This is a genomic window from Cupriavidus necator (genome assembly GCF_040578825.1).
GTDB classification, from domain to species: Bacteria; Pseudomonadota; Gammaproteobacteria; order Burkholderiales; family Burkholderiaceae; genus Cupriavidus; species Cupriavidus necator_E.
Map to the genome: position 1 here is coordinate 57,672 of NZ_JBEFLI010000016.1, position 41,743 is coordinate 99,414.

At 68.1% G+C, this 41,743-nt stretch carries 38 protein-coding genes (1 of these 38 running past the window's edge); 20 read left to right on the plus strand and 18 right to left on the minus strand.

The window, feature by feature from the left end:
- On the plus strand, window positions 1–1,435 hold the 3' portion of the coding sequence (locus AB1I47_RS10740) for a TonB-dependent siderophore receptor (RefSeq protein WP_354683732.1). The gene continues 767 nt to the left of window position 1, outside the view; only the last 1,435 of its 2,202 coding nucleotides appear in the window; its start codon lies off the left edge, out of view; its stop codon occupies window positions 1,433–1,435.
- 4 nt (window positions 1,436–1,439) lie between these two features.
- Here the strand turns inward: AB1I47_RS10740 and AB1I47_RS10745 are convergent, their stop codons facing one another.
- The 3 genes from AB1I47_RS10745 to AB1I47_RS10755 all read right to left on the minus strand — a co-directional run bounded on the left by AB1I47_RS10745 (window position 1,440) and on the right by AB1I47_RS10755 (window position 3,288).
- Window positions 1,440–1,970 carry a DsbA family protein gene (locus AB1I47_RS10745; RefSeq protein WP_354683733.1) on the minus strand — a complete coding sequence of 177 codons (531 nt, stop codon included), beginning with the start codon at window positions 1,968–1,970 and terminating at the stop codon, window positions 1,440–1,442.
- A 324-nt stretch (window positions 1,971–2,294) separates the two neighbouring features.
- On the minus strand, window positions 2,295–2,453 hold the full coding sequence (locus tag AB1I47_RS10750) for a hypothetical protein (RefSeq protein ID WP_354683734.1): 159 nt from the start codon (window positions 2,451–2,453) through the stop codon (window positions 2,295–2,297).
- 151 nt (window positions 2,454–2,604) lie between these two features.
- Complete coding sequence (locus AB1I47_RS10755; protein ID WP_354683735.1) at window positions 2,605–3,288, minus strand: SOS response-associated peptidase; 684 nt, start codon at window positions 3,286–3,288, stop codon at window positions 2,605–2,607.
- 245 nt (window positions 3,289–3,533) lie between these two features.
- Here AB1I47_RS10755 and AB1I47_RS10760 point away from each other — a divergent pair, with 245 nt between their 5' ends.
- Entirely contained in the window at window positions 3,534–5,186 is a 1,653-nt protein-coding gene (locus tag AB1I47_RS10760; RefSeq protein ID WP_354683736.1) for an acyl-CoA synthetase, read from the plus strand.
- 151 nt (window positions 5,187–5,337) lie between these two features.
- Entirely contained in the window at window positions 5,338–6,069 is a 732-nt protein-coding gene (locus AB1I47_RS10765) for a BON domain-containing protein (protein WP_354683737.1), read from the plus strand.
- 51 nt (window positions 6,070–6,120) lie between these two features.
- On the opposite strand, the gene AB1I47_RS10770 is transcribed toward AB1I47_RS10765, so the two are convergent.
- A complete protein-coding gene (locus tag AB1I47_RS10770) occupies window positions 6,121–7,194 on the minus strand; it encodes a GlxA family transcriptional regulator (RefSeq protein ID WP_354683738.1) in 1,074 nt (357 codons plus the stop codon).
- A gap of 147 nt (window positions 7,195–7,341) precedes the next feature.
- On the opposite strand from AB1I47_RS10770, the gene AB1I47_RS10775 reads away from it, so the two are divergent.
- Both AB1I47_RS10775 and AB1I47_RS10780 read left to right on the plus strand, forming a co-directional pair.
- Window positions 7,342–8,601: a M20/M25/M40 family metallo-hydrolase gene (locus tag AB1I47_RS10775; RefSeq protein ID WP_354683739.1), complete on the plus strand. Its 1,260-nt coding sequence runs from the start codon at window positions 7,342–7,344 to the stop codon at window positions 8,599–8,601.
- A gap of 169 nt (window positions 8,602–8,770) precedes the next feature.
- A complete protein-coding gene (locus tag AB1I47_RS10780) occupies window positions 8,771–9,034 on the plus strand; it encodes a hypothetical protein (protein ID WP_354683740.1) in 264 nt (87 codons plus the stop codon).
- 39 nt (window positions 9,035–9,073) lie between these two features.
- Here the strand turns inward: AB1I47_RS10780 and AB1I47_RS10785 are convergent, their stop codons facing one another.
- Together AB1I47_RS10785 and AB1I47_RS10790 are read right to left on the minus strand one after the other, a co-directional pair.
- On the minus strand, window positions 9,074–9,664 hold the full coding sequence (locus AB1I47_RS10785) for a superoxide dismutase family protein (RefSeq protein ID WP_354683741.1): 591 nt from the start codon (window positions 9,662–9,664) through the stop codon (window positions 9,074–9,076).
- A gap of 144 nt (window positions 9,665–9,808) precedes the next feature.
- Window positions 9,809–10,744 (minus strand): LysR family transcriptional regulator, encoded by a 936-nt coding sequence (locus tag AB1I47_RS10790; RefSeq protein ID WP_354683742.1) that lies wholly within the window; start codon window positions 10,742–10,744, stop codon window positions 9,809–9,811.
- A gap of 549 nt (window positions 10,745–11,293) precedes the next feature.
- Between AB1I47_RS10790 and AB1I47_RS10795 the strand changes: the two genes are divergently transcribed.
- From AB1I47_RS10795 to AB1I47_RS10830, 8 genes are all read left to right on the plus strand, one after another.
- Window positions 11,294–12,121 carry an alpha/beta hydrolase gene (locus AB1I47_RS10795; RefSeq protein ID WP_407935823.1) on the plus strand — a complete coding sequence of 276 codons (828 nt, stop codon included), beginning with the start codon at window positions 11,294–11,296 and terminating at the stop codon, window positions 12,119–12,121.
- A gap of 238 nt (window positions 12,122–12,359) precedes the next feature.
- Window positions 12,360–13,604 (plus strand): efflux RND transporter periplasmic adaptor subunit, encoded by a 1,245-nt coding sequence (locus tag AB1I47_RS10800; RefSeq protein ID WP_354683744.1) that lies wholly within the window; start codon window positions 12,360–12,362, stop codon window positions 13,602–13,604.
- 297 nt (window positions 13,605–13,901) lie between these two features.
- Window positions 13,902–17,087 carry an efflux RND transporter permease subunit gene (locus AB1I47_RS10805; protein ID WP_354683745.1) on the plus strand — a complete coding sequence of 1,062 codons (3,186 nt, stop codon included), beginning with the start codon at window positions 13,902–13,904 and terminating at the stop codon, window positions 17,085–17,087.
- On the plus strand, window positions 17,087–18,634 hold the full coding sequence (locus AB1I47_RS10810; protein WP_354683746.1) for an efflux transporter outer membrane subunit: 1,548 nt from the start codon (window positions 17,087–17,089) through the stop codon (window positions 18,632–18,634). Before AB1I47_RS10805 ends, AB1I47_RS10810 begins: the two co-directional genes overlap by 1 nt.
- A 117-nt stretch (window positions 18,635–18,751) precedes the next feature.
- A complete protein-coding gene (locus AB1I47_RS10815; RefSeq protein WP_354683747.1) occupies window positions 18,752–19,318 on the plus strand; it encodes an SRPBCC family protein in 567 nt (188 codons plus the stop codon).
- 113 nt (window positions 19,319–19,431) lie between these two features.
- Window positions 19,432–19,911, plus strand: coding sequence for a YbhB/YbcL family Raf kinase inhibitor-like protein (locus AB1I47_RS10820; protein WP_354683748.1), 480 nt, complete (start codon window positions 19,432–19,434; stop codon window positions 19,909–19,911).
- A gap of 37 nt (window positions 19,912–19,948) precedes the next feature.
- Window positions 19,949–20,395, plus strand: coding sequence for a hypothetical protein (locus tag AB1I47_RS10825; RefSeq protein ID WP_354683749.1), 447 nt, complete (start codon window positions 19,949–19,951; stop codon window positions 20,393–20,395).
- Window positions 20,396–20,490: 95 nt separating this feature from the next.
- Complete coding sequence (locus AB1I47_RS10830) at window positions 20,491–20,961, plus strand: DUF2127 domain-containing protein (RefSeq protein WP_354683750.1); 471 nt, start codon at window positions 20,491–20,493, stop codon at window positions 20,959–20,961.
- Between the two features lie 38 nt (window positions 20,962–20,999).
- Here AB1I47_RS10830 and AB1I47_RS10835 read toward each other — a convergent pair whose 3' ends face one another.
- Window positions 21,000–22,763 (minus strand): ExeM/NucH family extracellular endonuclease, encoded by a 1,764-nt coding sequence (locus tag AB1I47_RS10835; protein ID WP_354683751.1) that lies wholly within the window; start codon window positions 22,761–22,763, stop codon window positions 21,000–21,002.
- Window positions 22,764–22,952: 189 nt separating this feature from the next.
- On the opposite strand from AB1I47_RS10835, the gene AB1I47_RS10840 reads away from it, so the two are divergent.
- A complete protein-coding gene (locus AB1I47_RS10840) occupies window positions 22,953–23,243 on the plus strand; it encodes an antibiotic biosynthesis monooxygenase family protein (RefSeq protein ID WP_354683752.1) in 291 nt (96 codons plus the stop codon).
- An 18-nt stretch (window positions 23,244–23,261) separates the two neighbouring features.
- Window positions 23,262–23,900, plus strand: a complete 639-nt coding sequence (locus tag AB1I47_RS10845; protein WP_354683753.1) for a CDP-alcohol phosphatidyltransferase family protein — start codon at window positions 23,262–23,264, stop codon at window positions 23,898–23,900.
- A 25-nt stretch (window positions 23,901–23,925) separates the two neighbouring features.
- On the opposite strand, the gene AB1I47_RS10850 is transcribed toward AB1I47_RS10845, so the two are convergent.
- Genes AB1I47_RS10850 through AB1I47_RS10885 form a run of 8 tightly spaced genes read right to left on the minus strand, consistent with a single transcriptional unit; the run spans window position 23,926 to window position 33,731 of the window.
- Window positions 23,926–25,437, minus strand: coding sequence for an N-acyl-D-amino-acid deacylase family protein (locus tag AB1I47_RS10850; protein ID WP_354683754.1), 1,512 nt, complete (start codon window positions 25,435–25,437; stop codon window positions 23,926–23,928).
- A 31-nt stretch (window positions 25,438–25,468) separates the two neighbouring features.
- On the minus strand, window positions 25,469–26,461 hold the full coding sequence (locus AB1I47_RS10855) for an ABC transporter ATP-binding protein (RefSeq protein WP_354683755.1): 993 nt from the start codon (window positions 26,459–26,461) through the stop codon (window positions 25,469–25,471).
- Window positions 26,458–27,513 (minus strand): ABC transporter ATP-binding protein, encoded by a 1,056-nt coding sequence (locus AB1I47_RS10860; protein WP_354683756.1) that lies wholly within the window; start codon window positions 27,511–27,513, stop codon window positions 26,458–26,460. The genes AB1I47_RS10855 and AB1I47_RS10860 overlap by 4 nt, the downstream gene beginning before the upstream one ends.
- 16 nt (window positions 27,514–27,529) lie before the next feature.
- On the minus strand, window positions 27,530–28,423 hold the full coding sequence (locus AB1I47_RS10865) for an ABC transporter permease (RefSeq protein WP_354683757.1): 894 nt from the start codon (window positions 28,421–28,423) through the stop codon (window positions 27,530–27,532).
- 24 nt (window positions 28,424–28,447) lie between these two features.
- Entirely contained in the window at window positions 28,448–29,383 is a 936-nt protein-coding gene (locus AB1I47_RS10870) for an ABC transporter permease (protein ID WP_354683758.1), read from the minus strand.
- 34 nt (window positions 29,384–29,417) lie between these two features.
- On the minus strand, window positions 29,418–31,001 hold the full coding sequence (locus tag AB1I47_RS10875; protein WP_354683759.1) for an ABC transporter substrate-binding protein: 1,584 nt from the start codon (window positions 30,999–31,001) through the stop codon (window positions 29,418–29,420).
- Window positions 31,002–31,061: 60 nt separating this feature from the next.
- Window positions 31,062–32,516 carry a M81 family metallopeptidase gene (locus AB1I47_RS10880; RefSeq protein WP_354683760.1) on the minus strand — a complete coding sequence of 485 codons (1,455 nt, stop codon included), beginning with the start codon at window positions 32,514–32,516 and terminating at the stop codon, window positions 31,062–31,064.
- Between the two features lie 48 nt (window positions 32,517–32,564).
- On the minus strand, window positions 32,565–33,731 hold the full coding sequence (locus AB1I47_RS10885; RefSeq protein WP_354683761.1) for an NAD(P)/FAD-dependent oxidoreductase: 1,167 nt from the start codon (window positions 33,729–33,731) through the stop codon (window positions 32,565–32,567).
- Between the two features lie 186 nt (window positions 33,732–33,917).
- Here AB1I47_RS10885 and AB1I47_RS10890 point away from each other — a divergent pair, with 186 nt between their 5' ends.
- Together AB1I47_RS10890 and AB1I47_RS10895 are read left to right on the plus strand one after the other, a co-directional pair.
- Complete coding sequence (locus AB1I47_RS10890) at window positions 33,918–34,673, plus strand: helix-turn-helix domain-containing protein (RefSeq protein ID WP_407935824.1); 756 nt, start codon at window positions 33,918–33,920, stop codon at window positions 34,671–34,673.
- A gap of 92 nt (window positions 34,674–34,765) precedes the next feature.
- The gene (locus AB1I47_RS10895) at window positions 34,766–35,434 is read left to right on the plus strand and encodes a discoidin domain-containing protein (RefSeq protein WP_354683763.1); all 669 of its coding nucleotides are present in this window, start codon (window positions 34,766–34,768) and stop codon (window positions 35,432–35,434) included.
- A gap of 18 nt (window positions 35,435–35,452) precedes the next feature.
- Here AB1I47_RS10895 and AB1I47_RS10900 read toward each other — a convergent pair whose 3' ends face one another.
- Window positions 35,453–36,757 carry an MFS transporter gene (locus tag AB1I47_RS10900; RefSeq protein ID WP_354683764.1) on the minus strand — a complete coding sequence of 435 codons (1,305 nt, stop codon included), beginning with the start codon at window positions 36,755–36,757 and terminating at the stop codon, window positions 35,453–35,455.
- 148 nt (window positions 36,758–36,905) lie between these two features.
- Entirely contained in the window at window positions 36,906–37,499 is a 594-nt protein-coding gene (locus AB1I47_RS10905; protein ID WP_354683765.1) for a TetR/AcrR family transcriptional regulator, read from the minus strand.
- A 147-nt stretch (window positions 37,500–37,646) separates the two neighbouring features.
- On the opposite strand from AB1I47_RS10905, the gene AB1I47_RS10910 reads away from it, so the two are divergent.
- Window positions 37,647–38,414: an SDR family NAD(P)-dependent oxidoreductase gene (locus AB1I47_RS10910; protein ID WP_354683766.1), complete on the plus strand. Its 768-nt coding sequence runs from the start codon at window positions 37,647–37,649 to the stop codon at window positions 38,412–38,414.
- A 12-nt stretch (window positions 38,415–38,426) separates the two neighbouring features.
- Here the strand turns inward: AB1I47_RS10910 and AB1I47_RS10915 are convergent, their stop codons facing one another.
- The gene (locus AB1I47_RS10915; protein ID WP_354683767.1) at window positions 38,427–39,374 is read right to left on the minus strand and encodes a GlxA family transcriptional regulator; all 948 of its coding nucleotides are present in this window, start codon (window positions 39,372–39,374) and stop codon (window positions 38,427–38,429) included.
- Between the two features lie 121 nt (window positions 39,375–39,495).
- Here AB1I47_RS10915 and AB1I47_RS10920 point away from each other — a divergent pair, with 121 nt between their 5' ends.
- On the plus strand, window positions 39,496–40,314 hold the full coding sequence (locus AB1I47_RS10920; RefSeq protein ID WP_354683768.1) for an SDR family NAD(P)-dependent oxidoreductase: 819 nt from the start codon (window positions 39,496–39,498) through the stop codon (window positions 40,312–40,314).
- 174 nt (window positions 40,315–40,488) lie between these two features.
- Window positions 40,489–41,743 (plus strand): MFS transporter (locus tag AB1I47_RS10925; protein ID WP_354683769.1); only part of this gene is annotated, 1,255 nt, incomplete at its 3' end.

The window sequence follows — 41,743 nt, forward strand, 5'->3', positions numbered from 1 at the left end:
CCTGATCGCGCCGTCGCTGACGTGGCGCCCGAACGATGCCACCTCGCTGACGCTGCTGGCCAACTTCCAGCGCGATGAAAGCGGGACTTCCGCGGGCTTCCTGCCGTGGCGCGGCATGCTGTACGCCAACCCGGCCGGCCAGATTCCGGATCACCTGTTCATCAGCGAGCCGGGCTTTGACCGCTACAACGCCGAGCAGGCATCGGTCGGCTACGAGTTCAGGCACAAATTCAACGACACCGTGACGGTGCGGCAGAACCTGCGCTATTCGCACAGCACGGTCGACTACCGCAGCATCTATGCGGCGGGCTTTACCGGCGCCACGCATGGCTGGGTGCCTGGCAGCGATACGCTGATGCGCCGCACGGTCTACCTGAACCAGCCCACGCTCAATTCCTTCGCGGTCGATACGCAGGCGCAGACCAACTTCCGCACCGGCCCGATCGGCCATACGCTGCTGACCGGCGTCGACTACCAGCATGCCGAGATCACCGGCCGCGCCGGCGTGGGCGGCACCGCGGCGCCGCTGAACGTGTTCAACCCGGTCTACGGCAATTTCACCATGCCGGGCACGCGCGACCTGAACCCCAGCACGCAGGCGCAGACCGGCCTCTACGTGCAGGACCAGCTCTCGTGGAACAAGTGGCTGCTGATGGTGGGGCTGCGCTATGACTGGTCGCGCGCGGCGCAGGACAACACCCCGTCCGCCAGCCGCGACGACAACGAGCTGACCAAGCGCGCAGGCTTGATGTACCGCTCCGATATCGGCCTGAACCCGTACGTCAGCTATACAGAATCGTTCCAGGGCGTCGCGGGCGTCAACCAATCCAGCCAGCCCTTCAAGCCGCTGCGCGGCTCGCAGTGGGAGGCGGGTATCAAGTACCAGCCGCCGGGCAAGAACGCCACGCTGACGATTGCAGCGTTCGACATGCGCGAGAAGAACCGCAAGGTCAGCGGCGTGGTCAACGGCAGGCCGGATTTTGTACAGGTGGGCGAAGCGCGCACGCGCGGGATCGAGGTGGAGGCGCTGGCGTCGCTGTCCAGCCGCCTGGACCTGATCGCGACCTACACCTACCTGGATGCGCGCGTGATCGAAGGCACCAGCGCAGAGGTCGGCAAGCGGCTGGCCAGCACGCCTTCGAACATGGCGTCGCTGTGGGCCAACTACCGCTTCAAGCTGTTCGAGATGCCGGGCTTCATGGCCGGCGGCGGCCTGCGTTACGTGGGACCGAGCTATGACGGCAACGACCAGAACCGCGTCGGCGGCATCACGCTGGTCGACGCCATGGTGGCCTACGACCACGGCCCGGTGCGCGTGGCGCTGAACGTGAGCAACCTGTTCGACAAGAAGTACCTGACCACCTGCCTCGCACGCGGCGACTGCTATTTCGGTGCGCGCCGCACGGTGGTGGGCAGCGTGACTTACCGCTTCTGACTGTTTAGGCTGCTTGGGCTGCCAGTGCGGTGTCGATGGCGCGCTGCAGCCGCTCCATGCCGAAGGTCACGTCCTGCACCGTGCCGTTGACGAAGAACGAGGGCGTGCCGCGCACCTGGCAGCGCATGCCGCCTTGCTGGTCGGCGCGGATGCGGGGCAGGTGGCTGTGCTCGGCCATGTCGCGGTCATAGCGATCAAGGTCCAGCCCGGCCATGTCGGCATATTGCCGCAGCGCATCGGGCTTCAGGCCCTGCGGGTGCTCGTACAGCATGCGGTACATCTGCCAGAAGCGGTCCTGGGCCGCCGCCGCCTCGGCGCATTCGGCGGCGGTTTCGGCGGACGGATGCCAGCTGCTCATCGGGTAGTGCCGGTAGACAAAGCGCACCTGCGTCCCATAATGTTCCAGCAGGATCTTCATTGCGCCATAGGCGATGCGGCAATAGGAGCACTCGAAGTCGCCATATTCGACGACGGTGACCCTGGCGGTGTCGGGGCCGATGACGTGGTCGGCGGGGGTGACGGCGACTTCCAGCATGGGCGTTCTCCGGTGCTTGCGCGGCAAGGCATGCGCGGATCTCTGTGCGGGAGGTTCCAGTTTAGTCGCCGCTGGCGGCAAATGCGGGAGGTGTCGGGAATGTTACGGCACCATCGACAGGTAGGCCGCCAGGATCACCAGGTGCGGCCCGGCGCGGAGTGCGAACGCACGCGTGAGAGGGAGTGCCGCCGGAAGTCAATATGTGGGCGCGGAAACAGGATATGGAGGCAAAAAGGGAGTCGGCTCCCTTCAATTATTTGAAATTGAGGGAAGTTTGGCGAGGATTGCCGGAAATTTTGGCGCCCTGAAGCGAGGCGCGCGATGTCAACCCGGCCCGATCTCTTCTTCCGGCTCGGATACCGCGGGGCGGGCCGGCGGGCGTTCGCGCAGCGCCGGGTGGTTGAGCAAGATCCAGCGCGCGGCAAATATCAAGGCAATCAGGCACGCGAAAAAATACGCGCACAAGGCGACGACGTTATGCATGATTAGTTGACCCGGTGTATCGGCTCTTGTGGCCGGTGTGGGGCGCAGTATGCGGAGCATTCGCTACGTCCGACACCCCTCGTCGGGTGGGGCAGGCGCCGCTTTTGGTATGCCGCGCAGTCAGGATGCCGGTCGGCGCCCGGCGTGGCGCTTAGTCGGCGTCCGGAATCGGCGCGCCGGGCACCTTGGGCGCTGGCTCGGCATGCATTGCACTTGCCGGCACCAGGGTCAGGAATGTCCGCGCCACCTCGGGATCGCGGCAGGCCAGCCAGTCGTCCCACTGCGCGCGCGGCACGATCACCACCGAGCGTTTCTCGTCGCCAGGCTTGTGGAAGCGCTGCATCACCGCATGCTGGGCGGAGTTGATGGTCAGCATCGTGAACGACAGCGCCTCGTCAGGCCAGCTACGCCACAGGCCGGCAATGCCGAAGGCCGGCTCGCCCGGCAGCGTGATGCGCCAGCGCACCGGCTTGCCCGGCGGCCCGCCGGGCACCGCATCCTCCGGATAAGCGAATTCGTAGAACGCAGTGGCCGGCACCAGGCAGAGCTGGCCCTGGCGCCAGTAGCGCGCAAAGGCGGGGCGTTCGCCGATGGTCTCGGCGCGGGCATTGGTGGTGTCGTAGCGGCGCGCGCCCGGCGGGATGCGCTTGCGCGGCACCATGCCGAACGAGGCCAGATCGCAGGTGCGTGCGCCCCCGTTTCCATCCACGACGCCGCGCACGATCGGCGCGAGGTAATCCGGGTAGGTCTCGGCCTTGAACAGCCCAGGCGGCGGCTCAACGCCGAAGATATCGCGCAGGATCTGGCGCTGGACCGGGGCATAGTTGGTGCACATGGGCTGCCTCATTGCCGTGATGCGGCTATCGTCCGCGCCGCGCGCCGCGGCGTCAACCCGCCGCAACGCCGGTCTGGCATGGCAAAAACCGTCAGTCGCGCTGGCGGATTCGGTTATTGCCCCGGCCCGCCGCGCTGCCGCACACTGCCGCGGCAGCCGCCATGCGCGCGGCACCGACTACAACCGGCACCATGCCGCCAGGGCAGCACCAGGCCCGGCATCCAGCCAGATCTACAGGAGACACCATGCGCGACTACGCCCAGGCTTTCGAAGGCTTTTCCTATGACGATGCCGCGTCGCGGCAACTGCACGGCAACCTCGACGCGATCAACGCCTGCGTCGAATGCTGCGACCGGCATGCGCTGCCCGGCCGCATCGCGCTGTTCTGGGAAGGCCGCGACGGCAGTTCGCGCCACTGGACCTTTGCCGAGCTGCAGGCGCTGTCGGCGCAGTTCGCGGGCTTCCTGCAGGCGCAGGGCGTGCAGCCGGGCGACCGCGTCGCCGGGCTGCTGCCGCGCAATGCCGAGTTGCTGGTGACGATCCTCGGCACCTGGCGCGCCGGCGCGGTGTACCAGCCGCTGTTCACGGCCTTCGGGCCCAAGGCGATCGAGCACCGGCTCAATACCTCCGGTGCCAAAGTGGTGGTCACCGACGCGGTCAACCGTCCCAAGCTCGATGACGTCGAGGGCTGTCCCGCCATCGTCACCGTCGCAGGCGACAAGGGCCGCGGCCTGGTGCGCGGCGATTTCAGTTTCTGGGCCGAGCTGGAGCGCCAGCCGGCTTCGTTCGCTCCGGTGATGCGCCGCGGCGACGATCCCTTCCTGATGATGTTCACTTCAGGCACCACCGGCCCCGCCAAGCCGTTGCTGGTGCCGCTCAAGGCCATCGTGGCGTTTGCCGGCTATATGCGCGACGCGGTCGACCTGCGCCCCGAAGACGCATTCTGGAACCTGGCCGACCCCGGCTGGGCCTATGGCCTGTACTACGCGGTCACGGGCCCGCTGTCGCTTGGCCATCCCACCACGTTCTACGATGGCCCGTTCACGGTGGAGAGCACCTGCCGCGTGATCCGCAAATACGGCATCACCAACCTCGCCGGCTCGCCCACGGCATACCGGCTGCTGATCGCCGCCGGCGCAGCGGTGTCCGGTCCCTTGCGCGGGCGCCTGCGCGCGGTCAGCAGCGCGGGCGAGCCGCTCAACCCGGAAGTGATCCGCTGGTTCGCCAGCGAGCTGGACGTGACCATCCACGACCACTACGGCCAGACCGAGCTGGGCATGGTGCTGTGCAACCACCATGCGCTGGCGCACCCGGTGCATATGGGCGCGGCCGGCTTCGCCAGCCCGGGCCATCGCGTGGTGGTGGTCGACGATGAGCAGCGTGAACTGCCGCCGGGCCAGCCGGGCACGCTGGCGCTGGACCTGGAGCGCTCGCCCATGTGCTGGTTCGGCGGCTACCACGGCACGCCCACCAGTGCGTTTGCCGGCCATTACTACCTGACCGGCGATTCGGCCGAACTCAACGACGACGGCAGCATCAGCTTTATCGGCCGCGCGGACGATGTCATCACCACCTCCGGCTATCGCGTGGGCCCGTTCGATGTGGAAAGCGCGCTGATCGAACACCCGGCCGTGGTGGAGACGGCAGTGATCGGCAAGCCCGATCCGGAGCGCACCGAGCTGATCAAGGCCTTCGTCGTGCTGGACCCCCAGCATCGCGCCTCGCCTGAGCTGGCCGAGGCATTGCGCCAGCACGTGCGCAAGCGCCTGGCCGCGCATGCCTACCCCCGCGAGATCGAATTCGTGGCCGAACTGCCCAAGACCCCCAGCGGCAAGGTCCAGCGTTTCATCCTGCGCAACCAGGAAGTGGCGCGCGCGCGGGAAGCGGCCGCGGGCTGAGCGCTTCAGGCCCTCCCGGGACCGCTTCCTATAATGAGGTAAGCGGTTGCCGGGCCCCGGGGGCAAGTGAGGCCGCGGCGCCGCGCCAGGCGCGCCCGCAGGCAGGGGCGCGAGTCCTTCCATCTTCAGACCATCGGGCGAGGCGATCAAAATGCAGAGTAGCGAAGCGGTGCTGACGCAGGCGCGCGCAGCCTTGGCGCATGTGCCTTATCAGGGGCATGTCCTCCATCCCACCATCCAGTTGCGGCTGTCAGACGGCGCGCTGATCCTGGAAGGCGAAGTGGCCGATATCGTCGACAAGACCCGCGCGGCGGCGACGCTGCGGCGCGTGGACGGCGTAACCAGCGTGATCGACCACCTGCGTGTGGCCGACAGCGGCGTCCAGGTGGGCGACGGTGAACTGCGCGACGCGGTATGCGAGCGGCTGCTCAACGCGATCGATTTCCGCAATTGCAAGATCTGCGCGCGAGTCAAGGGCAAGCCCGAGGCGATGCGCGAGGCCGTGGGCGAACGCAGCGGCTGGATCGAGGTGGAAGTGCACGACGGCGTGGTGACGCTGTGGGGGCAGGTGATCAGTCTCTCGCATATGCGGCTGGCCGGCGTGCTGGCGTGGTGGTCGGGCGGCTGCCGCTGCGTGGTCAATGAACTGGTGGTGGCGCCCGCCGAAACCGACCGCGACGATGAAATCACCGAGGCGCTGATGCTGGTGCTGGAGACCGATCCCTTTGTCGATGCCGGCCAGGTCACCGTGCATACCGACAACCGCGTCGTCACGCTGGAAGGGTGCGTGACCAACGAAAACACGCGCCGCCAGGTCGAGCGCGACGCGTGGTACGTGCAGGGTGTGGAGGACGTGGTCAACCGCATCTCGCTGCGTACCTGAAGCTGAACGCCTGAGCGCTGGGCGCCGGCCGGCGCGCCCGCTCATGCGGGCTTACGCGCGCCGCAGCGCGGTGTCTTCCATGCGCCAGTAGCGCCGCCGCGCCCGCAGTGCGAAGCGGGCGCGGTAATCCGACATCGACATCCCCGTGTTGCGCTGGAACAGCCGCCGGAATGCGGCCGCGTCGCTATAGCCGCACGCTTCGGCAATCGCCTGCGTGCCGTGCAGCGTGACTTCCAGCAGCATGCGCGCGCGCTCCACGCGCAGCGTGTGCAGGTAGTCCAGCGGCGTCATGCCGCTCACCTGCCTGAAATGCCGCAGCAGCGTGCGTTCGCTGACCGCCGCGGCCTGCGCTACCTCCGCCAGCCGGTAGGGCTCGCCGACATGGTCCTGCAGCCACTGGATGGCGCGATAGACCGGGCTGTCGGCGGTACGGCTGAGCCAGCGCTGCGACACCAGCGCCGGCACGCTGCGCTGGCGCTCGTACTGGAACAGCATGAGCTGCGAAGCCGCCTGCGCCAGATCGGGATCGTGCAGGTGCCCCAGCACGCGCAACATGAACTCCACCTGCAGCGCCGGTGCCACGCACGAGAACACTTGCTCGTGCACGCTCATCGCCTGGTCGCCGCCAAGATCGCACTGCGGATACTCGCGCGTCATCCAGCTCTGGTACATCCAGGGCGCGCCGATGCGCGCGCCATCCAGCAGCCCGAGCTGCAGCGGAAAGACCAGCCCCGACGAACACGCCGCGATCCAGCCGCCGGCCTCGGCGTGGCGCTCCACCATGCGCAGCGCGGCGGTATCGCGCTGCACGATCTCGCCGAGCTGCGGGGCGTTGCTGGTCATCAGCGCGGGGATCACCAGCAGCGTGCGTGCGTTCGCGGCGCGGGCGCGCCGGGTGGAAGACACCAGCCCGGGCAGGTCGGTGGCAAGCGCGCGCCCGTTGCCGCCGCAGAGCTGCCAGCTCAGTAGCGGCGCGGCATCGGGCCGCTGCAGGCTGGCCACGCCAGCCACGGTGCGCAGCACGTCCAGCGTGGTGAAGAGGGTGCCGGGCATGGCTTCGGGCAGCCACAGCAGGCGTACGTGCAGCGGCGTGCTGCGTGAAGGCGTTTGGTCGAGGGCTCGCATGCGAGGGGGCGTGGTGGCGGGATCGGCATTTTGATTGGCGATATTGATCCTCCCCTAAGTTCCTGGCAAGGGCTAGCATCCTGCTGGTCATGTCCGGCACAGGCTGGCCGCGGCATGACCCCAACAAGACCAAACCGAGGAGAATCCATGCCGCTTTCCGTCCGCCACGTTGCCGCTGCCGCCGCCCTGATGCTCGCCGGTGCCGGCACCCTTGCCGCCGCGGCCCAGCCCGACGCCGCGTTGCTGGCCGCCGCGCGTGCCGCGCAGCCGGCGCTGGTGCAGTCGCTCAAGGAGATGGTGTCGATCGAATCCGGCAGCGCCAACGCCAGCGGGCTGGCACAGATGGCCAGCTATACCGAGAAGCGGCTGCAGGCGCTGGGCGCGAAGGTCGAGCGCGTGCCGGTGACCAAAGGGCCTGGCACCATGGTCAAGGCCACCTTCACCGGCACCGGCAAGCGCCGCATCATGCTGATCGCCCACATGGACACCGTGTACCCGGAAAACACGCTGGCCACGCAGCCGATCCGTGAAGAAGGCAACCGCCTGTATGGCCCGGGCATCGCCGACGACAAGGGCGGCATCGCCGTCATCCTGCATTCGCTGGAGATCCTGAAGAACAAGGGCTGGCGCGACTACGCGCAGATCACGGTGCTGCTCAACCCGGACGAGGAAGTCGGATCGGTGGGCTCGGGCGAGGCCATTGCCGCGCTGGCCGCGCAGCATGACGTGGTGCTGTCGTGCGAGCCGACCGCGGCCAAGGACGTGGTCAAGGCCGAAGCGCTGCTGCTGGGCGCCTCCGGCACGGCAATGGCCACCATGCAGGTCAAGGGCCGCGCCGCCCACGCCGGCGCCGCGCCGGAGCGCGGCCGCAACGCGCTGATCGAGCTCGCTTACCAGTTGCAGCAGACCCGCGACCTGGCCACCCAGGTGCCCGGCTCGCAGCTCAACTGGACCCAGGCGCAGGCCGGCTCGGTGCGCAACCAGATCCCCGAAAGCGCGGTCGCCTACGGCGATGTGCGCACCACCGCCAGCGGCGCCGCCGAGAAGCTGAAGCTCGCGCTGCAGGACAAGGTCAAGGCCAGCCAGCTTGTGCCGGAGACCCAGACCACGGTAACGATGGAAGAGGGGCGCCCGGCGTTCGTTGCCGATGCGCGCGGCCGTGCGCTGGCCAGGCGCGCGCAGGAAATCTACGCCGAACTCGAAGGCCGTACGCTGGCGCTGGCCGAAGGCACCGGCGGCGGCACCGATGCCGGCTATGCGGCGCGCTCGGGCAAGGCCGCGGTGGTCGAGAGCTTCGGGCTGGCCGGCTTTGGCTACCACGCCCGCGACGAGTACATCGAGCTCGATTCCATCGTGCCACGCCTGTACCTGATGACGCGAATCCTGGAAGACATCGGCCGCAACTGAAGGAGGGTCCGGGGCCGGCAGCGCCCGACCCAGCACTCTCCAAAAGGCGTATCCGCCGCTGCCGCGCACGGACTGCCCCTGGGCGGCGCACCTGCTTCCCCAAGCCTGATACAGTGTTGTCGCCGCCCTCGTGGCGGCCATGACAACAGGCGATACAGGGGAGACAGGAATGAACCGCAAAGGCTTGGTCGACGCCGCCATGGCGTTGGAAGACCTGGCGGCCGGCAACACGCCGGATGCCGCGCAGGTCACCGCAGGCGCCGCCGCGCTGGAACAGATCCATGCCGACTATCCGGGCTGGCGCGATGTCGGCGATGCGCTGTTCGGCCTGAAGGCGCTGGCCAGCGGCAGCGGCATGGAGCTGGACGCCAAGGGGCGCCAGCGCGCCGGGCGGCTGGCCGATATCGTGCGCAGCCTGCTCGATCAGATCTGAGGCCGCGCTCGGGAAGCGCAGCATCGTATCGAGGCGCGGTCAGGAAGCGGCCACCACCCCGCAAGCAATGCGCCCGCCCGCATTCCCGGTCGGCTGCGTCTTGTAGTCGTCCGGATCCTTGTGTACCACCACCGCGCGGCCGATCACGCTGTTGGCGCCGGTGCCCACCGACAGGTCCGGCAGCAGCATGCTGACGCGCACGTTGCCGCTGGCGTCGGCGGTCAAGTTGTTCATGTCGCCGGCGTGGTGGTCGGGCATGGTCATCTGCCCGTGCGGCTTGCCGGTGGGGTTGAAATGGCCGCCGGCGCTCATCGCGTCGGGCGCGGAGCAGTCGCCCTTTTCATGGACGTGGAAGCCGTGGACCGAATTGGGCGGCAGGCCCGTGATCGACGCGGTCATCATCACGCCGCCGGGTTGCTGCTGGAAGGTCACGGTGCCGGCGGTATTGGTGCCGCTCTTGGGCTGCAGCGTGGCCGTGGCCCGCGCCGTGCCGGCGGTAGCGGACGCGCTGGCCGCGCTCGATGTGCCAGCGGCGCTGGATGAGGCCGAGGAGGTCCTGCCGCCGGCGCAGCCGGCCAGTGCCACGGTGGCGGCGAGGCAAACAGCCAGGGGGGTAAGCACTTGTTTCATCGGAACCCTTCTTGTTGTCGTGATTTCGGAAGAAACAGTATAGGTCGGCCGGCGCCTGGCGGATTTCCGGTTTTGTCCTACATGACGCCGCGGACCCGCGCCGCTGGCGGATTGCCGCGCCCATTCCCCGCTGTGCTTGCCCTTTCAGGCCGCCACCGCCAGCCGCTGCTGTGCCGCACCAAAATGCGGATGGCGCGAGAACAGGTCCGCCGCCCAGTTGACGAACACCCGCACCTTGGCCGACAGGTGCCGGTTCTGCGGATACATCGCCGAGATCGGCAGGTCGTCGGTCTGCCAGTCGGACAGGATTTCCACCAGCCGGCCGCTGTTGACGTAAGGCTCCGCCATCGCGCGCGAGACGCGGGCCACGCCGTGGCCTTCGAGCGTGCAGCCCAGGTAGACCTCGGCATCGTTGGTCGAGATCGCGGAGGACAGCAGCACCTCGCTGCGTTCCATCCCGCGCGCCATCGACCAAGGCATTTCGCGTCCGGTGCGGTTGGAGAGGAAGTTCACCGCCTTGTGCTGTGCCAGCTCGGCCAGGTCGCGCGGCGTGCCGAAGCGGTTCAGGTAGATCGGCGATGCGTAGAACGCCAGCTGTACATGGCCGATGCGGCGGGCCACCATCGACTCCTCCACCGGTGTGCCCACGCGCAGCACCACGTCGACGCCTTCCTGCAGCAGGTCGATGGGCTTGCCGTTGATGGTCAGGTCGAGCTTCAGCTCCGGATACTGCTGGAAGAAGTCATGCAGGTTCGGCACCAGTACCAGTTGTGCCAGCGCCGCGGTGGTATCCACCGACAGCGTGCCGCGCGGCGAGTTGTTATGCCGCGTCAGCGACTGCTCGGCTTCCTCGACATCGGCCAGGATGCGCACGCACCGTTCGTAATAGGCGGCACCGTCGTTGGTGACGCTGATGCGGCGCGTGGTCCGGTGCAGCAGCTTGACGCCCAGGTGGGTTTCCAGGTTCTGGATCAGCCGGGTCAGCGTGGCCTTGGGCAAGTCCAGCGACTCCGCGGCGCGCGCAAAGCTGCCGACGTCCACGACCCGGGTGAATGCCTGCATTGATACGAGACGGTCCATGATGAGGTTCCGACGATAGATCCGAACGGCGCTGCCACCCGCGCTCGTGGCGCGTGCGGGCCGCTGCTGGTTGGTTGTTGTTGTGGGGAATCTGCCGGCTGGCTGGCACCGGAATGACGCGCTGGCTGGGCGCGTGCTCTCCGGCATGGGTTTGTCAGGGCGTCCGGTGCCACGGGGAAAGTCCCCGTTTCCGACCGGGCGCGCACCGGCCTGGCAGACCGCCGCGCGTGCCGAGAGCCGGAGTGAATCACAATTTCCAAGACCTTGTCATGCGTGGGGATTTGGGCAGTGGCGGGGGCAATGGCGCGGACGATGGCGGGCCGGCGCCGGGCCATGACAGCGTTGTTGCCGATTATTCCAATCGCGGAACAGTGCATTGGCGATCTCTTGCTTTATCCCATCCTCGTCAATCACCATAATTCGTTGCATCGCAACACTCAAGCGCATCGTATTCGCCGTGCGCCGGACGCCATGCCACAGAAGCCAGGCCCACGCTCCCATGCCGTCAGAAGGCCCGCCGCCAGCGCAGCGGGCCAGGCGCAGCCACGCGTGGCCGAGCATACGGTGACCAGCGACGGGCGCGAGATCTCGGTGTGCGTGTGCTACCCGCCGGGCTATCCCGCGCCGGGCGCCGAGGGCGCGGCCTTGTTGCCCTGGCTGGTGTACCTGCATGCCGGCGGCTTTGTCGATGGCGGCCTGGAGCAGGCGCAAAAGCTGGTGCAGGACCTGGCCACCACGGTGCCGGCGGTGGTGGTAACGCCGGCGTACTCGCTGGCGCCGGACAATCCGTTCCCGGCGGCGCCGGAGGACGCGCACAGCACGGTGCAATGGGTGCTGCGCAACGCCAGGCGCCTGAAGGTGGACAAGACCCGCTTCGCGCTGGTGGGCGAAGAAGCCGGCGGCAACCTGGCGATCGCGCTGGCCCAGATGCTGCGCGACCGCGGCACCGCGCAGCCGCGCGGCCAATGGCTGATCCGTCCGGTAACCGACCCGTGCCTGCAGCATGCCTCGTGCGCGGGTTATGACGGCGGACAGGTGCCGATGGAAACGCTGCGGCGCCTGGCCTGCAACTATCGCGACTACCTGCCCACGCCGGCGGATACGGTGCATCCGTATGCCGCGCCGGCGCTGGCGTCGCGGCTGGCCGGGCTGCCGCCCACGCTGGTCCAGGTAGCGGAATTCGATGCGCTGCGTGCCGAAGGCGAAGCCTTCGCCGGGCGCCTGGGCAAGGCCGGTGTGCCGGCCCAAGCCATGATCATGCCCGGCGCCTGCGGCGACGGCGTGGAAGAGACCCATGAGAGTTGTCAGGCATGGGTCGACGAAGGTGCGCGGTTCCTGCGGCGATGTCTGGCCGCGGCCGACGATACCTCATCCTGACTGAACGCCGGCCTGCCTGATCGCAGCCGGCCTGGAGCCGAGCCCCCCGGCTGAGCCGCTCCAGATAATCGCCAGCCGGCTCTGCTTCGGCCAGAGCCTGGACCGCCCGATTGTGGTGGCGGTCCTGAGTCCGACCATCAGTTTGGCCATGGTTCCGGTCCGCTTTCGCGGACCGGCAGGCGGCGTTCGGCCATTTTGCTTTTCCGGTTGAAGAAAACCCGAACCAGGAGTTTGAGAAATGCAGCAGCAGAAAAGACATACCCTGATTGCGCTCGCCATTGTCGTGGTGCTGGGCGCCGGCGTGGCCGCCGCGGCCCTGCGTGGCGCCTGGCATGGCGGCGAAGCCCATGCCAACACCCCGCCGCCCGCGCCGTCGATTGAAGTCGCCGCGGCGGTCGGCCAGACCATCACCGAGTGGGACGAGTTCTCCGGCCGCCTCGAGGCGGTTGAGAGGGTGGAGATCCGCCCGCGCGTCGGCGGCACCATCGACGCCGTGCACTTCCGCGAAGGCGCGCTGGTGAAGAAGGGCGATCCGCTCTTCACCATCGACCCGCGTCCTTATGCCGCGGAGGTGGCCCGCGCCGAAGCCGCGCTGGCCGCCGCGCAGGTGCGCGCCGCTCACGCTCAAACCGAACAGGCGCGCGCCCAGCGGCTGCTGGATGACAACGCGATCTCGCGCCGCGAGTTCGACGAACGCATCAACGCTGCCCGCGAAACCGGCGCCAACGTGCGCGGCGCGCAGGCGGCACTGGAATCGGCGCGCCTGAACCTGGCGTACACCCGCATCACCGCGCCGGTGGCGGGGCGCGTGTCGCGTGCTGAAATCACTGTCGGCAACCTGGTGGCGCCGGGCGCGGCGTCACCGGCGCTGACCACGGTGGTGTCGGTATCGCCGGTCTATGCCAGCTTCGAGATCGACGAGCAGAGCTACCTGCGCTACACCGCGCCGGGTGCCGGCGGCGGCCAGGCCAACCTGCCGGTCTTCCTGGGGCTGGCCAACGAGGACGGCCATCCGCACGAAGGCAAGATCCAGTCGGTCGACAACCGCCTGGACCCGCGCAGCGGCACCATCCGCGTGCGTGCGGTGTTTCAGAACGAAGACGGGCGCCTGCTGCCGGGCCTGTACGCCAAGGTCAAGCTGGGCGGCGGCGCGCCGCACCCGGCGGTGCTGGTCAACGACCGCGCCATCGGCACCGACCAGGGCAAGAAGTTCGTGCTGGTGCTCGACAAGAGCAACAAGCTGATCTACCGCGAAGTGGAGCTCGGACCCAACTACGAAGGCTTGCGCGTGATCCGCAAGGGCGTGAAGGCGGGCGAGACCATCGTCGTCAACGGCCTGCAGCGCGTGCGGCCGGGCGATACGGTGCAGCCGAAGACTGTCGCCATGGCTTACCGCAGCGAACTGGAACCGCGCGGCAATGCGCCGGACCGCAAGCAGGCGGCGAGCGAGAAGGGCGAGGCTGAAGCAAAGCCGGTGAGTTGAGCGCAGCACAGCTTGCGGCGATTTGCTCCCCTCTCCCGCTTGCGGGAGAGGGGCAGGGGGTGAGGGCAGGAGCGTCAACGGCTGAGGCCTGTGGGTTAAAACCGTTGGCTTCGCTTGTTGTGGTGCCTTGCTAGACCACCCCTCACCCCGGCCCTCTCCCCTGAGGGGAGAGGGAGAACACCTTGCTTGGGCTAGTTCGGACGGCTTTGGTGCACCCGTAGTTTTTATCGTTCCCCCAGCTGTTGATGGTGCCCGCCCCTGGCGGGCCGCCAGGGGATCGCTTTAGCAGAGACCAACATGAATCTCTCAAAATTCTTTATCGACCGCCCCATCTTCGCGGGGGTGCTGTCGGTGCTGATCTTCCTGATCGGCGCCATATCGATGTTCAAGCTGCCGATCTCGGAGTACCCGGAAGTGGTGCCGCCGTCGGTGGTGGTGCGCGCGCAGTACCCGGGCGCCAACCCCAAGGTGATTGCCGAGACGGTGGCATCGCCGCTGGAAGAGCAGATCAACGGCGTCGAAGACATGCTGTACATGTCGTCGCAGTCCAACAGCGACGGCCTGCTCACGCTGACCGTGACCTTCAAGCTGGGCACCGACCCGGACAAGGCCCAGCAGCTGGTGCAGAACCGCGTGTCGCAGGCCGAGCCGCGGCTGCCTGAAGACGTGCGCCGGCTGGGCATCACCACGGTCAAGAGTTCGCCTGACCTGACCATGGTGGTCCACCTGGTGTCGCCCAACGACCGCTACGACATGACGTACCTGCGCAACTACGCGGTGATCAACGTCAAGGACCGCCTGGCGCGGATCCAGGGCGTGGGCCAGGTGCAGCTGTTCGGCTCGGGCGACTACGCCATGCGCGTGTGGCTCAACCCCGAGAAGATGGCCGAGCGCCAGCTCGCTACCAGCGACGTGATCAGGGCTATCCGCGAGCAGAACGTGCAGGTGGCTGCCGGCGTGATCGGCCAGTCGCCGTCGCTGCCGGGCGCCGACCTGCAACTGTCGGTCAACGCGCAGGGGCGCCTGAGCACCGTGGAAGAGTTCGGCGATATCGTCGTGCGCACTTCCGCCGACGGCGCGGTCACGTACCTGAAGGACATCGCCCGCATCGAACTGGGCGCGTCCGAGTATGCGCTGCGCTCGCTGCTGGACAACAAGCCGGCAGTGGCCATACCCATCTTCCAGGCGCCGGGCTCCAACGCCATCCAGATTTCGGATGACGTGCGCAAGACCATGGAAGAACTGAAGCAGAACTTCCCGGACGGCATCGACTACAGCATCGTCTATGACCCGACGCAGTTCGTGCGCCACTCGATCGAGGCGGTGACGCACACGCTGTTCGAGGCCATCGCGCTGGTGGTGCTGGTGGTGATCCTGTTCCTGCAGACCTGGCGCGCGTCGATCATCCCGCTGCTGGCGGTGCCGGTGTCGATCGTCGGTACCTTCGGGCTGATGCATGCGTTCGGCTTCTCGATCAATGCGCTGTCGCTGTTCGGGCTGGTGCTGGCCATCGGTATCGTGGTCGATGATGCGATCGTGGTGGTCGAGAACGTCGAGCGCAATATCGAAGAGGGGCTGACGCCGAAGGAAGCCACCTACAAGGCCATGCGCGAGGTCAGCGGCCCCATCATTGCCATCGCGCTGACGCTGATCGCCGTGTTCGTGCCGCTGGCGTTCATGACGGGCCTGACCGGCCAGTTCTACAAGCAGTTCGCGCTGACGATCTCGATCTCGACCATCATCTCGGCGTTCAACTCGCTGACGCTGTCGCCGGCGCTGTCGGCCCTGCTGCTGAAGAGCCACGACGCGCCCAAGGACTGGCTGTCGCGCTGGATGGACCGGGTGTTCGGCGGCTTCTTCAAGCGCTTCAATCGCTTCTTCGGCCGCAGCGCTGAAAGCTATGGCCGTGGCGTGAAGGGTGTGATCCGCCGCAAGGGTTCGGTGTTCGGTGTCTACGCCGTGATGCTGGCGCTGACCTGGGGCGTGTTCCAGCTGGTGCCCAAGGGCTTCGTGCCGGCGCAGGACAAGCAGTACCTGGTGAGCTTTGCCAAGCTGCCCGACGGCGCCACGCTGGACCGTACCGAGGACGTGATCCGCAAGATGAGCGAGATCGCGCTGAAGCACCCGGGCGTGGAATCGGCGGTGGCGTTCCCCGGCCTGTCGATCAACGGCTTTACCAACAGCCCGAGCGCCGGCATCGTGTTCGCCACGCTCAAGCCGTTTGACGAGCGCAAGAGCGCCGACCTGTCGGGTGCTGCCATCGCGCAGCAGCTGAACCAGAAGTACGCGGCGATCCAGGATGCGTTTATCGCGGTGTTCCCGCCCCCGCCCGTGCAGGGCCTGGGCACCATCGGTGGTTTCAAGCTGATGATCGAGGACCGCGCGGCGCTGGGCTATGACGCGCTGTTCGAGGCGACCAACGCGTTTGCCAACAAGGCGCGCGCCACGCCCGAACTGACCGGCATCTTCAGCAACTACCAGGTCAACGTGCCGCAGCTCGACGTCAAGCTGGACCGCGTCAAGGCCAAGCAGCTGGGCGTGCCGGTGACGGAGGTCTTCGACACGCTGCAGACCTACCTGGGCTCGGCCTACGTCAACGACTTCAACAAGTTCGGACGTACATATCAGGTCAAGGTGCAGGCAGACGCGCCGTTCCGCGCCCATGCCGAGGACATCCTGCAACTGAAGACGCGCAACGCCGCCGGCGACATGGTGCCGCTGTCGTCGCTGGTGCAGGTGAAGCAGGGCTTTGGCCCGGACAGCGTGGTGCGCTACAACGGCTTTACCGCCGCCGACATGAACGGCGGGCCCGCGCCCGGCTTCTCGTCGGGCCAGGCCCAGGCCGCTGCCGAGCGCATTGCTGCCGAGACGCTGCCCAAGGGCATCAAGTTCGAGTGGACCGAGCTGACCTACCAGGACATCCTGGCCGGCAATGCGGGCGTGTGGATCTTCCCGCTGTGCGTGCTGCTGGTGTTCCTGGTGCTGGCCGCGCAGTACGAAAGCCTGACGCTGCCGCTGGCGGTGATCCTGATCGTGCCGATGAGCCTGCTGGCAGCGATGACTGGCGTGTGGCTGACGCAAGGCGACAACAACATCTTCACGCAGATCGGTTTCATCGTGCTGGTGGGGTTGTCAGCGAAGAACGCGATCCTGATCGTGGAGTTTGCGCGCGAGCTTGAGCATCACGGCCGCACCGTGGTGCAGGCCGCGATCGAAGCCAGCCGCCTGCGCCTGCGCCCGATCCTGATGACGTCGTTCGCGTTCATCATGGGCGTGGTGCCGCTGGTGGTCTCGAGCGGCGCCGGCGCCGAGATGCGCCATGCGATGGGCGTGGCGGTGTTCGCGGGCATGCTCGGCGTGACTTTCTTCGGGCTGTTCCTGACGCCGGTGTTCTATGTGGCGCTGCGCCTGCTGGCCACGCGCGGCCAGCGCCGCGCGGCCACGCAAGAGCAAGGCGCGCAACTGACGGCATCGGCTGAATAATGGTGATCAACATGAATGCCCCTGCATTTTCGACCGCATTTTCGACATACCAATGGTTGCCTAAACTGGCAACGCTGGCCGCGGCGCTAGTACTGGCTGGCTGCTCGCTGGCGCCGACCTACAAGGTGCCGGAAACCGCCACGGTGCCGGCCTTCAAGGAAGCCGAGGCGGCGCAGGCCGAAGGCGCGCAATGGAAAACCGCGACGCCGGCCGAAGGCCAGCACCGCGGCGAGTGGTGGAAGATCTTCGGCGATCCCGAGCTGGACCGCCTGATCGCCGCCGCGGGCTCGTCCAACCAGGACCTCGCCATCGCCGCGGCCCGCCTGAAGCAGGCGCGGGCTTTCACGGGCGCCACCGAGGCGGATCTCTACCCGCAACTGAGCGTGGGGCTGGACCCGACCCGCTCGCAGCCGTCGGCCGCGTCGCAGGGCCTGCCGCACGGCACGCGGGTGCCGCCGCAGACCGTGCTGAAGGCACGCGCGTTTGCCAGCTATGAGCTCGACCTGTTCGGCCGCGTCGCCTCCAGCGTCAACGCCGCGCGGGCCGAAGGCGAGGCCGCCGGGGACCTGTACCGCTCGGTGCAGCTCGCGCTGCAGGCCGACGTGGCGCAGGCGTACTTCGCGCTGCGCACGCTGGACAGCGAGCGCGACCTGCTCAACGCCACCATCAAGCTGCGCGAAGACGCGTTGTCGCTGCTGAAGAAGCGCTATGACGCCGGCGAAACCACCGACCTCGACCCGGCCCGCGCCGAAGCCGAGCTGGGCACCGCGCGCGCGGACCTGGCCGGCATCGAGCGCCGCCGCGCCAACCAGGAGCATGCCCTGGCGGTGCTCACCGGCGTGCCGCCGGCGGCGTTCTCGCTGCCGGCAAAGCCGTTCGATGCAGCGCCGATCGCGATTCCCGCAGGGTTGCCGTCCGAACTGCTGGAGCGCCGTCCCGACATCGCCCAGGCAGAGCGCCTGATGGCCGCGGCCAATGCCCGCATCGGCGTGGCCAAGGCGGCGTTCTTTCCGCGCATCACGCTGACCGGGCTGTTCGGTTTCGAGTCGGCGGATTTGTCGAACCTGTTCAAGTGGTCGTCGCGCACCTGGATGCTGGGGCCGCTGGTCGGCACCACCATCGGCCAGACCCTTTTCGACGGCGGCCGCAACCGCGCCAACCTGGCCGGCGCGCGCGCCGCGCATGAAGAAAGCGTGGCCAGCTACCGGCAGACCGTGCTGGTGGCATTCCGCGAAGTGGAAGACAGCCTGGCCGATGTGCGCTGGCTCAGCCAGCAGGCCGGCGCGCTGGACAGCGCACTTGGCGGCGCCCGGCGCGCGGCGCGGATCTCGCGCAGCCGCTACGACGCCGGCGCGGTCGACTACCTGACGGTGATCGATGCCGACCGCACCGTGCTGCAATCACAGCGCGAAGCCAACCAGGTAGCGGGCTTGCGCGCTGCCGCAACGGTGTCGCTGATCCGCCGTCTGGGCGGCGGCTGGGGCCCGGTGCCGGAGACGGTGGTGGCCGCGCAGCCGGCGCCTGACGTGGCAAAGCCAGCGCAGTAACGCCCGGCGGGGCTGGCGCGATGCCACCGAATCACTACACTGGAAGCATTGCGTCATGCATCCGGGGCGCACGGTTGCGCTCCGGATGCAGCGCTGGATGCGTCTTGTCGCGCCGCCATGCTTCGTCGATACAGGAAACCGATCCGGGGGCTGATCTTTGCTGCGATCACCGTGGCGGCGCTGCTGGTGCCGTTGCCATGGGCAGACCGGACCCATATCCACGACGAAGTGATGATCGCCCGCCCCCCGGCGCAGGTGTTCGACTACGTGACCACGCCGGAGAACTGGCCCAAATGGCATCCGGCGTCGCTCAAGGTGGCGGGGGCGACCGACCATCCGCTGCGCCATGGCGAGCGCGTGACCGAGACCTTCATCATCGCGGAACGCGGCGGCGTGGTGGTCTGGACCGTCATCGAAAGCCAGAGGCCGCGCACATGGTCGATCGACGGCATGGTCAACGGGCGCCGGGTCGGTACCATCACCTACAGGCTCACGCCGGCCATGACGCCGTCGCTGACGCCATCCGCGGAAAGCACGCGCTTCGAGCGCGAGTTCCGCTACCGGTCGCCCACGCTGCTCTTTGCGCTGATCAACCGCCTCACGCTGCGCCAGGACATCCAGGCCGAATCCACCGAAGCCGTCAGGCGGCTCAAGGCGCTGCTGGAGGCACCGCAGGCGCCGTAGTGGTCACGGACGGCCCCGTGGGCCCGGATGCGGCTCCTTGCCGCGCCTTGCAGGGGGCAGCGATCCGGCCTAAGTTGGAACCACCGCCCCCGAGCGTTTTCCCCGAGGCCATCATGCCGTTCCTACTGCAATCCACCGCATTTCCAGCGGGCGGCGAGATTCCCGCGCAGCACACCTGTGAAGGCGCGGACATCTCACCCCCGCTGGCCTGGTCCGGCCTGCCGCCCGGCACGGCCAGCCTGGCGCTGATCGTCGACGATCCCGATGCGCCGGATCCCGCCGCGCCAAAAATGACCTGGGTCCACTGGCTGCTCTACAACCTGCCGCCGCATGCCGAGTCGCTGCCGGCCGACATCGCCAAGGCCGGGTTGCCCGCCGGCACGCGCGAAGGGCTCAACGACTGGCACCGCACCGGCTATGGCGGCCCGTGCCCGCCGATCGGCCGGCACCGCTACTTCTTCAAGCTGTATGCGCTGGACGTGGAGCTGCCGGACCTCGGCACGCCGGACAAGGCAGCGCTGGAGCGGGCGATGCAAGACCACGTGCTGGGCAATGCCGAGCTGATCGGCACATACCAGAAACTGCAGCGCTAGGCAGGGCTGCAGGCGGCCACATGGAGGAGGCCACATCATGTCGTCCCCAACGCTTCGCCCTGAGGCCCACGGGCTGTCTTTGCGGTCGTGGCGTTTTTCAGCCGCCGCTTCACTGGCGCTGGCGCTGCTGCTGAGCGCCGGCCCGCTGCGCGCGCAGCCGCATGAATCCGGCTCGATCACCATCGGCGGCTCGGCGCAGGTGCAGGGACCGGTGACGGTACACGGCACGCTGACCGTCGCCGGCCGGGTCTTTGCCAGCGGCCCGCTGACCGCGGCCTATTTCACCGGGCCGGTCAGTGCGCGCGCGCTGCCGTATCGCGGCGGCTACGTGAAGGTGTTCAAGGGGCCGCTGACGGTCCATGGCGATATGGTGGTTAACGGCGACCTGACGGTGGCGGGACCGCTTACCGTCGACGGGCCGCTTGCCGCCAGCGGCGGCATCGATGCTGACGGCCCGATGCGCGAGCGCGACTACGGGCGCTGAAGCGCAAGCCAGCAACCTTCCTCCGCGCGGTTTCCCCATGCCGGTGTTGCACAATACCGGCTTCGCATTTCTTGCATCCGAACGGGGAACACCGCATGGCAAAGCAGGGCGCACAGCGCGCATTGGGCCTGAAGGGCATTGCATTGTTCGAGGCCGCCAAGGGCCTGCTGGTGATCGTGGCTGGCCTGGGCCTGGTGGCGCTGCTGCACCGCGACGCGCAGGCGCTGGCCGAGGCCATCATCCAGCGCCTGCACGTCAATCCCGCCAGCCGCTATCCCACCATCTTCCTGTCGCTGCTATCGCATCCCGACAACGCGCGGCTGTGGGCCATCGGCGGTTCGGCGGCGGTCTATGCGCTGATGCGCTTTGCCGAAGCGTACGGGCTGTGGCGCGGGCTGGCGTGGGGCAACTGGCTCGGCGTCTGGTCCGGCGGGATCTATATCCCGCTGGAACTGTACGAGGCCTTTGTGCATCCGAGCTGGCTGCACGGCGGGCTGGCGGCGGCCAACCTGCTGGTGGTGCTCTATCTGGCCAGGGGGCTGATCGGCCGACGCGCGGCGGCGTGATCGTGCCCCCCGACTTGCTGATTGCGCCGGGGCGCCTGTCAGTGCAGGTCGATCAGCAACGGATCGTGATCGGAAGAGCGGTACGCGTCGGGCGCATAGTAGGCGGGCACCGTGGGCGCGCCTGGCGGCGGGGCATAGGAGAACGCTACCGGCTCGTCGGCGTTGATATGCCATTCATGTACCGCCACCACCTGCCGCGCCGCCACGGCATCGGCCAGTGCGTGGTCAAGATACCCCGTCTGGCCGTTGTAGACGTAGCTGTAGGCGCGCGGCCCGACGCATTTCGCCACCATGTCCGCATAGCCGCGCTGCGCCAGTAATCGCACCGGGTCTTCCATCGCATAGCTGTTCAGGTCGCCGATGACCAGCACGCCGGCGCCGGCCGCGCCAGTGGGCGTAGTGCCAAGCCACGAGGCCAGCGCCTCGGCCGCCTGCACCCGTGCGGGATTCCAGCAGCCCTGGCCGTCACCCTGGTCGAGCTGCAGGCCGGTGGCTTCCGCACAGTTCTTGGACTTCAGGTGGTTGACCACCACCGTCACCGGCGCACCGCCCGCCTTCGCGCGGAAGCTGCCCGCCAGCGGCTGGCGATGGCGCGCGCCCAGCCAGGTGGTGGCCGCGCGACCGACCGGCTCGGCGCTGCGGGCGTTGTACAGCAGCCCCACCGCGATCGCATCGCCGCCAAGCGCCGGCGTGCCGGGATCGAGCACGCGCCAGTCGGGGCCCAGCCGCGCGGCCAGCTGGCGCACGGCGCTGTACTGGCCGTAGCCGTTGTTCTGCAATTCCATCAGCCCGATCACGTCCGCATCCAGTCCGCGCAGCGCGGCCACCAGCTTGGCCTCTTGCCGTGCCAGCGCTTCGGCGCTTTGCGCCCCGCGATTGTCGGGCGAGCGGAAGCCGCCGCCCTGGCCATCGCCGTTGAAGTAGTTCTGCACGTTGAACGCCGCCACGCGCAGCGTCGCGGCGGCATGCCGTGGCGGGGCGCCGCGGCGCGGATTGGAATCCTGGAATACCGGTGCGGCAGCGCCCGGCACCGGCTGCAGCCGCCACTGGCCGTGGCGTTTTTCCAGCACGCCCAGCACGCCGCTGACCGCAGCGCCGGCGCGCAGCGGATGGCTGGCGGCAAGCTGGGGCGGCGGGTAGGGGACCACGGCCGGGTACTGGCGGTTCGAGCCATCGTCGAGCAGCAGCCGGTTGCGCGCATTGGCGGCGGCGGCCTGCATGGCCGGTGCGCCGGGCAGCGCCGCCTGCGTCGGCGCGAGCGGACGGCCGAAGCTCAGCGCCAGCGTGCCGTAGCGCGCCAGTTCATGGGTCTCGCTGACGGTCAGCGTCTGCGGCAGCCGCACCAGCATGCCTTCGCGCGCGGCCAGTTCCGCATCGCCCGCAACGGGCAGGCTCAGCGTTGCCGGCGTCACCGTTTGCCCGCCGGCACAGACGGCCGGCGGGCCCGACAGCGCCAGTTGCGTTTGTCCGAATTTTTCCTCGATCTTTCCGGACACGCGCAGCAGGTTGCCGGCGCGTGCGGACGTGCGCGGCGCGTAGACGAACAGCCCTTCGGAAACGCCGGGCCGGTTCAGCCGCTGTGCATCAGCTTGTTGCAGGAAGAACCCGCGCAGGCCGTCCGGTCCGCTGAAATCCGCGGTGACGATGGCCTCGACCTCGACCATGCGGCCCGCCAGCGGCGATGCGGCGCCGCTGCCCTGGATCTCCGCAATCGACGTCGACGGCGCGCCGCATGGCTGCAGCGCAGCATGCGCGCGTGGCGCAAGACCAACGAGGCAAAGGGCGGCGAGGACCGGGATCATGGCCCGGGCGGCGGAGCGTTCAGGCAGATGGCTTCGCATGGCGGCTTTTGAAGGTTGTGGCAGAGCAGGCGATGCTAATCCCCCCATGTAACGGAATGCTTAAGACAGGCATGTGACACTGCGATCGTGCTAAGGTAGTAGCAACCCCCCGCCGGCGCGCCGGCATCCACTTCACACTGTCATACCGCCATGATCAAGGAAATCGCCCAACTCACCATCAAGCCCGGCATGGACAAGCAGTTCGAGCAAGGCGTGAGCCAGGCCACGCCGCTGTTCCTGCGCTCGCACGGCTGCCACGGCGTGCAGCTGTTCCGCTCGGTCGAGCAGCCGGACCAGTACACGCTGGTGGTCGACTGGGACACGGTGGAAGACCATATGGTCGGTTTCCGCGAGTCGCCCGAATTCCAGCAGTGGCGCGCACTGGTGGGCGAGACCTTCGCCGCCCCGCCCAATGTGCACCACGTGTCCAAGGTCCTGTAAATCCCGCAAACGCGCGCCATGAACACCCGGCCGGAGCGTCCCCGCCATTTCTCGATGCTGCGCGAGCTGCAGCTCGCCGATGTCTTTACGCTGGGCAATGCAGCGTGCGGCATGGGGTCGGTGTTCTTCGCCATGTTCTTCGTTGCCGACCAGCGGCTCGCGCATTTCTTCACGGCCGCGGCGCTGGCGCCGCTGGCGTTTATCTTCGACGTGCTGGACGGCCGCATCGCGCGCTGGCGCCATGCGCATTCCGCGCTGGGGCGTGAGCTGGATTCGCTGGCCGACGTGATCTCCTTCGGCGTCGGCCCCGCCACGCTGGCCTTTGCCGCCGGCATGCGCGGCGGCTGGGACCTGGCCGTGCTGATCTACTTTGTCTGCTGCGGCGTGAGCCGGCTGGCGCGCTTCAACGTCACCGCCGAATCGCTGGCCGCCGGCAGCGACAGCGGCAAGGTCGCGTACTTCGAAGGCACGCCGATCCCCACCAGCGTGCTGCTGACCGCGGTGCTGGCCTGGTGCGCGTGGGCCGGCCGCCTTGGCGGCGACCTGCCGGGCGGTGCCTGGCAGCTTGGCCCCGCGGTGCTGCATCCGCTGGTGCTGCTGTTCGCGCTGTCGGGCACGCTGATGGTCAGCAAGACTTTGCGTATTCCCAAGTTCTGATCCGCCGAAGGCTTCGCTTCTGGCTTCAGGCAGGGCGGGAACCGTGGACAGGCGCCGCGTTTCCCGCCTCAGAACTAGCTGGCCGCGTGATGACCTGTCCGTTGCGCGCCGCGCTGTGCGCGCCGTGCCGCCAGGTAACAGCGCCGTTGACGATCACGGTGTCGATGCCTTCGGCTGGCCGGGTGGGGGATTCGTAACTGGCGGCATCGCGCACGTTGGCCGCATCGAAAACGACGATGTCGGCATGATTGCCCACGGCGAGCGTGCCGCGCCGGTGCAGGCCGAAGTTGCGCGCCGTCAGCCCGGTCATTTTCCAGACCGCCGTCTCCAGCGGGAACAGGCCGACCTCCCGGCAGTAGTGCCCCAGTATGCGCGGGAAAGTGCCCCACAGGCGTGGATGCGGGCTGGCGCCGACGGGGATGCCATCGGAGCCGATCATGGTTTCGTCGAAGGCAAGAATGCGCTGGACGTCATCCTCGTCCATCTGGAAGTAGATCGCGGTGCCTGGCTGCAGGCGGCGCGCGGCTTCGTCCTTGGGCACGCCCCATTCCGTGGCGATGTCGTCGAGATCGCGGCCCGCGCATTCGGGGTGCGGTTCGCTGGTGGCGATCAGCACCCGGCCGTCGAGCATGCCGCGGTCGGTGCGGATCATGGTGGAGCCGGCCGTGTACGGGTAGCAGTCGAGCGACACGCACTGGTGCTTCATGGCCTCGCGGATAAAGGGCAGGGTTACCTGGCTCTTGCCAAAATTGGCCTGCCTCTGCACCTTGTGGTGCGACACCACCACCGGCACGTCGAGCTCGCGGCCGATGCGGAAGGTCTCGTCGAGCGAGGCCATGACGTGGTCTGACTCGTCGCGCATATGCGTGACATAGAGCGCCTTGCGGGCACTGAGCGGCCGGCAGACTTCGATGATCTCCTCGGTCGTCGCCATGGCGGCGGGCGGGTAGAAGGTGCCGGTCGACACGCCGATCGCGCCGGCCTGCATGGCTTCTTCGACCAGCGCCTGCATGGCGGCGATCTCCTTGGCATCGGCTGGCCGGTCCAGCGCCGCCATGGTGACCGCGCGCAAGGTCGAATGCCCGACCATGGCGGCTACATTGACCGAGCTCGGCATGGTGCGCAGCGCGTCCAGGTAAGCGGCGAAGGTGGTGAAGCGGCCTTGCGCCGGTGTGTCGATCAGGCTCAGCGGCATCGGCAGATCCATGTCGGCACGCAGCGGCGCGGCGCTGATGCCGCAGTTGCCGGCGATCACGGTGGTGACGCCCTGCGAGACCTTGAACGGCATGGTGGGTTGCGACAGCACCGCCTGGTCGTCATGCGTGTGCGCGTCGATGAAGCCTGGGGCGACGATCAGGTCCGTTGCATCCAGCACGCGGTCGGCCGTGTGCCCGGCGAGGTCGCCGATCGCAGCGATGCAGCCGTCGCGCACGCCGATATCGGCGCTGAAGCGGGGTGCCTTGCTGCCGTCGATCACGGTGCCGCCGGCGATCAGCAGGTCATAGTGCGGGGTGTGTGCAGAGGTGGGGTCGGACATGGGATTCCTTTCCTTGGCTGGAGCGTAGCGGTCAGCGGAAATGGCAGGCCACCTGGTGGATGCCGGTGGCGGAGGGACGTTCGGTCAGCAAGGGGGCCTGCTCCTTGCAGCGGGCTTGCGCATGCGGGCAGCGCGTGTGGAAGCGGCAGCCCGCCGGCGGATTGGCCGGGCTGGGCGGATCGCCCTGCAGCAGCAGGCGCCGCGCGGGCTTGCGCGGGTCGGGCACCGGCACGGCGGACAGCAGGATCTCCGTATAGGGGTGGCGCGGCGCCGAGAACAAGGTGTCGCGGTCGGCCAGTTCGACGATCTGGCCGAGGTACATCACGGCGACCCGGTGGCTGATATGACGCACCACGGCCAGGTCGTGCGCGACGAACAGGTAGGCGATGCCGAACTCGGCCTGCAGGTCCATCAGCAGGTTGACCACCTGCGCCTGGACGGAAACATCGAGCGCCGATACCGGCTCGTCGCAGACGATCAGCTTCGGGTTGAGTGCCAGCGCGCGCGCGATGCCCAGCCGCTGGCGCTGGCCGCCGGAGAACTCGTGCGGGAACTTGCGCACGGCTTCAGGCCGCAGGCCGACCTTGCTGAACAGCCATTGCACGCGCTCGTTGCGCTCGGCACGCGACTGCAGGCCGAAGTTGCGCAGCGGCTCGCCCACGATCTCGCCCGCCGTCAGCCGCGGGCTGAGCGAGGCATAGGGGTCCTGGAAGATGATCTGCAGGTCGCGCCGGCGCTGCCGCATGGCGCTTGCCGGCAGCCCCAGCAGTTCCTCGCCGTCGAGCTGCACCGAGCCTGAAGTCGGCTCGATCAGGCGCAGCACCGACTTGGCAGTGGTGGTCTTGCCGCAGCCGGATTCGCCGACCAGCGAGAGCGTCTCGCCGCGCTCCACGGTGAAGGACACGCCGTCCACCGCCTGGATCGGCGGCCTGCCCGGTGCCAGCCAGCGTCGCGGTGCGAGGTAGTGCTTCTTCAGGCGGTCGACCTTGAGCAGGGGCGATGGCGTGGCGGAGGTCGTGCTCATGCGATGGCTTCCTGGTCTTGTGGGTTGCATTCGATGCGGCCTTCCTCGACGGCGAAGCAGGCCACCGCATGGTCGCCGCCGTGGCGCGTGAGCTGCGGCAGCTCGCGCGCGCAGCGCGCGTTGGCATGCGCGCAGCGTGCCGCGAAGGCACAACCGCGGCGCGCTTCCTGTGGCGAGGGCACCAGGCCGGGGATTTCGGCCAGGCGCCGGCTGCTGGTGTTCATCGACGGCATCGATGCCATCAGCGCGCGGGTGTAGGGGTGCAGCGGGCGGTCGAACAGCTCGGTGACGCTGGCTTCCTCGACCTTGAGCCCGGCGTACATCACGATCACGCGGTCGCAGCATTCGGCCACCACGCCCAGGTCGTGCGTGATCATCACCACGCCCATGCCCAGTTCCTGCTGCAGGCGGCGGATCAGGTCCAGGATCTGCGCCTGGATGGTCACGTCGAGCGCCGTGGTGGGTTCGTCGGCGATCAGCACCTCGGGGTTGCAGGCCAGCGCCAGCGCGATCATCACGCGCTGGCGCATGCCGCCCGAAAGCTGGTGCGGGTACTCGTTGACGCGGCGCTCGGGCTCGGGGATCTGCACCAGCCGCAGCATTTCCACCGCGCGCCTGAGCGCGTCGGCGCGGCTCGCGCCCTGGTGCAGCCGCACGGTTTCGGCAATCTGGCGGCCAATCGTCAGCACCGGGTTCAGCGAGGTCATCGGCTCCTGGAAGATCATCGAGACGCGATTGCCGCGGATGCGGCGCATCTCGCGTTCGCTGAGCTGCAACAGGTCCGTGCCGCGCAGCCGCACCGCGCCGCGGATGCGTGCCGGCGGCGTGGGCAACAGCCGCATGATGGACAGCGCCGTCACGCTCTTGCCGCAGCCTGACTCGCCCACCACGCCCAGCGTCTGGCCGGCGCGCACGGTGTACGAGACGCCGTTGACCGAGCGGGCCGGCCCGGTGAGCGTGTCGAAATGCGTATGGAGGTCCTCCACTTCGAGCAGCGGCTCGCCCGTGGCCGGCCTGTCATGGGACATCGCGCGCGACATCGTGATGGTCATGGTTGCGCTCCCGGATTCAGAGTTGCCGCGCCAGGCGCGGATCGAGCGCGTCGCGCAGGCCGTCGCCGAGCAGGTTGATGGCCAGCACCGTCGCGGCCAGCAGGATGCCCGGGTACAGGATGATGTGGAAGGCCACGGCCACGAAATTGCGCCCCTCGGCCATCATGTTGCCCCAGCTCGGCATCTGGGCCGGCACGCCGACGCCGAGGAAAGACAGCGCGGCTTCCGTGAGCACGGCGGTGGCGGCCACGAAAGTGGCCTGCACGATCAGCGGCGCCACCATATTGGGCACCACGTGGCGCACCAGGATCACCGGCAGGCGGGTGCCGACCGCATGCGCCGCCTCGACGTAGAGCTGCTCGCGCAGGGTCAGCGCCAGCGAGCGCACCAGCCGCACCACGCGCGGGACCTCGGGTATGGCGATGGCGATGATCACCGCGCCCAGGCTGGCCTGCGTAACGGCCATCAGCGCGATCGCCAGCAGGATCCCCGGGATCGCCATCAGGCCGTCCATCACGCGCATCACCAGGGAGTCAGCCCGGCGCACGAAGCCCGCGACCAGGCCCAGCAGCACGCCGGACACGGTTGCCAGCAGCCCGACCGACAGGCCCACGATCATGGACACGCGGCCGCCCCAGACCGCGCGGCTGAATACGTCGCGGCCGAGCGCGTCGGTGCCGAACCAGTGCTCGGCCGATGGCGGCTGCATGCGCGCCAGCGGGTCGATGTCCTGCGGGTCGACGGTGGCAATCCAGGGCGCGCCGAGGGAGAGCACGGCGATCACCGCCAGCAGCAGCGCGCCCAGGATCAGCGTGGGGTGCTTGCGTGCCCAGTGCCAGCGCGGCAGCACGAAAGCCGCATGGTCGGGTGCCGGTACGGCAGGTTCGGTGGCGGGTAGGGAAGTGGTCATGTCAGCGGGTCTCGCGGCGAGCCATCAGTACTTGATGCGCGGATCGAACAGCCGGTAGCTGAGGTCGATCATCAGGTTGATCAGCACGTAGACCCCGGCGGAGACCAGCAGCACGCTCTGGATCACCGGGTAGTCGTGGCGCTGCACCGAGTCGACCACCAGGCGGCCGACCCCCGGGATCGCAAACACGGTCTCGGTCACGACCACGCCGCCGATCAGCAGCGCGATGCCCATGCCGACGGTGGTGGCGATCGGGATCGCCGCGTTGCGCAGCGCGTGGCCCAGCACCGGCAGCACGCCCAGGCCCTTGGCGCGCGCAGTGCGGATGTAGTCCTCATGCAGGACTTCCAGCACGGTAGCGCGCGTCATGCGCGTCACCAGCGCGATATAGACCAGCGCCAGGTTGACGCAGGGCAGCACCAGGCTGCGCAGCCATGCGCCAGCGCCTTCGGCGAGGCGCGCATAGCCCTGCACCGGGAACCACGGCAACTGGATGGCAAAGGCGTAGACCAGCAGGTAGCCCACCAGGAACACCGGCAGCGAGAATGCCAGCACCGCGAACAGCATCACCAGCCGGTCGACCCAGCTGCCGGCGCGGTACGCGGCCAGCGTTCCCAGTGGCACCGCGACCAGCAAGGTCAGCAGCATCGTCAGCGCGGCGACAGAGACGGTCGGCTCCAGCCGCTGCGCCAGCAACTGCGCCACCGGCACCTGGGTGAAGATGGAGGTGCCGAGGTCGCCGGTGGCGAGCCGGCCGAGCCACAGCAAGAACTGCCGCCACAGCGGCTGGTCCAGCCCCAGCACGCCGCGCAGCCTGGCGATGTCGTCAACGGTCGCGAGGTCGCCTGCGATCAGCGCCGCCGGATCGCCCGGCGACAAGTGGATCAGCAGGAAGACCACCACGGCCACCACTGCCATCACCGGCAGCGTCGCGGCCAGGCGTCTGAGCAGATAGCCCATTGTCGTGTTTCCCCCGGTGGTTCGTGCTTCGTGGTTATTTGTCGAGCATCCAGACCGTGGGCATGCCGGCCCACATCCGGTCGATGCCCTTGAGGCTGGCACGTGCCGCGAACGCCGACGAGTACTGGCCGGCGTTCACATAGGGCACCGCCTCATAGGCGCGCTTCTGGAAGGCATCGAGCAGTTCCTTGCGCTTGGCCGGCACGGTCTCGCGGACCCAGGCCGTGCGCAGGGCGTCGAGCGGCTTGTCGCAGGGCCAGCCGGGCAGGCTGGTGCCGCAGGGGGCGCCGAGGTAGGCATTGGTGATCGGGGAATCGGCGTCGAACTCGCCCGCGACGGTCACGTACATATTCCAGCCCCCGGCCTCGGGCGCATCCCGCTTGGCGCGGCGCGCGCCGATGGAGGCCCAGTCCATGTTCTGCATGTCGACGTTCATGCCCATGCTGCGCATGGTCTGTGCCGCCATCAGGGCTTCAGCATTGAGCTGGGGAACGTCGGTCGGCACCAGCAGCACCACCTTTTCGCCCTTGTAGCCCGCCGCGCCCAGCAACTGCCTGGCGCGGGCCGGATCGGCCTTGCGGTACGGTTCGGCGCCGGCAGCGGTATCGTTGGGGCCGCCGCAGATGAAGAAGGTGGCGCAGTAGTTGATGCGCATGTCGAGCGGATAGCCCATGGCCGCGGTGAAGCGTTCCTGGCTGACCGCCTGCAGGAAGGCCTGGCGCACTTTCGGGTTGTTGAATGGGGGATGCAGCTGGTTCATCACCAGCACGCCCTGGTAGGCGCCGCCCGAGCCGATCTTGATGCTGGCGTCGCCGCGCAGCGGGGTGATGTAGTCCGGCGGTACCTGTTCGATCAGGTCGACCTCGCCGCGCTTGAGCGCCGCGATGGCGCTGTTGGCGTCCGGCAGGTAGAGCCATTCGACGCGGTCCACGCGGGGCTGCTTGCTGCCGGCGAGACCGCTCGCGGGCTCGCTGCGTGCCACGTAGTGCGGGTTGCGCACGAACACCGCCTTGTTGCCCGGCACCCATTCGTCGCGCTTGAAGATGAAGGGGCCGGAGCCCAGCACCTCGGGCAGCGGCGCGGTGGCGGGCATCCTCGCCAGGCGCTCCGGCAGGATCACCGGGGGAAAGCCCGAGGGCTTGGCCAGCGCATCGAGCACCATGCCAAAGGGCTCCTTGAGCGTCAGCGTGAACGTGCGCGCGTCGACTGCCTTCCACTCGGCGCCGGCTTCGCCCATGGCACGGCCCAGGCTGTCGCGCGCGCCCCAGCGCTGCAGCGAGGCGATCGCGTCCGCCGAGGTAACCGCGCTGCCATCCGAGAACTTCAGGCCGGGACGCAGCGTGAAGCTCCACTGCCGGCCATCCTTCAAGCTGCTGTACTTCTCGACCATCTGTGGTTGCGGCTTGCCCTTGGCGTCCTGCGCGAACAGCGTGTCGTAGACCATGTAGCCGAAGTTGCGCGTGATGTAGGCCGTGGTGAAGGTCGGATCGAGGATCTTCAGGTCGGCATGCGCCACGACCTTGAGCGTCTTGGTCTGCGCCAGCACGGGAAGGCTGGCGCCTGCCAGGACCAGGGCGCCCGCCGCGAGCGCGGCGGACAGGGATCGGTTTGGTGTCATCAGCAGTCTCCGTTTTCTTCGTTGTCGTTGTTGTCGTGATCGCAGCCAGGCGGCCGGCGCTCAGGCCGCGGCGCGGTCCAGGGGCCACTTGGGCCGTTGGATCTTGCGATAGGGCAGGGTCGTGAGGTCAAGCGTGACGGCACCCGGGGCGCCTGCGTAGATCACGTGCCTTGCCACTTTCGAGAAGGACGCGTAGAAGTGCTGCGAGGACTTGACCACGATGATCTGCTTGCGCGCCAGGTCGCAGCCGAGCTGGGTGAACATGTCCGTGCCCATGGCCTGGTTGCGCAGCGTGATCAGCACGATGTCGATGCCGTTGGCTTCCACCAGCGCGCAGTCGCCCATCGGCACCGGCGCGTCGGAGAGCCCGGTCATCACCATGTCGGGCAGCAGAGCCTTGACCGTGCAGTCCAGGTCCAGCGGATCGCCCGATAGCGGACTGATCTTGCCGCCGATGCGCATCCGCAGGCGTGCGCCCACGCCGGCATCGAAGGCGATGCGCACCGCGATCGGGTCCCACATCGGGCCCACCGCCGCATTGCCGATGCCGCGCTCGATCATGCGGCGCAGGATAAAAGTGGAGTCGCTGGCTGCGCCGCCGCCGGGATTGTCGGCGCCGTCGGCCAGCACCACCGGCCCGCCGTCGCAGGCCAGCGCCTCGTCGAGCGAGGTCTCGATGTCCGGGTAGCGCACCGTGAGCCCGTCGCGCATGGCGACCAGTTCGTCGGCCAGTTGCCGCGCCAGGGCATCGGCCCTGGCCTGGTTGCCATCGGTGTAGACCAGCACCTTGGTGCCCATCCCCGGCACATCGCCCCATGAAAACCCATGCGCCACCGAGATCGACAGCACGCCGTCGCGCCCTTCCAGCGACTGGATGCGGTCGATGAAGCCGCGTGCCGGCTCGCGCGAGGTGTGGACCGTGACGATCATGCTGCAATCGACCACCGCCGCCACCGGGCGAACCTTGCCTTCCACCGTGGCCGCGCACAGGTCGACCAGTTCCAGCGCGCGTTCCAGCACGTCGGTATGCGGGTATTCCTTGAAGGCGACCATCACGTCGGCGTACGCCGTCATCTCGGGCGTCAGGTGGCAGTGCGGGTCCAGCTCAGCGCCGATCACCACCTCGGGGCCGACGATGGCGCGCACACGCTGCAGCAGGTCGCCCTCGCAGTCGTCATAGCCATCGGCCACCATCGCGCCGTGCAGGCCGAGCAGCACCATGTCCACCGGCAGCGCCGCGCGCAGGTCGGTCAACAGTTCCTCGCGCAGGGTTTCGTAGGCATGGCGGGTGGTGGTGCCGCTGGGCTGCGCGCCGGCCACCATGCCTTCGCACAGCTGCCAGCCGCGCTCCTTGCCGCGGATCCGTGCTGCCCACAGCGGCCCTGAGAAAAACGTCATCTGGTCAGGATGCTGGCCGGCCGCGAAGTAGCCGCGATCCCTGAAGGACGACAGGCCGGTGGGCATCGGCGCAAAGGTGTTGGTTTCGGTAGCGAGGGAGGCACTGAAGACACGCACGATGGTTGGCTCCTGGTCAGTCGGGGATTAGTTGGGGGAAAGCGCGATTCAGGCCGAGGGGGCCAGGCGGCGCAGGCGCGCCGGCCCAAGCATCCCGGCGCTCAGGCCGAACGAAGCAGGATGCGCCGGCACCGGCAGGCCGCGCGCCAGCGCGGCACAGGTCTCGCCCATGGCCGCCGAGGTCTGGATGCCGTAGCCGCCCTGGCCCGCCACCCAGAAGAAGCCCGGCACGGCGTCGTCGAACCCGCCCACCAGGTCGCCGTCGGCGACGAAGGCGCGCAGCCCGGCCCAGGTGCGCGCAGGGCGGCGGATCCTGAGCGAGGTCGCGGTCTCGATGCGGTCGATGGCGAGCGCGATATCCATTTCCTCGGGCTGGACGTCCTGTGGCTCGACCGGGTCGGCATTGGCCGGGGAGCCCAGCAACATGCCGGCATCGGGCTTGATGTACCAGTCCTCGTCGGCGCCGAAGACCATGGGCCAGCCGCTGGTGTCCATCTCCGCGGGCGGAGCGAAGACGAAGGCAGAGCGGCGGCGGGGTTCAATCCCCAGCGGCTGCACGCCGGCCAGCCGCGCGATGACGTCGGCCCAGGCGCCGGCGGCGTTGAGTACCACCGCTGCCGCATATACCGACCCGCCAGCCTCCACGCGCCAGTGGTCCCGCACGCGTGCCATGGCCGTGACTTCGGCATCGCACACCAGCTTGCCGCCGGCCTGGCGCATGCCGCGCAGGTAGCCCTGGTGGATCGCGTCCACATCCATGTCTGCGGCGCCTGGCTCATAGACGCCCCCAACCAGTTGCTCCGCGCGCAGCGCCGGTACGCGCTCGCACGCTTGCGCGGCACTCAGCAGGCGGGCGTCGGGATCGACGGCGCGCACCACGTCCCAGTGCGCGTCAAGCAAATGCTGTTGCCCGGGGCCGGCGACCATCAGCGCGCCGCGCGGCGTGAGCAGCGGGTGCGAGGCAAAACCCGTCGGCGGATCCTGCAGGAAGGCGCGGCTTGCCATCGTCAGCGCGCGGACCTGCGTGGTGCCGTAGCTTTCCATGAACAACGCCGCCGAGCGGCCGGTCGAATGGTAGCCAGGGTGGGCTTCGCGTTCGAGCAGGATGACGCGGCCATGGGGCGCGAGCCAGTACGCGACGGAAGCACCGGCAATGCCGCCTCCGATGATGAGATAGTCGGCTGGAATCGGTGAGGCAGCGTGAGTCGGGTGCATGGATCAGGTGGCAGGAGAGCGCCTGCGGGGCGCTCATGCATTCGGAATGGAAGTGAGTGTAGGCAAGAATTTGCGTATACGCAAATTGCGGATACGCAAATCTTGCGCTAAGGTGGGCGGCAGGGGATGAGCCTTGGCGCGGTCTGCTCTGTTAGCATTCCGTCCAACGGAAAAAAGGACGCAGGCTTGAAACCACACACCGCCCAGGGGCGCGGCAGCGGCATCGGGACCGATGACGGCGAGTCGCGCACGCTCGACCGTGAAACCTTTGGCAAGCGCTTGCGCGCGGCGCGCAAGGCCTTTGGCTGGACGCTGGCGCACCTCGCCGAACTGTCGGGAGTCTCGATCACCACCATCTCGCGCGCGGAGCGCGGGCAACTGGCGCTGGGCTACGAGAATTTTGCTGCGCTGGGCCAGGCGCTGCAGATGGACATGGGCTCGATGTTCGCGGGCGCCGGCACGAAGACGTCACCGTTCCAGGGGCCCGTCGTGACCCGGGCCGGCGCGGGCGTGACCTACCGGGGATCGTCGCTGACCTATGAATTTCTTGGCACAGAGGCTGTCGGCAAGCAGATGAGCCCGGTGGTCGGCACCGTGCATGCGCGCCGCATCGAGGGCCCCGGTGACTTCTCGCGCCATCCCGGCGAGGAGTTTGTCTATGTGCTCAGCGGCGAGATCGAAATCCACTTCGACAACGGCGAGAAGCTGCGCCTGGCGCGGGGCGATGCGTTGTATTTCGATGCCCGCATGGGCCACGCCTACATCAGCGTAAGCCGGCAGCTCGCCCGGATCGTGGGTGTGACCACCAGCGAAAGCAACTTGATGAAGTCGGCCCAGGCGGCGAAGCCGGCGGCGTTGCCAAAGCGGACCGTCGGACGCTCGCAGGGGAAAGCCGCCGCGACCAGGGGCAAGGGCAAAGGCAAAGGCAAAGGCAAAGGCTGAAAGGGCCGGCGCTGCATCCGCTGGTACTGCTGTCGATTTGCTCCCCTCTCCCGCAGGCGGGAGAGGGGCCGGGGGAGAGGGCAGGCGCCGGCGTGATCGGTTTCGACTCCACTGTCGGTACCGGCCCGGATGGCAAGGCTTACCTGTATCTGTTCGTGCGCGATGCCGCGGCCACGCGGATCAACCTGCCATACGCGCTGGCCGAGGTGTGCATCGCGCGCACGCTGGCCGGTGCGCCGCTGGCGGTGCGCCGGGACGATGCCACGGGCACCACTGAGATCGACTTGTCGTCCGCAGTGCGCACGCCGCGCGAGCCGCTGGTGCTGAAGCTGGATGCGGCCGTGCCGGTGCAGCTCAACCTGTCGCGCCAGGCCACCGCCACGGCTACCTCCACGTGGTCGCACGATCCCGGCTTTGGGCCAGAGATGGCGATCGATGGCAACCCCGCCACGCGCTGGGCCTCGGCGGCGCCCAGGGCCACGCTGACGCAGGTCTTTGCCGCACCGGCAGCGGTACACCTGGTGCAGCTCGCCGAATACGTCGACCCGGGCGAGTCGGACTACCGCACCGGCAGCTTCACGGTCGAAGCCAACGTCAACGGCCAGTGGCAGATAGTGGCCAGCGGCAACGGCATCGGCCAGAGCCGCTTCCTGTCGCTGCCGGGTCCGGTGATGGCATCGGCGCTGCGCATCAACGTGGTATCGCGCGACCAGCGCCCGCCGAGCCTGTGGTCGTTCCTGGCTTATGCAAAGGGGAGTTGAGGGGGCTCTGCCCCAAAGTCACGCGCGCGCTGGCCCGGTTGTTGCCGTCGCACGTTGCCGGCTGACCGCCAGCGCGAGCAGCGCCGCCACCATGCAGGCCGCGCCCGCGGCATACAGTGCCGGGGTGTAGGTCAGCAAGAGCGTGCGGCTCATGCCCGCGCCAAAGGCCGCCACCGCCGCGCCGATCTGGTGGGCCGCGAAAATCCAGCCGAACACCATCGGCGCGCGCTCGCGCCCGAAGGCCGTGGCCGCCAGCTTCACCGTGGGCGGTACGGTGGCGATCCAGTCGAGCCCGTAGAACATTGCAAAGATAGACAGGCCGTACAGCGTGAAGGTGGAATGCGGCAGCCAGAACAGCGACAGGCCGCGCAGCGCGTAGTACCAGAACAGCAGCTTGCGGCTGTCATAGCGGTCCGACAGCCACCCCGACAGGATGGTGCCGATAAAGTCGAACGCGCCCATCATCGCCAGTGCCGATGCGGCGGGCACGGGGCCCATGCCGAAGTCGCCGCACAGCGCGATGAAGTGGGTCTGGATCAGGCCGTTGGTGCTGAGCCCGCAGATAAAGAAGGTGCCGGCCAGGATCCAGAAGGTCTGGGTGCGGGCGGCATCGCGCAGCACCACGAAAGGCGCGCGCAGCGTCAGCGGCGTGGCGGGTGCCGGCGCTGCCTGCACCGGCACCGCGCCCGGCACTTCGCCGAAGGCCGCCAGGCCCACGTCGGCCGGCCGGTTGCGCATCAAGCCGAACACCAGCGCCGCCAGCGCCGCGCACGCAACCAGCACCGGGATCACCGCCACGCGCCAGCCCATATGCTCGATGAGCCAGGCCGCCACCGGCAGGAACGCAAGCTGTCCGGTGGCAGAGCTGGCGGTCAGGATGCCGATCACCAGCCCGCGCCGTGCGCTGAACCAGCGGTTGGCGACCACTGCCGCCAGCACCAGCGCGGTCATGCCGGAGCCGACGCCCAGCATCAGGCCCCAGGCGATAAAGAGCTGCCACAGCTCGGTCGAGACCGTGGCCAGCGCCATGCCGCTGGCGATCAGCGCCAGCGCGGCGCAGACCACGTTGCGCACGCCGAAGCGTTCCATCAGGATTGCCGAGAACGGCGCCATCAGCCCGAACAGCGCAAAGCGGAACGCCAGGATCGACGAGATCTGATCGGTGTTCCAGCCCATTTCCTTCGTCAGTGGCGTCAGAAAGGCGCCAGGCAGGCCGAGCGCGGCCGAGGTGGTGAGCATCACCAGGAAGGTAAGGGCGGCGACCAGCCAGGCGTAGTGGATGCCGCGCCGGTCGAGCCGGCTGGAAAGGGCTTGGGCGAACATGGGTGTCTTGGGGTCGGTGTTTTGGTGGTTCGTGCGCTGGAAAAAGACAAAATGGGGCCCTCCCGCTGCAGTCGATCGCAGCGGGGTCGGTAAGTCGTCGGGTTCGGGAAGCGCCTTATGGACCAGGTGGCGCTCGGCGGCGCTGGCGCTAGGCGGTGCTGCCCAGCAGGCGTGTTCGTACCGCGCTCAGCATCTCGTCGGAGATGGGGTCGCTAGCAGTCGCGCGTGCCAGCGTCAGGGCGCCGACCAGCAGTGCCATGCGCACCAGCGCTTCGTCGTGGCGTACTTGCGGATCGTCGGAATCCACGGTCTTTGCCATGTCCTCCGTCATCGCCTTGAAGCCTTCCAGGTAGGCCTGGCGCACCGGCTTGTCAGCCGGCTCGCGCGCGACATCCACGGCCAATGCCGCGGCGGCGCAGCCGACGCCGGGGTTGGCGCAATGCGCCGGAGTCAGGTAGGGCTCGACCAGATTGGCCAGCATCGCGTTGGGGTCGTCGCCGGCTTTATCCATGCGCCGTTCCCAGCGAGCGGTCGATTCTTCGAAGGCGCGCTTGCACGCCTGCGCGGCCAGCGCGTCCTTGGACGAGAAGTGGCCGTAGAAGCCGCCGTGCGTGAGCCCCGCACCGGCCATCAGCTCGGCCACGCTGACGCCGTTCAGCCCGCGTTCGCGGAACAGCCGCGACGATGCCTGCTCGATTGCCTCGCGGTTCTTGTCGGTTTGCTCGCGTGATGCGCGTGCCATCTGCAGTCCTCCACCAATTCCTGCCTTGACGTGAGTTTAGATGATGAGCATACTTTATTCAATAGATGACAGGCGTCATCTATTCAAGTTTCCTGGTGCCGATCCCGGCAGCGCCGCCTTCGTTTTTTTCTATAGGAGTGATCAGTCATGCAGAATCTCTTTGACCTTGGCGGCCGTGTTGCCATCATCACCGGCTCCACCCGCGGCATGGGCCTCGAAATGGCCCGTGCCCTTGGCGCGGCCGGCGCCGCCGTGGTCGTGTCCGGGCGCGACGCAGATGCCGCGCGTACCGTGGCCGGCAAACTGGAAAACGAGGGCATCCGCGCCACCGGCATCGCCTGCGACATCGCCGACGTGGGCAGCGTGCGCGCGTTCGCCAAGCAGGCGCTGGCCGCCTACGGACGCGTCGATACGCTGGTGCTCAATGCCGCCGCCGGCGGTACGCCAGGGTCGCTGCTGAGCCAGGGGCCGGAGGTGTTCGATGAAGCGATGGCGGGCAATGTGCGCGGCAACCTGGTGCTGGTGAACGCACTGGCGCCGCAAATGATCGCGCGCGGCGATGGCTCCATCACCTTTATGTCGAGCATCGCCGCGAAACGCGGTTCGGCTTTTCTCGGCATGTACAGCGTGACGAAAGCCGCGCTCGACCAGGCGATGCGCAGCCTGGCGCTCGAGCTGGGACCGTCCGGCATCAATGTCAACGCGATCAACCCGGGGCCGGTGCGCACCGAGTTCTCGCGCGAGGCGCTGTGGGGCGACCCGGAGCGCGAGGCGCGGCTTGCCGCCAATATCCCGATGCGCCGGATCGGTGAAGCGAGCGATGTGGCGGGGCTGGCGGTGCTGCTGGCAGCGCCGGCAGGCCGCTTTATCCACGGGCAAAGCATCGGCGTGGACGGCGGGCTGTCAGCGCAGTAGCTGCCCCGGCGCTTATGCCGCCACTTCGCCGGCGCGCGACGCGCGCCGGATCATCTGCGGCGGCTGGCCGAAGGCGCGCAGGAAGGCGCGCCGCATGCGCTCGCGGTCGCCAAAGCCGGTTTCGCGCGCAATCACGTCGACCGGGTGCCGGCCCGATTCCAGCATCAAGCGCGCTGCCTCGAGCCGCAGGTGCTCGACCGCCTTGGCCGGCGACCGCCCGGTCTCCGCGCGAAAGGCGCGGCTGAACTGCCGCGCGCTGAGATTGGCTGCTTCCGCCAGTTGCTCCACCGACAACTCGCTCTGCAAATGCCGCTTCGCATAGTCCAGCGCGGTCTGGATGCGGTCTGAACGCGGCTGCATCTCCAGCAGTGCCGAGAACTGCGATTGCCCGCCCGCGCGGCGGTGATACACCACCAGCTTCTTCGCTACCTGCCGCGCGCAGTCGGGGCCGAGGTCTTTCTCGACCAGCGCCAGCGCCAGGTCGATGCACGCCGTCATGCCGGCCGACGTCCACACCGGCCCGTCGACGATAAAGATCCGGTCCTCCTCCAGCTTCACGTTCGGAAATTCCTGCCGAAAGCGCTGGGCAAAGAACCAGTGCGTAGTCGCGCGCCTGCCATCGAGCAGGCCCGCCTGCGCAAGGTTGAAAGCGCCCGTGCAGGTCGACGCCATACGCCTGGAGGTGCGCGCCGCGCGCTGCAGAAACGCGATCACACCCGCAGGCGATGCCACCATCTCGTTGTCGCCCACCACCAGCACCGTGTCGAAACGGCGCCGCCCGAACGGCACCGTGGCCACGGAGAAGCCCGCCGAACTGGTTACGGGGCCGCCGTGCTCGGATAGCAGCTCAACCTCATAGGTCTTGCTGCCGACGGTGAGATTGGCGAACTCGAACACCGTCGTCACCGACAGGTTCAGCACCTGGAAGCCGGGATACAGCACGATTCCGATGCGCAGCATGGGTGTTCTCCGACGGATGTCCTGAAAGGTGGCATATATGACATTTGAGTCAGGCCATTATGCGCCTATTCTGGCTCCAACGCAGGCGGCAAAGGATGCCGCCGCACATTGGAGAACTAGCATGCAAGACACTACCCACAAGGGCACCGCGCTGATCACCGGCGCTTCTTCCGGCATCGGCGCTATCTACGCACAGCGGCTGGCGCGCCGCGGCTACGACCTGATCCTGGTCGCGCGCAACCGGGAGCGGCTCGACACGCTTGCCAACGACCTCAGCAACGCCACCGGCCGCGCCGTCGAAGTGGTGCAGGCGGACCTTGGCAAGGCGTCCGACGTGCGCCGCGTGGAAGAGATCCTGCGCACCGACGCGAGCATCACGATGCTGGTCAACAATGCGGGCGTTGGCGGCGCAGGACCGTTGCTCGTCTCGGATCCGGACAAGATGGAAGCGATGATCGGCCTGAACGTGACCGCGCTGACGCGCCTGACCTACGCCATCGCGCCGAAGTTCGTCGAGCGCGGCAACGGCACCATCATCAACATCGCCTCGATCGTGGCGGTGGCGCCCGAGGTGCTCAACGGCGTCTACGGCGGCAGCAAGGCCTATGTGCTGGCGTTCACGCAATCGCTGCACCATGAACTGGCCGACAAGGGCGTGCGGGTGCAAGCGGTATTGCCTGGCGCGACGCGCACCGAGTTCTGGGACGTGGCAGGGCATGCGGTCGACAACCTGCCGCAGGAAATCGTGATGGAAGCGGACGATATGGTTGACGCGGCACTGGCGGGCCTCGATCAGGGCGAACTGGCTACGGTGCCATCGCTGCCCGACCTGGCCGACTGGCAAGCCTTTGAATCGGCACGCCTGGCGCTTGCGCCCAAGCTGTCACGCAGCAAGCCGGCAGAGCGCTACGGAGTGGGGGCCAGCGCACAGCCTGCCTGAATGTGCATACATATGAAGGCGCCTTCAGCACGTTGAAGCAATTTCCCGTATCGTCTTGGACTGTGAAGCGCCACGGCCCCTGATGCCTGCGACCGGCCGTGGCGGCAACCGGTAAAGACAGTGCCCAATACAGCGCCCCTCCAGTCCGCGCCCGCCACCGGCGCGGACGCCGTCATGACCTCGCGCGAGCGCCGCGGCATGGCCGCCATCCTCATCGCCGTCGCCCTCGCCACCCTCGATACCGCCATCGCGAATACGGCGCTGCCATCGATCGCTGCCGACCTGCAGGCCACGCCGGCCGCATCTGTGTGGGTGATCAACGCCTACCAGCTCGCGATGGTAGCGACACTGCTGCCATTCGCGGCACTCGGTGGCATCGTCGGCCATCGTCGGATCTACCTCGGCGGTGTAATGGTGTTTATCGGCGCCTCTGTCGTCTGCGCGCTGGGGTGGTCGCTGCCCACGCTCGCTGCGGCGCGGGTGCTGCAGGGCATCGGCGCCGCGGCCATCATGAGCGTCAACACGGCGCTGATCAGCGCGATTTTTCCGATGCATCGGTTGGGGCGCGGGCTGGGACTGAACGCGCTGGTGGTGGGTGTTTCATTTGCGGTCGGGCCTACCGTAGCGTCCGTCATCCTGTCGTTCGGCCCCTGGCCATGGCTGTTTGCGGTCAACCTGCCGATCGGCCTGCTGGCGCTCGCCATCGCGCGCGGCGCGCTGCCGCAGACGCCACGCAGCACGCACGGCTTCGATCGCGTAACCGCAGTGCTTAACGTGATTGCCTTTGCGGCGCTGATTTTTGCTTTGGGCGAGGGCGCGCAGCGTGCGCCGTTGCACGAGTCGCTGGCAGCGGCGGGGATTTTCGTGGTGGCGTTCGGGCTGCTGCTGTGGCGCGAGCGGGGGCATCCGGCGCCAATGCTGCCGGTCGACTTGTTCAAGCGGCCGATGTTTGCACTATCCACGCTGACAGCGGTGTGTTCGTTCGCGGCGCAAGGGCTGGCGTTTGTGTCGCTGCCGTTTTATTTCCAGCATGTGCTGGGACGTGGGCAGATTGAGACTGGGTTCCTGCTGACGCCCTGGTCAGTAGTGGTAGCGCTGATCGCGCCGATCGCCGGCAGGTTGTCGGATCGCTATCCGCCGGGGCTGCTTGGCGGTGTAGGGCTGGCGGTGATGAGTGCGGGGATGGTCTCGCTGGCGATGCTGCCCGCAAATCCGAGTGCCCTGGATATCGGTATCCGCATGTGCATTTGTGGCGCTGGATTTGGATTTTTTCAGTCCCCCAATCTCAAGGCACTGATGTCCAGCGCGCCGCGGGAGCGCAGTGGCGGGGCCAGTGGGGTGATTGCTACGGCGCGGTTGTTGGGGCAGGCGAGTGGGGCGGCGTTGGTGGCGTTGTGCTTTGGAATTGGTGGGGCGCACGGGCCGGGGA

Coding starts and splice junctions, on each gene's coding strand:
- AB1I47_RS10920 (WP_354683768.1), top strand. CDS start 39,496: ATGCAAGACACTACCCACAAGGGCACCGCGCTGATCACCGGCGCTTCT.
- AB1I47_RS10745 (WP_354683733.1), bottom strand. CDS start 1,970: ATGCTGGAAGTCGCCGTCACCCCCGCCGACCACGTCATCGGCCCCGAC.
- AB1I47_RS10855 (WP_354683755.1), bottom strand. CDS start 26,461: ATGAGCACGACCTCCGCCACGCCATCGCCCCTGCTCAAGGTCGACCGC.
- AB1I47_RS10770 (WP_354683738.1), bottom strand. CDS start 7,194: ATGCGAGCCCTCGACCAAACGCCTTCACGCAGCACGCCGCTGCACGTA.
- AB1I47_RS10750 (WP_354683734.1), bottom strand. CDS start 2,453: ATGCATAACGTCGTCGCCTTGTGCGCGTATTTTTTCGCGTGCCTGATT.
- AB1I47_RS10780 (WP_354683740.1), top strand. CDS start 8,771: ATGAACCGCAAAGGCTTGGTCGACGCCGCCATGGCGTTGGAAGACCTG.
- AB1I47_RS10845 (WP_354683753.1), top strand. CDS start 23,262: ATGAACACCCGGCCGGAGCGTCCCCGCCATTTCTCGATGCTGCGCGAG.
- AB1I47_RS10805 (WP_354683745.1), top strand. CDS start 13,902: ATGAATCTCTCAAAATTCTTTATCGACCGCCCCATCTTCGCGGGGGTG.
- AB1I47_RS10810 (WP_354683746.1), top strand. CDS start 17,087: ATGGTGATCAACATGAATGCCCCTGCATTTTCGACCGCATTTTCGACA.
- AB1I47_RS10830 (WP_354683750.1), top strand. CDS start 20,491: ATGGCAAAGCAGGGCGCACAGCGCGCATTGGGCCTGAAGGGCATTGCA.
- AB1I47_RS10785 (WP_354683741.1), bottom strand. CDS start 9,664: ATGAAACAAGTGCTTACCCCCCTGGCTGTTTGCCTCGCCGCCACCGTG.
- AB1I47_RS10825 (WP_354683749.1), top strand. CDS start 19,949: ATGTCGTCCCCAACGCTTCGCCCTGAGGCCCACGGGCTGTCTTTGCGG.
- AB1I47_RS10840 (WP_354683752.1), top strand. CDS start 22,953: ATGATCAAGGAAATCGCCCAACTCACCATCAAGCCCGGCATGGACAAG.
- AB1I47_RS10760 (WP_354683736.1), top strand. CDS start 3,534: ATGCGCGACTACGCCCAGGCTTTCGAAGGCTTTTCCTATGACGATGCC.
- AB1I47_RS10875 (WP_354683759.1), bottom strand. CDS start 31,001: ATGACACCAAACCGATCCCTGTCCGCCGCGCTCGCGGCGGGCGCCCTG.
- AB1I47_RS10820 (WP_354683748.1), top strand. CDS start 19,432: ATGCCGTTCCTACTGCAATCCACCGCATTTCCAGCGGGCGGCGAGATT.
- AB1I47_RS10900 (WP_354683764.1), bottom strand. CDS start 36,757: ATGTTCGCCCAAGCCCTTTCCAGCCGGCTCGACCGGCGCGGCATCCAC.
- AB1I47_RS10870 (WP_354683758.1), bottom strand. CDS start 29,383: ATGGGCTATCTGCTCAGACGCCTGGCCGCGACGCTGCCGGTGATGGCA.
- AB1I47_RS10815 (WP_354683747.1), top strand. CDS start 18,752: ATGCTTCGTCGATACAGGAAACCGATCCGGGGGCTGATCTTTGCTGCG.
- AB1I47_RS10905 (WP_354683765.1), bottom strand. CDS start 37,499: ATGGCACGCGCATCACGCGAGCAAACCGACAAGAACCGCGAGGCAATC.
- AB1I47_RS10790 (WP_354683742.1), bottom strand. CDS start 10,744: ATGGACCGTCTCGTATCAATGCAGGCATTCACCCGGGTCGTGGACGTC.
- AB1I47_RS10885 (WP_354683761.1), bottom strand. CDS start 33,731: ATGCACCCGACTCACGCTGCCTCACCGATTCCAGCCGACTATCTCATC.
- AB1I47_RS10755 (WP_354683735.1), bottom strand. CDS start 3,288: ATGTGCACCAACTATGCCCCGGTCCAGCGCCAGATCCTGCGCGATATC.
- AB1I47_RS10765 (WP_354683737.1), top strand. CDS start 5,338: ATGCAGAGTAGCGAAGCGGTGCTGACGCAGGCGCGCGCAGCCTTGGCG.
- AB1I47_RS10910 (WP_354683766.1), top strand. CDS start 37,647: ATGCAGAATCTCTTTGACCTTGGCGGCCGTGTTGCCATCATCACCGGC.
- AB1I47_RS10775 (WP_354683739.1), top strand. CDS start 7,342: ATGCCGCTTTCCGTCCGCCACGTTGCCGCTGCCGCCGCCCTGATGCTC.
- AB1I47_RS10800 (WP_354683744.1), top strand. CDS start 12,360: ATGCAGCAGCAGAAAAGACATACCCTGATTGCGCTCGCCATTGTCGTG.
- AB1I47_RS10835 (WP_354683751.1), bottom strand. CDS start 22,763: ATGATCCCGGTCCTCGCCGCCCTTTGCCTCGTTGGTCTTGCGCCACGC.
- AB1I47_RS10865 (WP_354683757.1), bottom strand. CDS start 28,423: ATGACCACTTCCCTACCCGCCACCGAACCTGCCGTACCGGCACCCGAC.
- AB1I47_RS10850 (WP_354683754.1), bottom strand. CDS start 25,437: ATGTCCGACCCCACCTCTGCACACACCCCGCACTATGACCTGCTGATC.
- AB1I47_RS10915 (WP_354683767.1), bottom strand. CDS start 39,374: ATGCTGCGCATCGGAATCGTGCTGTATCCCGGCTTCCAGGTGCTGAAC.
- AB1I47_RS10860 (WP_354683756.1), bottom strand. CDS start 27,513: ATGACCATCACGATGTCGCGCGCGATGTCCCATGACAGGCCGGCCACG.